This is a genomic window from Streptomyces sp. NPDC003300 (genome assembly GCF_040610915.1).
Taxonomy (GTDB): Bacteria; Actinomycetota; Actinomycetes; order Streptomycetales; family Streptomycetaceae; genus Actinacidiphila.
On sequence record NZ_JBEXNE010000015.1, the window covers coordinates 56,482 to 112,275 of the forward strand.

Here is a 55,794-nt window from a genome sequence, read left to right on the forward strand (position 1 = left end):
CGCGCCCCAGATCGGGTTGTCGCAGGCCACGGCGCGGGCCCTGGGCGTCACGACCGGGAGCCGACTGACGCTGGAATTCGCCAGGACGCCCGCGGTGGGGAACGCGCCGCCCCAGGTCGACCTGCTGGTCAGCGGGGTCTACCGCACCACGGCCGCGGCCGACGGCTTCTGGGCCGGGCGGGCGTCGTTGGACCAGCCGACGCGCTACCCGGCGGAGCGCTCCGCCGGCACGGTGCTCGCCGTCAGCGGCCTCGTCGGCCTCGACGCCGCCGACCTGCTCGCAGGGGCCGGGGTCGTCGGGCCCCGGGTGACCTGGCAGTTGCGGGCCGACCTGTCGGGAGCGGCGCTCGACCAGGCCCGCGCGCTGGCCGGGCCGCTGTCCCACTACGGCGCGGACCTGAGTGCCGCCCTGTGCCAGGGAACCGACTGGATCTCCGGCGACATCAGCTGCCACGTACGCGGTCAGGCCACCGGGTCCCTGCTGGTGACCGACTTCCTGACGCCGCTGCTCGCCGAGTTCACCGCTCAGGACCATCAGGCCAGGGCGCTGGCGATGTACGCCGTCGACGCGCTGGCCGCAGTCGCGCTGGCCACCGTGGCCGTCGCCGTACGGCTGTTGCTGCGCCGACGGCGGGCGCACCTGCGGTTGCAGCGCGCTCGGGGCGCGTCCACCGCGCGGCTGGTGCTGCTGCGCTGCGCCGTGGCCTGGCCGGTGGTGCTGATCGGCGCTGCGCTCGGCTGGGCGGCCGGTCGGGCCCTGGCTCCCGGCGGCACGTCAGGATCGCCGCAGCCGGTGCCCGCCGCACTCGCCGCCGCGGTCGTGATGGTGACGGTGCCGCTGATGACGTGGCTCGCGGTCCGCGAGCCGCGCAGGCCCGGCCGACCGCGGCGCTCGCGCCGCCGCGCTGTCACCGGCCGCCGCGTGGTCCTGGAGCTGACGGTGCTGCTCGCGACGGCGGCGGGCGTGGTCGCGCTGCGTTCGCAGGGGCCCGACGGGATTCTGGGCGCGGTGCCGGTGCTGGTGGCGCTGGCCGTCGTGCTGCTCCTGCTGCGGATCTCCCCGCTCGCGCTGCGCGTGGTGCTGCGGCGGACCCGGCGCGCCCGGGGAGCGGTCGGCTTCATCGGGGCGGCACGGGCCGCCCACGACGCCCCGGCGACCGGGCTGGCGCTGTTCGTCCTGGTCCTGACGTTGGGGACGGCCGTGTTCGGCGGCCTCGTGCAGCGCACGATCGGCGACGGCCTGGCCGCGGGCGCGGACTGGACCACCGGCGCGGACGCGAGCGCGATCGTGGCCGGGACCGCGAACGGGGCCACGACCGGGACCGCCGCGCCGGGGACCGGCGCAGGCAAGGGCATACGGACCGTCGTCCAGCATCTGCACACCCTCGACCTGGTGGGACAGGTCGACGGCGCGCTGATCACGCAGGTCGCCGTGATCACCGTGGACCCCCGGCAACTGGCCGCCGTCGCACCGAAGTCGCCGCTGGCCACCGCCCTGCTGTCCGGGCTGGCCACCCCGGCGGGAACCCGGATCGACGCGCGCGTCCCGCTGCCGTCCTTCCTCTCGCCCGACCTGCGGGCGCGCGAGCGCACCGGCGGCTTCACCTCCAGTGTCTCGATCCTCGGTCGGCGCCCGGTGGACCTGGTTCTCACGCCGGTCGGCACCCTCACCGGCGCGGACCTGCACGACCCTCTCCTCGGGCCGGTCACGGCGCGGATCCCCGCCGGGACGCCGCTGCTGATCACCACGGCGGGCGCCGAGCACCTGATGCCCGAGCAGTCCTCGGGGAGCACCGTCATGCTGCTCAAGGGCGGCGCTCCCGACGGGACCGCCCCCGCCACGCCCGCCGCGCTGCGGTCGGCGGCGGCTCAGACGCTCGGGCCGCTGGCCCGTATCCGCGTCCGCTCCGAAACGCTGAGCGCCCTGCGCGCGGACGGGCTGACGCGGGGACTCGACACGGCCTACGCCGTCACGTCGATCCTGGCCGCGCTGGCCGGCCTGCTCACGCTCGCCCTGGAACTGACCCTCACCGCGCACGAGCGCGGTCGCACCGCCTCGTTCCTGCGCACGCTCGGGCTCGGCGGCAGGGAGGCCGGGGCGCTGCACTTCCTGCAACTGCTGCCGCTGGCGGTCGCCTCCGCGGTGGGCGGCACGCTGCTCGGGCTGCTCGAACCGCGGCTCATGGCACCGGCGTTGGACCTGCGGCAGTTCACCGGCGGCCCGGCCCAACCGGTCCTGCGCACCGACTACTCGCTGACGCTCGCCCTCGTCGTCGCCGTGACCGCGCTGATCCTGGTCGCCGCCGCGGCCGAGACCGTCCTCGCGCGTCGGCGGCGGCTGGGGGCCGTGCTGCGGCTCACGTGAACGGCCGCGGCTCAGGGTGCGGCCGTCGAGCGCAGGGCTTACGGGGCGCTCTCGGTGGACTCCGTGTCGCCCTCCGTGTCTCCTGCGCCCGCGGCGCTCTCCGCCGCGGACTTCGCCCGCCGCGCGGCCTCGTCCGGCCATACGCCGATGTGGTCGGTCTCCAGGGCCAGCCGCACCCGTTTGCGCATGTGCAGGCGCTCGGTGAACTGGCCGGGCAGTTGCAGCCGCCCGCTGGCGTCCAGTACCGCGAACTCCTCGGCGGTGAGCACCTCGACGCCGTCCTCGCCGGTGGTCACCCGGCGCAGCACCTCGGTCGAGGTGCGGCCGTTGCGGATCCGCACCGTGCGCTGGACCTGCTCGGACACCAGGGCGTCGTGGGTCACCACGATCACGGTGACGCCCAGGTCCTCGTTGGCCCGGCGCAGTGCCGCGAACACCTCGTCGCTGGTGGCGGTGTCGAGTTCGCCGGTGGGTTCGTCGGCGAACAGCACCTGCGGCTCGTTGGCGTTGGCCACGGCGATTGCGACCCGCTGCTGCTCGCCGCCGGAGAGCGTGTCGGGCGTACGGTCCCGGCAGTGTCCGACGGACAGCAGGTCGAGCAATTCCTCGGCCCGCGCCCGGCGTTGGGAGCGTTTGATCCCGGTGTACGTCATCGGAAGCATCACGTTCTCGGCCGCCGAGAGGTAGGGCAGCAGATTGCGCGAGGTCTGCTGCCAGACGAAGCCCACGGTGCCCCGCCGGTAGGTGAGCCGCTCGCGGCGCTTCATCGTCAGCAGGTCGTGTCCGGCGACCGTGGCGGCGCCCGCGGTGGGCACGTCCTGGCCGGAGAGTATGCCCAGCAGGGTGGATTTCCCGGAGCCGGACGCCCCGACCACCGCGATCATCTCGCCCTGGGCCACGGCGAGATCGAGGCCCTGGAGCGCCTGCACCTCGACGCCCTCGGTCTGGTAGATCCGCACCAGGTTCTCGCAGACGACCAGCCCCTCCTCCCGCCGTGGCGCCGCGACGGCCCGCCGCCGCAGCTCGTCCAAGTCCGTTGCCCCGGTGGGCTGTTGGTGAACTGCCACGCGGTCCCCCGATAAGGTGAAGTCTGCGAATCCCACTGTCGGACAGCCGCCAGGGTAATGCGCGAACCCGCCCGGGAGCCGCCGTCCGCGGGACCGGACCTCGATCAGGGGTCAGCGGCGCCGAGGTCGTCGCGTCCGCTTCGGCCCGCGTCACATCCGCCACGATCCGCGTGCCGTCGATCGGACAGCGTGCCGTCAGACCGCGCGGGCGTCCCGCAAGAGTTCCCGGACGCCGCGAACAGGGCGGTAGCCGAAGGCGTTCGTTGCCGCGGTGGAGTCGTACACGCGGTCCAGACGATCCGGCACCGGCCACCCCCGGTCGCGGAACGCCTCGACCACGTCAGGAGCCCGACCGGCGAGGACCGCGCCCGCGTCGCGGTGGAGAGCGACGCAGTCCTCACGCTGGAACACGTGCGGGCCGGAGACATTGAACGTGCCGGTCACCTCAGGGCGCGTCACGGCCAGGACCCCCGCCGCCGCGACGTCGGCGACGTCGACCGCCCGGTGGAGCAGATGGCGCGCGAGTACGGGCAGCGGCTCCGGAAAGCACCGCGCGATGCGCAGCGTGACCGCGGAGACGCCGGAGGCGGCGACCAGCCGCTCCGCGGCCAGCTTGGTCTCGTCGTAGATGTCCCGGGGAAGCGGCGTGAGGTGCTCGTCCACCCAGACGGCGCGGTCGGCGGGCACCAGGGCGTGGCCGTAGACGCTGGTACTGCTGATGTAGAGAACGCGCCGGACACCGAGGCGCGCGGCGTCGTCGAGGAGTTCCGCGGTCATGCCGACGTTCACGGCGCGGAACTCCTCATCGGCCACGCGCCCGACGTGCGGGGCGTGCAGCGCGGCGGTGTGGACCAGGACGTCGGCCGACCGCAGCGCCGCCCGCCGCTCGCGCGGGTCCCGCAGGTCGGCGACGACGCTCGTCCAGCGGCCGGCCACCCTGTCCACGCCGCGGACCTCCCGGCCCGCCGCGTCGAAGGCCGCGGCCAGGGCCGATCCGACCCGGCCCGAGCTTCCCGTCACGACAACCGCCCCGCCAGGGTCCCGCGTCCTCCGCTCGGCGCTCACACCCCGATTCTGCCAGCCCCGCGCGGATTCGGTCCGAGGCGCCGTACCCGCCGTGCGATGCCCCGCCCGCCTGGGCAGGAGACGCCGTCACCCGGCGGCAACGGGGCTGGTCGGCTTGGGCGTTCGGACCGCGAAGGCGAGGAGCCTGGGGCCGGACAGGCCCTAGGCCGCGCCCGCGAAGCGGGCGGTCAGCCAGACGGGGTCGACGATGGCCGAGCCGACCACGACGGCGTGCGCGCCCGCGGCCAGGGCCGCGCGCACGTCGTCCGGCGTGGAGTAGCCGCGCTCGGCGACGACCGGCACCCCGGCGCCGGCGACGAGGGTGGCCACAAGTCCCAGGTCGGGCAGGGGCCCGGAGTTCGCCTTGGCGGGGTAGCCCATCGTGGACGAACTGACGATCGCGGCGCCCGCCTCCACGGCGGTGCGTGCGTCGTCGATCCCCGGCACGCCCGCCTTGACCGGCTGGCCCAGCGCGACGAAGGACGCGACGAGTTCGGCCAGGTCCTGGCCGTCGTGTCGGCGCGCCGCCGCGTCCGCTTCCAGTTCCACGACATCGGCCCCGGCGTCCACCAGGGCGGCGGCGTGGTCGAGCGTCGGCGTGATGCGGACGACCCCGCCGTGCGAGCCGTCGATGCTCACGGCGAGCACGGGGAAGCCGAGGAGCGCGCGCTTCACCGCGCGTACGGCGTCCGGGCCGTCCATTTTCACGGCGACGGCGCCACCGGCCTGAGCGGCGGCGGCGAGCCGGACGACGTCGTCGATGTTCTGCCAGGGCGACTGGGGCGACGGGGTGAGCGAGACGATCAGGCCGCGAGGAAGGATGTTCACGCCGCGAACTCCTCTCCGGCGACCAGGACGCGCTCGACGGCGACGTCCTCGTCGGTGACGATCAGGTCGGCCGGGCCGCCGAGGGTGAGTTCCCCCGCGCCGGTGAGCCCGTAGAAGCGGGCGGGCGCGCGGCTGGCCAGGTTCACCGCCCGGTCGACCGGCCAGTCGTGCTCGACCAGCTTGCGTACCTGCTGGAGCAGCGTCACCGTACTGCCGGCGAGGGTGCCGTCGGGCAGGCGCGGCACCCCGTCGGTGACCTCGACGGTGAAACCGCCCACGGTGAAGACACCGTCACCGGCCCCCGCGGGCGACGCGGCGTCGGTGACGAGCATGATGCGGTGCTCGGCGGCCTTGAGCGCGAACAGCGAGGTCTCCCGCGCCAGATGGATGTCGTCGGCGATGAGCTGGATGGCGACCTCCTCCCGGTTGAGCGTGGCGCCCGCGATGCCGGGCGCGCGGTGGCTGAACGCGATCATCCCGTTGAACAGGTGCGTGACCGCGCGGGCGCCCGCGTCGAAACCGGCGTACGCGGTCGCCGCGTCGGCGCCCGAGTGCCCGGCCTGCACGATGACCCCGTGGCCCGCGGCCCAGGCGATCAGCTCCGGCGCGCCCGGCAGTTCGGGGGCGACGGTGATCGTACGCAGCGGCCCGGCGTCGAGGAAGCGTCGCACGATGCCGATGTCGGGGTCGCGGAGGTACTCGGGCCGGTGCACGCCCCGGTGGTGCGGCGACAGGAACGGGCCCTCGGCGTGCACGCCGACGACCTTCGCGCCGGGAGGCGAGGACGCCTGGAGCTTGTCCAGCACGCCGAGCTGCCGGACCACGTTCTCCTCGGAGTCGGTGATGACGGTGGGCTGTACGTGGAAGACGCCGTCGCGGGTGAGGGCGGCGAGCGCCCGCTCGAACTCCTCGGCCGTGGCCGCGTTGAAGTCGACCCCGCCGTAACCGTTGACCTGGAGGTCGACCAGGCCGGGCAGGACGTACCCCGTGCCGGTCGAGGGCAGGCCGGTGCGTACCAGCCGTCCGCCGTCGACCTCGACGTCGCCCTTCACCCAGGCGCCGGCGACGACGGCGCCGCGTGCGGAAATTCTCATGGATACAACCTCGCTATATGGGGGGCTGGGCCGCGGCCGGTCGGCTCTGCGGCGGATTGATGGCGGTGCGCGCGGCCGGCCTGGCCCTGGAGGGCGGCGCGGAAGCGGTAACGGTCACCGCGGTAGACGCTGCGGCACCACTGCACGACCCGGCGGTTCTCGTCGAACGTGGTCTGGACGATCCCCAGGACGGGGTCGCCCGGAGCAAGGCCGAGGTTCTCTGCGATGTCGGCGGTGGCCCCGCGCGCCTCGATGACGCAGTCGGCTCTGACCGCGTGCAGGCCGTACTCGTCGGAGAGCGTGGAGTACAGGGAAGCGGTGGTGAAATCGTGGTCGCCGAGGCCCGGCGCCAACTGCTCAGGGATGAGCGAGAAGTCGATCAGGGTCGGGATGCCGTCGAGATACCGCAGCCGGACCAGGTCGACGATGGGTGCGCCCGGGGCGACGCCCAGCAGGTCCGCCTCGTCGAGCGAGCTGGCGCGGGTCAGGCACTTCAGCACTTTCGAGCTGGAGGTCAGGCCGTTCGCCTCCGCGAGGTCGGAGAAGCTCACCAGCCCGGTGGCGCCCTCCTCGATCGACTCCGCCTCGTCCTGGTCCGCGGGCCGGGCCGGGGCCGGGGCGGGCGTCTGCCCGCGCACCCACCGGGCGCCCATGACGACGGTGACCAGGCCGGCCGCCTCCAGATCCTTCAGTGCCTGACGGACGGTGACCCGGCTGACGTCGAACTGCTCAGCGAGAACCCGCTCGGAAGGCAGTCTCGAACCGGGCTCGATCACACCCGATTCGATGCGTTCCCTGAGGTGCTGCGCCACCTTGCGGTGCAGTGCTGGCGAAGTAGACATGACCCCGATTGTGTCTCGTGGAGTTGGTGGGAATGAACGTATTCAGCAGCCCGTGTCGCACGGTGCGAAGGCGGCCGTACCGCCCTCGTACGGCCGCCCGGCCGGGCTATTCGCCGTCGTCGAGTTTGGTTCCGGTGTCGAGGAAGAGGAACTCGTCCGGATCGATCCCCCGCGCCCGCGCCGAGCGCAGCGCCACCTGTTGCAGCAGCGCCGCCACGAACACCGGTATCTCCAGGGGGTTGTGCGCCTCGACCGGCACGACCAGGGTCCGCTCGCCGTGGACGACGGGGGCGCCCGTCCGCAGTTCGACGATCTGACGGCCGAGCGAGCCGAGGGCGCGCAGGATCTGCCCGTCGTCGGGACCGTCGAGAACGATGTGCAGCGTCGAGGGGTGGGTGGACTCCATCAGCCCGTGCAGGTACTGCCGCGTCTCGAACGACGCCGCGGGGACCCGCGTCACCTCGCGCAGCAGCAGCGCGCCGCTCTCGGCGACCCCGTACTGGTCCGCGGGCGCCACCAGGTCGATGATCGACGCGGCCGACAGCCGGTCCGCGATCTCCTCGGCCTGCGCGGAGGTCGCGTCGAGGAACCCCGCGAGCCGCTCCCCCAGGCTGAGCCACGTCGGCGACGGTTCGCCGTCGGTCCAGGTCTCGGCGAGCATGGAGACGGCCATCGCCGAGGCGGTGAACCCGATCGTCGAGGCGAGGCTGTCGGGCAGGTCGCCGAGGGTCAGCACCGAGTCGGCGGCGGCGGCCATCGGCGAGTCGGTGACGTTGACGACCGCGAGCTTGCGGCCGGTGGCCGCGCGCATCACGTCGACCGTCTCGCGGCTGCGGCCCGACTGGGACAGCGCGACGAGCGTGGTGGTCTCGTCGAACGGCCCCGCCTGCGCCGCGTTGAGCCGGACGCTGGGGATGCCGCGCGCCGACAGGTGGGCGACCGGTGCGGCGAGCGCCGCGAGGCTCGCGCCGATGCCGATGAACGTGGCCTGGTCGGGGCGGCCGACCGCACCCGCCGCGGCGAGCGCCCGCTCGCGCAGCACCGGTGCGACCTCGGTGAGCCGGCTGGTCTGGCTCAGCACGCCCTCGTCGAAGGGGATGAACCCCTGGCGCAGAAACGCGTTGACACTCATCGGCCGCTGGCCGCCCTTCCTCGTCGTGCCAGGGAATCGATCACCACGGCGGCCACGAGTACGGCGCCGGTGATCACGTACTTGACGGCGGAGGTCTGGTTCAGCAGATCCATGCCGTTGGACACCGCTCCGATGACGAGCATGCCGAGCAGTGCGGAGTACGCGGTGCCGCGTCCGCCGAACAGGCTGGTGCCGCCGATGACCGCGGCGGCGATCGCGTTGAGCAGGATGTCGCTGCCGCCGCTGGCCTGGTTGACCGCGAACAGGCGTGAGGCCGCGAGCACACCGCCGAAGGCGGCGAGCGACGAGGCGATCGTGAAAGCGATGACCTTGACGGTGCCGACCTGGATGCCCGCCCGGCGGGCCGCCTCGGCGTTGCCGCCGACGGCGAACAGCTTGCGGCCGAAGGTCGTGCCGCGCAGCAGCAGGTCTACCAGGACCACGAGTCCGACGAAGATGATCAGCGACAGGGGTATGCCGTGCCACCGCGCGAAGACGGTCGTCGCCGCGACGATCAGGACCGTGATCACTCCGGCGCGCACCAGGCCCCCGGTGAGCGGCCGTACGGTCAGGCCGCGTTCGCGTCGCCGTCTCGCGGTGAGGACCGTCCCGCCGAAGGCCGCGCCCGCGTAGACAGCGGCGATCACGTATCCGATCCACGCGGGGAGCGTGGTGTTGGCGAGCGAGGCGATGGTGCCGTCGTAGGGGATGTTGATCGTGCCCTGGTTGCCCAGGACGAGGAGTTGGCCGCCCTGCCAGGCGAGCAGGCCGCCCAGGGTCAGCACGAACGACGGAACGCCGAGCTTGGTGAAGATGAAGCCGTGGAACAGGCCGATCGCGGCGCCGAACACGACGGCCAGGACGATCGCGAGCACCGGCGGCCAGCCCTGGTTGATGCTCAGCACCACCATGGAGGCGGAGGTGATCCCGCTCACCGATCCGGCGGACAGGTCGATCTCGCCGATGATCAGGACGAACACGATGCCCAGCGCGATGACGCCGGTCGAGGCGATCTGCAGGCTCAGGTTGGAGAGGTTCTGCGGCGAGAGGAACCGCTGGTTGGCGATCTGGAAGACCAGCGAGATGACGACGAGGCCGAGGATGACGGGCAGCGCCCCGAAGTCGCCGGTACGCAGGCGCTGGACGCGCTCGCGCACCCAGTTCTCCTGCGCCGGCGGTCCTGGCGGCAGCACGCTCTGCCCGGCGGGGGCGGTTGCGGTGTTGGTGGTCACGGTCATCCTTCCTGAGCCCGGTCGCGGCGCAGCGTCCGGCGCTTTTGGGCACTGCTGTCGGCGACGCCGGTGATGGCGGCGACGACCTGTTCTTCTGTGGTCCCCTCGACGGGGAACTCGGTGACGCTGCGCCCGAGCCGCAGGCAGACGATGCGGTCCGCCACGTCGAAGACGTCGGCCAGGTTGTGGCTCACCATGAGGACGGCGTGCCCTTCGCTCCGCAGCCGCTCGATGAGTTCGAGCACTTCGGCGGTCTGCTCGACGCCGAGCGCCGCGGTGGGCTCGTCCAGGATGACCAGCCGCGGGTCGCCGAGCAGGGACCGCGCGATGGCCACCGACTGGCGCTGCCCGCCGGAGAGCGACGAGACGGGCGCGCGCAGGTCCTTGATCTTGACCGAGAGCCGCTTGAGCAGCCCGACGGCGACCTCTTCCATGTCGAGCGCGCTCAGGAAGCCGCCGTGGTGCTTCTCGCGGCCGAGGAAGAGGTTGGCGACGATGTCGAGGTTGTCGCACAGCGCGAGGTCCTGGTACACCGTCGCGATGCCGAGGCGGGTGGAGTCCGTGGGCTTGCGCGGGGAGACCGGCTCGCCGTTCACCGCCATGGTGCCGCCGTCGCGGGGGTGCGTACCGGCGATCGTCTTGATCAGGGTGGACTTGCCCGCGCCGTTGTCGCCGACGAGCGCGACGACCTCTCCCGCGGCGACGGTCATGCTGACGTCGCTGAGCGCCTGAACGGCGCCGAAGCTCTTGCTGATGTGTTCGAGTTCCAGCACGGGCGGCGGGCGTTCTCCCGCCCGGTCGGCCGCCCTGTCAACGGTCGTTGTCATCGGCGGTCTCCTTTCATGCCGAGTCGGTCCGCCGCGGTGGCGACCGCGATCGGTTGGGCGAGGTGCCACGCGCCGGCGCCGACGAGACCGGCGTCGTCGCCGCACACGGCGGCGCGTACGTCGACGTCCCAGGAGACGTGCGAGCGCGCGGTGTCGCCGATGCGGCGGTCGAGCTCGTCGAGGAGCTGCGCGCCGGCCGCGCGGGCGAGGCCGCCGCCGACGACCAGTACGTCGGGTGAGACGACGTGGCACAGGAGGATCGCGGCGGCGGCCGCCGCGTCGGCGATGTCGGTGAGGGCGGCGGCGGCCAGGGCGCGGGGGTGGGGCGCGGTCGGTACGGGGTCGGCACCGGGGGCGCCGTCGCTTGAGGCGAGGTCGGTCAGGGCGCGGTAGTCGACGTCCCTGCCCAGTTCACGCCCGGCCTCGCGTACGCGCTGTCCCGAGCCGAGGTCCTCGATCATGGGGCGCCCGGCGCCGAGCAGGTGCAGGAATCCGATCTGGAACCCCGACACGCGTCCGGACAGCACGCGGCCGTCGCTCACCACCGCCGCGCCGATCCCCGTCGAGAGGGTCAGATAGGCCGTCGTCCCCGCGGTGGACCCGGCGCCGAAGTACGCCTCGCCGATCGCGGCCAACTCGGCGTCACCGGCCAGCTCGACGGCGAGTCCGGTGGCCTCGGAGAGGTACGCGGCCGACAGGCGGCCGAGGTCGGTGGACGGCAGATTGCGCGCCACGTGCAGACGGCCCTCGACGTGGTCCACCCGGCCCGGCAGTCCGACGACCGCCGAGACGGCGTCCGTACCGGCCGCGATCCGCGTCATGAGATCGGCGACCTGCTCGTGCGCCGCGTCGTGCCGGACGGGCTCCTTGAGCCTGGCGGTCACGGTTCCGCCGCGGTCGACGAGCGCCGCGCGGGCGGTGGTGCCGCCCAGGTCGACTGCGACGACCTGGGCGGCATCGCCGGTGGAGAAGGAGGTCACTTGATGAGTCCCGCCTCGACGCACGCCTTCTTGTAGTTGGCCGTGCAGATCTGATCGACGGTCAGATAGCCGCTGTCGAGCAGGATTTCCTTCATGTTCTCCATCGTCACGGCGATGGATTCGAGCAGGTAGGCGGGCACCTTGCCCGCACCGTCGTCGATGGTGCCGTTGAGCAGTTCGCCGGAGGGCTTCTGCCCGGTGGCGAGGGCGGCGGCGGCCTTGGCGCCGATCCGCGCCTCGGTCTCGACCGGCAGGTACGTGCTCTCGTACAGGTCGCCCGCGACCATGTTCTGGATGGCGTCGAGCTGCGTGTCGAGGCCCGTGACGGGCGGCATCGGCTTGATGCCCGCGCTCTTCAGCGCGGCGACGACACCGGTGGCCATGCCGTCGTTGCCCGCGTAGACACCGGCGATCTTGGACGCGCCGAGCTTGGTGATGGCCTGCTGCATCTGGTTCTGCGCGTTGGCCGCCGACCAGCCCTTGGTGTCGTACTCGGCGGCGACGGTGAAGCCGGACTTGTCGATGACGCTGTGCGCGCCGTCCTTCTCCGGCTTGGCGCCCGAGTCGACGGGGTCGCCGTTCATCATGACGACGTTGCCGGAGGTCTTGCCGTCCTTCTTCAGCTTGTCGAGCAGGGACTGCATGCCGACGGCGCCCTGCTGGACGTTGTCGAACTTCACCCCGTAGTCCACGGCCGCGTTGTAGATGACGCGGTCGTAGCTCATGACCTTCGCGCCCTGCCTGCGGGCGCTGGCGACCACGGCCCCGGCGGCCTTGGAGTCGACGGGGTCGATCACCAGCACGCTGGCCCCTTCGGTCAGCGCGGACTCGGCCTGGCTGAGCTGCTTGCTCGCGTCCCCGGCCGCGTTGTAGTAGCGGAGCTGACACTTGGGGCAGCTCTCCGCGAGCTGCTTCTCGAAGGTCGGCTTGTCCCGCGCCTCGTACCGGGCGGTCGCGTTCTCCGGGAGCAGCAGCGCCACGATCGGCTTGTCCTTGGCCTTGCCGCCGCCGGAGCCGCCGGTCGAGCCGGAGGTCGCGTCGGATGTGTCCGACGAGCACGAGGCCAGCATGAGGGCTCCAACTACAGCCACCCCCGCAACGGCCATGCGTCGACGGTGTGAATGAGAAGTAACGTTCATGAGAGTTTCGTCCACCTCTGAGCCATGTGTAGCGGGGTGAGTTGCCTCAAGCTAGATCTGGTATCAACCAGTGGTCAACCCTCTGGTATTACAGCTCGATAACCTAAGCAAACCACTGGTATTACCCCGAGGTGACCAGCAAATTTCCCCTCGCCCCACCCGCACACCCCGCGCCGCCGCCCCCGTCGACCCCAACTCCCCCGCGATTCCCCCCGACCCCCGCCCTCCCCCTGGTACGAACCACCGGTCGTATGCAATCCCACCCCGCCGCACCCACCCCCTCCGAACCGAAAGCCCCCGCAGACACGAAGAGGCCGGCCCGGACGCGCCTCACCGGAGGCAAGCGAACTGGACGGCCTGTGGAACCTTGGGGACGCACGTGGGCCCAGCGGACGACAGCGCACGGGCGGCGGCGTGGACGAGGACCCGCAAGATGCCCGGCGAGCGGACGCGCGACCGGATCGGCGCAGCCTCCTCGGCTCACCTCAGGTGGGCGAAGATCCATTCCCGGGCGGCTCCAAGCCCAGCACCGGCCGATGGCGGTTCCGCCGACTTCGGCGGCCCGCCCACAGTGGCCAAGCTAGCCGGAAGGGTGAGTCAATCGGCTCACCGTTGCATAGTCGTCGGATGCGTGAACCGTAGCCAACAGGATAGCGCCGTCAGAACACTCGAGAACCGCTGGGTTGTTACCCGGGATCGGTGCATAGGCGGCTTCACCCGTGAAGGCATCGAGAATGTGCACAGGGCCCGCACCGGAAGACACGAACAGAAGCGCGGACTCATTCAAACAGCCCGCGGCGATGGCACCGACGTCCGAGCCCATCGACAAAGCAGGACCCAGTGGCTCACCAGTCACCCCGTTATACCGAGACAAGTTTCCATTCATGTCGAGTGACGCCAGGACAGCCCGGCCGTCGGGATGCGTCAGCGCGGTCATCCTCATGTTGTATTCGCCAAAACCATGAATATGTGATCCGAATGGCTCGCCGGTCGAGGCGACCCACCGATACACAACTCCAGCCTCGTCCTCCGCTGCGATGAGGACCGTGCCGTCCTTGAGCGACAGTGACGTGATGGTCTTCAGCGGATAATCCGGCCCCGTCAGTTGAGGGCTCAACGCTTCGCCGGTAGTCGCGTCCCAATAGTGGATGAACGGCTCACACTGCGCGGCAACAGCGATGAACGCTCGCCCACCGGGCAGCGGCCCACTGGTGACGTCCCAAGCGGTGTCATCAAACTCAGCCATCGCGCCAACGGGCACGGGCCTGCCACTTGCAGCATCAACCCGCACCACCCCGATATCCGTGGCCACCGCGACGACGGCATCACCATTCGTCGGGGTGGCCACCGCAAGCGTCGATATCAGATCCTCGCCCACAAACCTCCAGAGCATTTCACCGGTGCGAGGGTCCCAACGCCAAAAATCGTAGCCGGTACCGTTTGAGAGCAATATGGGTGTATCACTCTCACCTTGAGCCAAAACCGGCACGACGCCGTCCGGAGCTTCTTCCGCAAACACTGTTTCCAGGACCACATCTAGCAATTCGAGCACAACGCTTCCCAATCTCCGCATTACGCGGCGCCGACACATCTCCAGAGCTCCGACGAGCGGAGGCCGCATCCCAGAATTCCCCACCCGACCCCTGACGGATCGACGCACCTCGTTGAAGGCGACCATGCGCGACGGAGAGTGTCACCTTCAGCCGCGAGCCATGGTGGCGGGAGGGGGCGGCGGAGGGATGAGTCGGGCTTCGGCGCGGTCGAGGCGTCTGGTTGTGCGGCTGTGGGCGGCCCGGGCGGCGGCGAGGAGGACGCCGATCGTCAGGCAGAAGACACCGAAGCCGGTGGTACCCACGATCAGGAAGATGGCGCCGAGGACGAGATAGAACCCGGCGAGCCAGGGCAGCCACCGAAGGCCGCTGCGCGCCGCCTTGCGTTGGCGTCGCAGAAGGACGGTCATGGCGTGCCGTACGGCCGGGTCCGCGGGAACGCGTCCCTTGCGCAGGCGGCGGGCGATCACCGGGATCTGCCGGGGCCGGATTCCGGCCTCCTCGGCGAGGTGTCGCCGGAAGGTCCGTTGCCGCCACAAGCCCGCCGTGGCGGCGCCCAAGCCGCCCGCGAAACCGCCGAAGTTGAAGCCCAGCCAGAACCACAGCGCGGCGTACATCACCGCGAGGAAGGCCACTGCCGTCCCGACACGCACCCACAGGCGGTCGTACCAACGGCGTTCACCGTCCCAGTCCACATCCCCGTCCTGGCGGTACTCGCTGCTCATCCGCGCCCCCAACTGCCGTCGCCACGACGACAGTCGTCTACCCCCGAGGATCGCGCGAACGCGTCGTCACGATGTCAGGCCCGGTGCCGGTGCGGCCCCCTCCGAAAGATCTTGGCCCGTACAGGTCACTGCCCGTACGGACCCCATCCCGGTGTGCCGCTGGGCCCCCGGGGTCATCGGTCATCCCCGGAGGAAACAGCCCCGAGCTGGTCCCCGCGCACCTGTCGGGGACCGAGCCCGTCGTCGGGGGCAACTCGTCCTGGGGCGGCGTCAGCGGGGGCGTCGGCGGGTGTGCTTGTCGCCGAGGGTGGAGGGCAGGAAGAGGATGTCCTTCTGGTTGAGGTTGACCCCCGGCGGGACGATCTCGTCGATGCGGTCCAGTACGTCGTCGCTGAGTGCGACATCGGCGCCGGCCAGAAGATCGGTGAGCTGCGCGGGGGTGCGCGGACCGAGCAGGACCGAGGTGACCGCCGGGTGGGTCAGCACGAACGCGGTGGCCAGATGGGCGAGTTTCAGCCCCGCTTCGGCGGCCAGTTCGGTGAGCTCTCCGACGGCCTTCGCCTTGGCCCGGTTCCCCGGTTCCGCCTGGTCGAACAGGGGCGTGGCGGCTCCCGCGTTGCGGTGACCGGCGGTGGGATCGGCGCGGCCGGAGAGCCAGCCGGATCCGAGCGGGCCGAAGGTGAGGACGCCCATGCCGTATCGCTGGGCGGTCGGCAGCGTGGTGGCCTCGACGCCGCGCAGCAGGACGTTGTACGGCGGCTGCTCGGACCGGAAGCGGTGGTGGTGGCCGCGCTCGGCGGCCCACTGCGCCTCGACCGTCTGCTCCGGGTGGAACAGAGACGAGCCGATCGCCCGTACTTTCCCGGCCCGGATCAGGTCCGAGAGCGCGGAAAGCGTCTCGTCGAGGTCCGTGAACGGATCCCAGCGGTGCATCTGGTAGAGGTCGATGCGGTCGGTGCCGAGACGGCGCAGGCTCCCTTCCACCGCCTGGGTGATCCACCTGCGCGATCCGCCCCGCCGGTTGTCGTCCGATCCGATCGGCAGCCCGAACTTGGTGGCGAGGACGACCTCGTCACGCCGCCCCTTCAGCGCCTTGCCGACGATCTCCTCGCTCTCGCCCGCCGAATAGACGTCCGCGGTGTCGATGAAGTTGATGCCTGCGTCCAGCGCGGTGTGGATCATCGCCACGGACTCGCCGTGGTCGGTGTTGCCCATCGCGCCGAGCATCATCGTCCCGAGGGCGAATTCGCTCACCGACATACCCGTACCGCCGAGGACTCTGCGTTTCATGGTGCGCTCTCCACTGTCGTGCCGGTCTCATCCGGCAATACGTCCGGCACTTCGTACGGCATTTCGTCCGGCACTTCGTACAGCGACTGATCCGGCGACTCGTCCGACCACCGTCCGGCTGCGGCGGCCGGCCCGCCCGTCGTCAGCCCTCGACGCTCGCGGGGACCTCACCAGGGCGGTCGACCACGCCGCGCCGCATGACGGCATTCACGCCGTACAACGTCTCGACGGCGGTGCCGTCGCCCTGGTGACCGATCATGTAGGACCGCGAGCCCAGATACGTGAGCGTGGCCTTGTCGAAGATCCACGTGTCGCGGGTGGCGGCTCCGGGGTCGTGGCGAGTGATGCCGAAGCCGTGCCGGCCCGCCGCGTCGACGGCGTCGGGCACCACGCGGACGCCGGGGATCTTCTCCACGACCTGGTACAGCGCGGACGCGGTGGCCGGGGGCATGATCGCCGTGCTCAGCATCCCGCCGATGTTCGAGAAGACGGTCTCGTCCAGCGAGGAGGTGCCCCACGGCTCGGTCTCGGCGTAGAGCAGCGCGCGCAGCGCCTCGGGGTCCGTGGGCAGCGTGGCCAGCCACTTGTAGGTGGGGTGGTCAAGTCCCGCGTACACGGGCGAGGTGGCCACCATGGGCCCCAGCCCCGGCATCACCGCGTCCTTCCCCGATTCACGGATCCAGCCCTCCTCCGTCATGGGGCCGGGGCGCTGGACGGTCCAGTACTCCTGCTTGTGCAGCGCGCCGAGCCGGACCTGGCCGCCGAACGCGCCCTTGTTCCCCCGGGTCAGCGTCTCGACATACACGAGCTGGTCGTCCTTCACCGGCGTCACGTTGCCCGTCATGGCGACGGCGGCGATGCGGCTGAGCGTGGCGGACGCGCTGTTGTAGTGCGCCGGAGGGGCCGCGGGGAAGTGCCCAGGGGCGTGTCCGCCGCCGGACGCGGTGACGACGAGCACGGCGGTCAGTGCGGCCGCCACGGGAAGCACCATCATCGGACGCGGTTGCCGGCGGCGGCGCCGCGAGACCGCCGTCGCCACCATCGGTGTCGTCGTCGCCGTCGTACGGGTCCCGCGGGCGAGGTCCTGGTCGATCCGCCGCATCAGAACGTCCTTGAGGTGCCGATGGCGGCTCGGCGAAAGGTGGTCCCAGGCGGCCGAGGCGGCCAGCAGTTCTTCCGCCTCGGCCGGGACGGTGGCGGGCGCGTTGTCAGCCTTCATCGGGTTTCCTCCTGCAAGAAGAGCGCCGCGAACACGGCCTCGCCGTCTTTCTCTCCGGGAACGCGGTCCGGTTCCCCCGCCGTGTCGCGTGCCGGTACGGCGCTCAGCTCGGCCAGTCGCTTGCGGGCGCGCGAGAGCCGCGAGCGCACGGTGCCGACCGGGATGCCCAGTGCTTCGGCGGCTTGCCGGTAGTCCAGCCCGGCCGCCACGCACAGGGCGATCACCTCCCTGTCCTGGCGGCGCAGTCGGCGCAGCGTCTCGTGGACGGCGGCCAGCCGTCGCGCGTCGTCGATCCGGCCGATCGCCTCTTCCGCGAAGTCCTCGACCGCGCGGGGCTCCGGGCTGCGCGCGAGGAAGGCGAGCCTGCGCCACCGTCCGCGGTTGGCGTTGTGCGCCTTGTGCGTGGCGATGCCCAGGAGCCATGGCGTGAGGGACCCGCCCTCCGGCTCCACGGTCTCCCGCCCGCGCCAGGCGGCCAGGAAGGTCTCGGACATCACGTCCTCGGCCTCCGGCCAACTCCCGGTCAGCCGCAGCGCATGGTTGTAGACCGCCCGCGCGCTCTGTTCGTACAGCTCGGCGAACGCGGAACGGTCTCCGGCACGGATCCGCCCACGCAACGGCTCCGCTGGTTCTGTTTGCGTCACACTCATTACTCTCCGCAGCACCGGCCGAGTTCCTGTGTCCGCCGTCACAGCCGCCCGCCCGCCCGCTTCCCGCGCCCGAGAGTAACGGTGCGTCCGGTTTGCACAAAGGGCTGACGGTGCGCTCCTTATCTGGTGAAGTACGGGTCTGCCGGGCCCGCAAGGGGGGTGCCCGGCCTCGTTCTCGACGTCTGCTCCTACAACAACGCCCGCGTCGCCTTCACGACCTGCTGACCGGGGCCCGCGGCGCTCCGTCCCGCCGCCGACGGAGCGCCGGGGTTCGTATGACGGAATCCGCCCTCGCGGCTCAGGGCCGTAAGAGGTCCCTGCGGGATCAGGGCCTTGCGGGGGCGTCGGCGAAGTCGGGGAGGTCGGGGGTGAGGAGGTCCGCGACGGCGCCGTCGAGGAGTTCGGCGGTCTCGGTGGAGCGGGGGAGCATGGTGCTCTCGTAGGCGCGGACGGCGTCGGCGACGGTGGCCTCGGTGGCCAGGGCGACGGCGAGTTCACCGGCGTCGAGCATGGCGAGGTTGACGCCGACGCCCAGCGGGGGCATGAGGTGGGCGGCGTCGCCCAGGAGTGTCACGGTGGGGTGCGGCTCCCAGGTGTGCGGGACCGGCAGGGCGAAGATCGGCCGCTGGACGTAGGGGCCGTCGTTGTCGGTGATGAGCCGGCGCATGGGCGCCGACCAGTGGGCGAACCGCTCCTGGAGCAGGGCGCGGACGGCGTCGGTGTCGTCGGCGGCCAGGCCGGCGCCGCTGATCCAGTCGGCCGGGACCTGCTGGACGATGTAGACGCGGATGTGGTCGCCGCCGTTGCGCTGGGCCACCAGCGCGCGTTCGCCGTCGCCCGCGTGGGCCATGCCCTGGCCGACCAGTTCGGCGATCTCGGGGTGGCTGTTGTCGACGTCGTCGAACCAGGCCTCCAGGAAGCTCACCCCCGTGTACGCGGGGACGGCGGCCGAGACAGCCGGGCGTACGCGTGACGAGGCGCCGTCGGCGCCGATGACCAGGTCGGTCTCCACGGTGGTGCCGTCGGTGAAGCGCAGCAGCCGCGGTCCCTCGGCGGGACCGCCGACGGACTCAAGTCCCTTTCCCCAGCGGATCGTTCCCGGTTCGACCGACCGCAGGAGCAGGTCGCGCAGCACCCCGCGGTCGATCTCCGGCTTGAACAGCTCGTCGGCTTCCGGGACGTGCCGGACGGTGATCGTGCCGTCCGGGTCAAGCAGCCGCATCTCCTGGCCCTCGGGCCGGGACAGCGCGAAGAACTCCTCCAGCAGACCGGCCTCGCGCAGGGCGATCTGGCCGTTGTCGGCGTGCAGGTCCAGGGAGCCGCCCTGGTCGCGGACGTCGGGACCGGCCTCGCGGTCGTAGACGGTGACCGCGAGGCCGCGCCGCTGGAGGATGCGGGCGCAGGTCAGGCCGCCGGGTCCCGCGCCGATGACGCTGATCCTGGCCTGGGCCGGTGCTACGGGGTTCGTGGGGTTCATGGGTGGTTCCTCTCGCCGACGCCGGAGGGCCGCGGCCCGATGCCGCAGGCATGTCCGGCGCCGTCACATTATTCGAACGCCTCCAAACATACAACGACTCCAATAATGGTGCGATGGCAACTTTCGGGGTACGGTCGGCGCATGGACGACACCACCGACCGGGCCGCCCCCGCCGGAAGGCGCGAACGCAAGAAGGCCGCCACCCGGCAGTCGATCGCCGACGCCGCGCTGCGGCTGTTCCTGGAGCGCGGATACGACCAGGTGAGCGTCCGCGAGATCGCCGAGTCCGCCGATGTGTCGGTGTCGACGGTGTTCAACTACTTTCCCGGCGGCAAGGAGGCCCTGGTCTTCGACGAGGACGCCGGGAACGAGGCCCGCCTGGTCGCCGCGGTGACCGACCGCCCCGCGGACCGGACGATCCCCGAGGCCCTGCGCGCGCACTTCACGGGTTTCGCCACCTCGCCCCACACGCGTGACCCGCGCTTCGCCGACCTCCAGGAGCTCGTCCGGCAGACCCCGGCCCTGCGCGAGTACTCCCGCGCGATGACTCTGCGCCACGAGAACGCCCTGGCCGTCGCCCTCGCCGAGCAGACCGGCCGCCCCCACGACGACCTGCTCTGCGCCGCCTACGCCCGCTTCACCCTGGAAACCCTCGCCTTCGCCGGTTCCCGTCCCGATCCCGTCGCCGCGATCGACCAGGCGATGCTCCTGCTCGACCGGGGATGGACGGCCGCGGTCACCCCGCCCGGCCCCGCCGCCCCGACGGCGGGTCAGATATTGTAGTGGTTCTCGTAGTACCGAGCCACCAGCTCGCGGTAGTGGGTATCACCGGTGTGCTCGTCCACGACGAACTCCGGGGAGCTCTTGATCTGGTCCTTCGTGAGATCGACGAAGATCTTCTGGTCCGCCGTGTCGATCGACCGTACGGTGCCCGCGGGGAGCAGTACGTGCTTGCCGAAGATCCACACGCCGGTATCGACGACCAGATACGCCGAGTCGAAGTCGTCGGAGTGCTTGTCGACCTTGCCGATGTGACCGTCCGTCGCCTCGACCTGGTAACCGATCAGGTCGGTCCCCGCCGTATGGCCGGTGGTGTGCTGATAGCCCCAGATGTTGTCCCTCATGTCGCGGCTCCTCCATCGGAAACGTCGCGCCCCGAGTGACGAGAATGCCGTCGCGGCATCTGCTCGCCGGTGACGCGTACTCAGACGGTCGCGTGCCCGCCCGCCCCGCGCCCACACCTCCGGCCCCGACTCGCCCGCCCGGACGGCTTCAACTCCCGAACGACCTCAGCGATCGAACGGCCTCAGCGATCGGCGAGCAGCTCGCGAGCCGCGCGGGCGCCGGAGGCCATCGCCCCCTGGACCGAGCCGGTGGCCCGGTGATCGCCGCAGACGTAGCGGCCGGGCGAGACCCGCGTGGTACGGCTGAGCGGCCACGGCGGCGGCATGGCGGGCAGCGCTTCGGCGACGCGGTAGGCGGCCACCGGCTCCCACGTCGTGGTGTCGGTCTCGTAGAGCTCGGCCAGTACCCGGCGCACCTCCGCCTCGCCGCCCTCGGTCTCGTCGACTCCGAGCACGGAGGTGGAGACCAGGGCCCGGCCGGGCGGCGCGTAGGTGGGACTGACCTCGCTGAGCACGACGGTGTTGAGCACGCGCCGTGCGGTGTCCACGATGAGCGTCGGTTCGGCCCGCGGTCGTTCAGGAGCCGCGTGGTAGTACGTGGTGACCGATCGCGTAGCCGGTACGCGCAGGCCGGGTACGAGTGAGGCCGCGGCGGCCGGGCCGGCGGCGACGACCACCGCGGGCGCGGCCAGTTCGTCACCGCGGGCCGTCAGCACCCCGTCGTCGGTGAGCCGTTCCACGGGGACGTCGAAGGCGACGGTGCCGTCCGGCAGCGCGGCCGCCATCAGCTCGGGCACCGCGGCGACTCCCCGAGCGGGCAGGCACAGCGTGCCGCGCAGCATGGAGCGCCACACCAGGTGGAAGAACCGGCTGGAGGTCTCCAGCTCGTCCTCCAGGAAGACTCCCGACAGGAACGGGCGGAACAGGGTTTCGACCAGTTCGTCGCCGATGCCCGCCTGCGCGAGCGCGGTGCGGGTCGTGCGGTCCGTCTGGCGTTTGAGGACGCGGGGCGGTGCCAGCAGGTCTCGGCCGCTCATCATGGCGAGTCCGGCGAGATCACGCAGCGTGGCCAACCGCCCGGGCCGCAGGTCGGCCGCCATCCGCGGGTGACGCGTCGGGTCGCCCAGGCGGAGCTTCCCCTGAGGGGTGTGCACCAGAAGGCCGGGCGTGAACGGCCGCAGGCGCAGCTCGCTCAGCCGCAGGCGACGGCGCAACTGCGGGTAGGAGGTGTTGACCACCTGGAAGCCGCGGTCGAAGCGGAACCCGTCGCGTACGTCGGTACGCATCCTGCCGCCCGCCGCGTCCGACGCTTCCAGCACTCGCACGCGCAGCCCCGCGGCCACCAGGTCCTGCGCGCAGGCCAGCCCCGCCACACCCGCGCCGACGACCACCACGTCGACGGCGCCTTCACTCGCTCCGCGTGTCATTCGAGCCTCCCGCCGCGCGACGGCCAACGCGGATTCGGCGACGCGCTGCCTCTTCCTGCGGATCATGGCAGGCCGTCGGCGGCCCCGCACGTCTGCCACGGCCTGTGAGCCCGTGGGATCACCGGCTCCGCGCGGGCGCCCGCCGGTGGACGGGTCCTGCCACCGCCGTGACAGGACCCGTCTTCACCGTCGGCCGGAGGGGGAGGCGGCGGACGGGTGCGCGGTGGTCAGCCGCAGGGAAGCGCCCCCGGGGTCAGGGTCACCTGGTGGCTGAGGTCACCGTCGAAGCGGAAGGTGTTCACGGCGGTGCCCTGGCAGGTGTAGCGGACGATGCCGACGCCGTACGCCACCGCGGTGATCGTGCCCGTACTGCTGACCTTCTCGATCACGGCGTAGGCGGGCTGGCTGACGCCGTTGCAGACCTTGCTGTTGTAGATCGAGAGCTGGCCGTAGATGAAGTCGAAGTCGGTGTAGTACTGGCAGCCGCTGGGCCAGTCCGTGGTGCTCGCGGACGCGGTGGCGGCGCCCGGTACCAGCAGGGCGGCCAGGGCCGCGGTACACGCGGCGGCGGTCAGACGGAGCTTTCTCACAGGTCGTTGTCCCTTCGGTGGGCGGGGGGAGCGGAACGAGCCGGAAGCAGCATCCGTGGGACGGGGCGGGGTCTCCGCGCGCCACCGATCGTAGGTTCGGCGACACAGTCGCGCAATAAGCCGGGCAAGTGAAAGAAATTTCCGTAACTCAGCCTGAAAAGAAGTGAGTTCAGTGATGCGTCAGGGGCGTCGGAGGATGGCGGGAGGGGCTGCCGGGGACACCGGGACGCGAGACGCCGGGGCGAGGTGAGGCCGCGGTCGGTCGGCCGCGCGGCAGCGCGCCGACCGGGCAGGACGGGATGTCCTGCCCGGTCGGTGGGCTCGCCCAGAGGGAATGCGGCCCGCTCAGAGGAAGTAGCGGAGCCAGATGTAGAGCCAGGCGATCACGCAGCTCATGGTCGTCACGATGATGCCGTAACGGGTGAACTGCCAGAACGAGATGCGGTGGCCGCTGCGGGCGGCGATGCCGATCGCCACCACGTTGGCGCTGGCCGCCACCGCCGTGCCGTTGCCGCCGAAGTCCGCGCCGAGGGCGAAGGCCCACCAGATCGCCTGACCGGTGCGCTCGTCGGGCGCCTCGGCCACCAGCCCTTCGACCACCGGCGCCATGGAGGCGACGTACGGGATGTTGTCGAAGAAGGCCCCCAGGATCGCCGAACCGAACAGCAGGGCGGTCGCGGCGCCGAAGAAGTTGCCGTCCACCTGGCCGACCACCCAATCGCCGAACGTGCTGATCACCCCGGTGTGCCCCAGACCGGCGACCATCACGAACAGGCCCATGAAGAAGACCAGGGTGGGCCACTCGACCTCGTTGAGCACCTCGGTGACGTCCATCCGGGAGACCAGCAGCATCAGCCCGGCGCCGACCAGCGCCACCACCGACGGGTCGAGGTGCAGCACGGAGTGCAGCGAGAAGGCGACCACCACCAGCGCGAGTACGGCCAGGCAGCGCACCAGCAGCCGTACGTCCGTGATCGCCCGCCGCTCCTGCAACGCCAGGACCGCGTTGACGTGCTCCGGGTTGTACCGGAACGACTTGCGGAACAGCACCCGGGTGAAGAGCACGAAGACCGCGAAGATCACGACGACGATCGGGGCCATGTGCACCAGGAAGTCCGTGAAGGTCAGCCCGGCGCGGCTGCCGATGATGATGTTCGGCGGATCGCCGATCAGGGTCGCGGCGCCGCCGATGTTGGAGGCCAGGATCTCCGCGATCAGGTACGGCTGCGCGGGGATGTGCAGCCGGTTGCAGACCACCACCGTCACCGGGGCGACCAGCATGATCGTGGTGACGTTGTCCAGGAACGGCGACGCGACAGCGGTGATCAGCATCAGCATGACCATCAGCCGGTACGGCCGGCCGCCCGACCGCTTCGCGGACCAGATGGCGAGGTAGTCGAAGAGGCCGGTCTGCTTCAGCACCCCGACGATGATCATCATCCCGAGCAGCAGGAGGATGACCTCCCAGTCGACCCCGGCGTGCTGGGAGAACCACACCTCGGCTCCGGGCGCGAGCCCGAACACCAGCATCACGGCGGCCGCGACCAGTACGACTTTGACCTTGTCGACCTTCTCGGTGGCGATGAAGAAGAACGCCACCGAGAAGATGGCCAGCGCGACGACGGCGCTCACCGGTCACCCCCCGACCGGCTCGCGCCGCCGCACGACGGGATCAGCCGTCCCGGCCCCATGAGACGTCCAGCCGGACTCAGCCGTCCCGGCGGGAGCAGACGTCCGGGCGCGATCAGCCGTCCCGGCCCCATGAGACGTCCGGGCGCGATCAGACGTCCGGGTGGGCCACCGCGAATTCGGCGATCACCCGCTCCAGCGTGATCGCCCCGACCAGCACACCGGCGTGGTCGACCACCGCCACCAGCGGGCTGCGCTGCCCGGCCATCAGGGCGGCCACTTCCAGCAGCGTCCCGTCCAGGCCGACCGTGACCACCCGGGCCAGCCCCTGGTGCAGGCAGTCGCCCACGGTCAGGTCGCCGAGTTCGTCCCAGTAGTGATCCGCGTGCGCCTCGTCGATGGCCCGGGCCAACGCCCGGTCCGCCCGGTAGCTGTCGGGCACCGCCATCCGCAGCACCTGCGTGCCCGGCAGCACCGTACGCGGTCGGCCCCGGTCGTCCACCACGATCATGCCGGGCAACCGGCGTAGCGCCATCAACCGGACCGCGTGGGCCACAGAGTCCCGAACGGTCACCGTCGGTACGGTCACGGCGATCTGCTGTGCCTGCATTCCACCAACTCCCCTGGCCTGGACCAACCTTCGGATACGTCCTGATCACGCGAACCCGCCCTGGAGCTCGGCGAGCCGCCGTTCCAGGCTCGCCAGCCGGTCGGCGACCGAGACGCTGTGCAGCACCTCGGCGACCTGGTCGGCCTCGTCGAGGTCCAGTTCGATCTGGTTGACCGGTACGTCCGGATCGCCCGCGCCGTAGCAGAGCAGCGATCGGCGTCCGGACTGATGCACAAGTACGCCGAAGCGCTGCCCTTCACGGGTCGAGAAGTGGTTGACGACGCCGACGCCGAAAACACTGGTGCGGGTGATCTCCACTGAGGGCTCCTTCGGGTCATTCGAGTAAGGGAGGCTGGTCCCCCTCTACGTTTCGGGAATTCGGCCGACCCGGCCATGGGGTCCGACACCCATCTCTGCCCGCGCGGAACATGCAGGTGAAAGGGGTTGTGGATGGGTGAGCGACCCGATGGACAAACGGGCCGCTCCCGAGCGAGGCTGGCACGGTGACCAATTCCGCTGACCGGGCAGCCATCCCCGAGCCCGGCCGCCGAGAGGAGCCCGGGCACCGAGAAGAAGCCGACCGCCGAGGCAAGGACGGACGCCGGGACGAGCCCGACCGCCGGGGCAAGGACGGGCGCCGGGACGAGCCCGGCCGCAGGGCACCTGCCCAGGCGTTGTTCCGCCGCCTGGTCGTGCTGAACGGCCTGGTCTTCACGATCGGTACGCTCGTGCTCGCGCTCTCACCGGCCACCGTCTCCTCACGGGTACGGCTGGCCGAGATCCCGGTGCTGATCGTCGGACTGGCGCTCATCCTGACGGTGAACGCCCTGCTGTTGCGGACCAGCCTGGCCCCGCTCGAAGCGCTGACCGCGCTGATGCGCCGGGTGGACCTGCTGCGCGGCGGGGACCGGCTGGCGGACTCCGGCAACGGTGACCTGGCGGACCTGATCGCGACCTTCAACGCGATGCTGGACCGGCTGGGGGCCGAACGCAGCGCCAGCAGCGCGGACGCGCTCGCCGCCCAGGAGGCGGAGCGGCAGCGGATCGCGCGGGAACTGCACGACGAGATCGGGCAGAGTCTCACGGTCGTGCTGCTCGGCCTCAAGCGGGCCGTGGACCGGGCCCCGGACGACCTGCGCGACGACCTGCACGCCGTGCAGGAGACGGTGCGGTCCAGCCTCGACGAGGTGGGACGGGTGGCCCGCAGGCTCCGCCCGGACGTGCTGGAGGATCTCGGGCTGCTCAGCGCGATGAACGCGCTGGCGACGGAATTCTCGCAGGTCAGCGGGGTGCCGGTGGTCCGGCGGGCGAAGCCGGACCTGCCCGCGCTGAGCACGGAGAAGGAACTGGTGATCTACCGGATCGCCCAGGAGAGCCTGACCAACGTGGCCCGGCACGCCGGGGCCGGCCGGGTCGAGCTGTCGCTGCGGCCCGAGGCGGACACGGTCGTGCTGCGGGTCGCCGACGACGGCCTCGGCGAGGTGAGCCGGGAGGGCGCCGGCATCCGGGGAATGCGGGAACGGGCGCTGCTGATCGACGCGCGGCTGTCCATCACCGCCGTGCCCGGCACCGGCACCGAGGTCCGGCTGACCGTTCCCGCCGACGGCCCGATTCCGTCGGCGGCGCAGAGGAATCGGGGGTAAGCGTGTCCACGACCAAGACCCGGATCATGCTGGCGGACGACCACGCACTGGTCCGGCGGGGCCTGCGACTGATTCTCGACGCCGAGCCCGACATGACGGTGGTCGCCGAGGCCGCCGACGGGGCGGAAGCGGTGGAGATGATCCGCGGGTCCGAGATCGACCTGGCGATTCTGGACATCGCGATGCCGCGGATGACCGGCCTGCAAGCGGCCCGTGAGATCTCCCGGCGAGCCCCCGGCGTACGCATCCTGATGCTTTCGATGCACGACAACGAGCAGTACTTCTTCGAGGCGCTCCGGGCCGGCGCGTCCGGATACGTGCTCAAGTCGGTCGCCGACCGGGACCTGCTGGAGGCGGTCAGGTCGGCGATGCGCGGCGAGCCGTTCCTCTATCCCGGCGCGATCACCGCGCTGATCCGGGACTACCTGCATCGGGCCAGGCAGGGCGAGAAGCTGCCGGAGAGCATCCTCACGCCGCGGGAGGAGGAGGTCACCAAGCTGATCGCCGAGGGGAATTCGGCGAAGGAGATCGCCGAGACGCTGGTGATCAGCGTGAAGACCGTCGACCGGCACCGGGCGAACATCCTCCAGAAGCTCGGCATGCGCGACCGGATCGACCTCACCCGGTACGCGATCCGGGCCGGCCTCGTCGAACCCTGAGGCCCGGGGCCGCGGCTGGGCGGCACCGGCCAGGGGTCCGACATCGGCCAGGGGTCCGGCGCCGGGTCCGGGTCCGGCGCGACGCACGCGGCGACATCAGCGGCGCTTCCCGATGGCTCCCACGACCTCGCGCCAGGACGAGTCAAGGACGTCCGAAGGACCCGTTTCCCTGGCTTGTGAGCCCGCCGCGCCGGTGGGCGGGGAGTCCCGTCACCCGGCTGATAGGAGCCCACATGAGAAAACCCCTGCCTCGTATCGCCGCCGCGGTGGCGATGGCCGCGGGACTGATCCTGGCCACCACGGGATCCGCCGACGCCGCGCCCGCCTGGTCGTGGCAGACCGGCCACATCTACCGGCTCGAATCGTTGTCTCCGGACGCGGGCAACACCTGCATGCAGGACTCCCGCGAGTTGACCACCTATCACGGGCATCCGGTCGACTGGGTCCGCAACGCTCCGTGCGATCTCTACGACACGTCGTACCGGTGGCAGGTCGTCATCAACGCCAACGGCTGGGCGAACCTGGAGAACGTGGGCAGCGGCAACTGCCTCGACTACTCCCAGGAATACGGATTGCGCGGTTTCCCCTGCTACAACACCAGCTACACCGGGGGATGGCAGGAGTGGCGGCTCGTCACCCGCCAGGCTCACGGCATCACCCAGGTCGTGCTCCAGAACGGGCGGTACCAGGAAGACCACGCCAACATGTGCGCCGATCTCTCCCTCCAGTACGGCCTGCGCGGCTATCCGTGCAATGGAACGTCCCAGGACTCGGGATACCAGGCGTGGCTCGTCTTCGACGTGGCCACCTGAGTCCGCCTGTCGACGGAAGCCGCCGTCGAAGGAAGTCCCCTGTCCAAGGCCGTCGTCCGGCTGGTGACGGACACCGTCCGTACCATCAGCACCTTTTCCCACGAAACGGGGTAACAGATGAGAAAGCCGCTCTCCGGCCGCCGCCTCGCCGCCGCCGCGCTGTCCGCGGTCGCTCTCGCGGGCTGTGGTCTGGCGATGGCGCCTGCCGCCTCCGCCGCCACGGCCCCTGCCGGCGCGCCCGCGGCGCAGGTGAAGCCCGACGCCAACCCGAACTCCTGCATCAGCACGCTCACGCAGTGGGGTTACGCGGCCACCACGACGCGGATCATCATCTGCAACACGACCGCTGTCGCCGCCTTCGTCAACGCGGAGAACGCCTTTGTCGCCTGTGTGCCCGCATTGGCCGCCACGATAAAGGACGTCAATGACAGGAACTATGACGTTCTGACGTCCGCGTGCTTCCTCGCGGCGTATGGCTGAACCTGCACCCCTGCGGGCCACGGGGCGGCGCTAAGATCGGTTCTGATGCCGGGTCAGACGGGGGTCCGGCACTGATCGTGGAGTGCCGGGGGCATGAGATTCGGCGTGCTGGGGCCGTTGCACGCCCAGGTCGCGGGGTGCGAAGTCCGACTCGACGGAGCGCGGCAGGCGAAGATGCTTGCCGCGCTTCTGGTCGACGCGAACAACCTCGTCACCATGGAACAGCTCGTTGCCGTGATGTGGGACGGGAAGGTCCCCGCCACCGCGGTCCGCCAGGTCCAGGACGCCATGTCCGGGCTGCGCCGCAACCTCGCCGCGTGCGGGGCGTCGCGCTCCCTGATCAGCACCCGGCGCGGCGGCTACCAGATCCACCTGGAACGGGAGCAGTTGGACCTGCTGGAATTCGACCACCAGCGGCAGCTCGCCGAGCGGCACACCTCACCGTTGGAGACCGCCGTCGCGCTGCGGCGCGCGCTGGCCTGCTGGCGCGGTGACGCCCTGGTCGGCATGGCGAGCCGGGTCCTGGAGCTGGACGCGGCACGGCTGAACGAGAAGCGCGCGGCCACGCACAAGCTCTGCCTGAGCATCGAGGTCGGCCTGGGGCGCCATCGTGAGGTCATCGAGGAACTGACCGCCCTGCTAGGGGAGTTCCCCTTCGACGAGCAGGTCGCCGAGCACTTGATGGTCGCCCTGTACCGGTGCAGACGGCAGGGCGAGGCGTTACAGGTGTACGAGCGGCTGCGCCGGACGCTCGCGGACGAACTCGGCGTCGATCCCACCCCGCCGCTCCAAGCCCTGCACCAGCGCATTCTGGCCGCCGATCCTTCCCTGGCGGCACCCGCCCCGGCCCCCGCCCCGGCGAGCGGCCCCGCGACCACCGGACCGGACGGGCCCGGCGCCGCCGCCGAACCGGCCATGGCGCTACCGGTACGCCAACTGCCCTTAGGCGTACATGACTTCGTGGGCCGAGCCGACGCGCTGGCGCAGGTCGCACGGCAGTTGGACGCGTCGGCGCCCGACCGGGCCCCGGTGGCCGTCGTCGTGGGCGGTCCCGGTGTCGGCAAATCCTCCCTGGTGACGCACGCCGCGCGGCTGGCCAGCGCCTCCTTCCCCGACGGCCAGCTCTACCTCGACCTCGCCGGAACGTCGGACGCGCCACGGGACCCGGCGCTGATGCTGGCCGAGGCGCTGCGCGCCTTCGGGGTCGGCGGCAGCGCGATCCCGAACGGCCTGCCCGAACGGGCCGCGCTCTACCGGTCGTTACTGGCGGACCGCCGGATGCTGGTGGTACTGGACGACGCCGGTCACGCCAGTCAGGTGCTGCCCCTGCTGCCGGGCGCCGACGGCTGCGCGGTGCTCATCACCAGTCGCATGCTGCTGACGCAGCTTCCCGGCGCCCGGCACATCGACCTGGACGTGCTGAGCCTGGCGGAGGCGCGGGAGTTGTTCACCGGCATCGTCGGGCGGCGGCGGGTCGAGCGGGAACCGGCGGAGGCCGACGCGATCCTCGCCTGCTGCGACAACCTGCCGCTGGCGATCCGGATCGCCGGCGCCAAGCTCACCGGCCGCCCGGCCTGGTCGCTGCGGGTGCTGCGGGAACGGATCGAGGACGAGTCCCGTCGGCTGGCCGAGCTGAGGATCGGGGACCTCAGCGTGCGAGCCAACGTCGAACTGAGCGTGCGGCTGCTCCCGCCCGACGCGGTACGCGCGCTGAGCCTGCTGGGGCTGCTCGGCGCGTCCACCCTGCCCGGCTGGGTGGTCGGCCCGCTGCTGGACCGCCGCGACGCCGACGACGTGCTGGACACCCTCGTCGACGCCAGCCTGGTCCGTCTCACCGCCACCGACGCCATCGGCCAGCCGCGCTACCGGCTCCACGACCTGATCAGGACCTGTGCCGTGGAGCTCGCCGCACAGCTGCCGGAGGCGGACAGGCGGGACGCGATGGTCCGCGTACTGGCCACCTGGCTCGACCTGGCCGGGCGCGCCACCGATCGGCTGCCCGCAGGGCTGCTGGTCGCCGAACCCGGTTCCGCGCCGCGCCGTTCGCTGCCGGACGCGGTCGTGGACCGGCTGATGGCCGACCCGGTCGCCTGGTTCGACGCCGAACGCGACACCCTGCTCGGCGCGGTGCGACTGGCCGTGGACTGGGGACTGGACGAATTGGCCTGGGAGTTGGCGGCAGGTCCCGCGACCTACTACGACCACCGGTGCCTGTACCAGGACTGGGAGCACGGGCACCTGCTCGCGTGGGGAGCGGCCGAAGTCGCGGGCAATACGCGCGGCGCGTCGGTGCTGCTGCGCGGCCTTGGCCAACTGAACATCTACCGCGACGAGTTCGACGAGGCGACCCGCGCCCTGGAGTCCTCCGCCGCCCTGTGCCAGAACGGCGAGGACAAGCGCGGCCAGGCGTTGGCGATGGCCATGCTGAGCACGATCAGCCGGGTGCAGGGCCGTTACGACGAAGCCGCCGCCCGTATCGAGCGGGCCCTGTCCATCGCGGTCGGTGAGGGCGACCGCCACCTCGAAGCCCAACTGTCCTGTTCGATGGGCGTGATGCGGCTCATGCAGGACGAACTCGACGAGGCGGAGTCCTGGTTCGGCGAGGCGTTGCGCCAGGCCAGGGCGCTCGACGACGGGCATCGGGTGGCGGTCGTGCTGCGGCGGTTCAGCCGGCTGCACGACCGGCGCGGCGATCCGGACGAGGCGCTGCGCTGCCTGGGGCAGGCGCTGGCCGCCTTCGAGGAACTGGCCGACGAGCGGTGCGCCGCGTACACACTGCTGGAAGTCGGCCGCGTGCACGCCGGCCGGCACGACCGGGACCGGGCAGGCCCGGCGCTGGAACGCGCGGCCGGAATCTTCCAACGACACGGCGACCGCCACGACGAAGCCGCGTGCTGGCAACTGCTCGGCGACCTGGACGCCGCCGCCGGAGCCCACGACCTGGCACACCGCCACCACGAACGCGCACTGCGGCTGTGGCAGACCATCGGTGACGCGCACCGGACGAAGGCCCCGGCGCCCCCGTCATCACCATGACGACGCCGCGCGGTCCGTCCGTACCGCCACCCAGGGGAATTCCAGGTCACGGGGCGTGGGCCACCGGGGGCGGCGGGGTCGGGGTGGGTAGTCTCGCGCTGCCCCGGGTGCAGTTCCGCCTGCGCGCCGACCGATGGAGATGACCTATCGCCGAGTCGAAGGCCGCCACCGCGGGGGCCTCCCCCGGAACCCAGCCGCCCGAGGCCGAGCGGCTGCGGACGATGTTGCGCGACCCCGCCTACCGGCGAGCGCTGCTCTTCTGCGCCCTGATCGGCATTCCGGTGTCCGCGCTGGCCTTCTGGTTCCTCGCGGCGCTGCACGAGTTGGAGCAGTTGGTCTGGACGGACTGGCCCAAGGATCTGGGGTGGCCGCACGCACCCTGGTGGTGGCCCTTTCCGGCGTTCGCGCTGGCGGGACTGGTCGTCCCGCTGGTGGCGGGCCGGTTGCCCGGCCGCGGCGGACACGTACCGGCGGCCGGGTTGCACTCAGGTGGGCCAACGAGGGCAGCGATTCCCGGTGTGATCATCGCGGCGCTGTTCAGCCTGCCGCTGGGCGCGGTGCTGGGACCCGAGGCGCCGCTGATCGCGCTGGGCGGTGGGCTGGCCCTGGTCTTCCGTGACCTGGCGCGCGCGCCGGCCTCACCGCGGAGCACCGCCCTGCTCGGTGCCGCCGGTTCCGCGGCGGCGATCTCCGCGATCTTCGGCAACCCCCTGGTGGCGGGCATTTTGCTGATGGAGGTGGCGGGCGTGGGCGGGCCGCAGCTCTTCGCCGTGATGCTGCCGGCCCTGCTGGCCAGCGGCATCGGATCGGTGATCTTCAGCGGGTTCGGCCAGTGGACCGGCTTCAAGACCGGGAGCCTGGCGGTCGGTCTGCCCGCCCCTCCCGTGCTGGACACCGGTGACGTCGTCTGGTCGCTGCTGATGGGGCTGGTCATCGGAGCGGCCGTCCACGTACTCGTGGTGGGCGGACGGTACGTGGCGGTCTTCGTGTCCGGCCGACTGCTGCCGCACACGACGCTCTGCGCGCTGGCGGCCGGCGGGTGCGTCGCGCTCTTCGCGGTCAGCACCGGCCGCTCGCCGTCCGAGGCGGCGCTGTCGGGTCAGGCGACGCTGTCGCAGTTGGCCAAGGACCCGCATGCCTGGTCGGTGGGGGCGCTGGTGGCGGTGCTCGTCTTCAAGGGGGCCGCCTACGTCCTGTGCCTAGGGAGCCTGCGCGGCGGCCCGGTCTTCCCGGCCCTCTTCCTGGGCGGAGCCGCGGGCGCGCTGCTCGCCCCGCTGCCGGGGCTCGGCCTGGTACCCGCGATGGCGGCCGGGATGGCGGCGGCGGCCACATCGGCGCTGCGGCTGCCGGTCAGCAGCGTCGTACTGGTCGCGATCATGCTCGGCCACTCCGGCTCCGTGCCGGTCATCGTCCTCGCCTCCGTGATCTCCTTCATGGCCGCCGAACTGTTGCCACAGGGGCCCGTTCTTTCCGGACGACCCGCGTGACCCCGGCCCCGGTCCTGCTCCCCCTCCGGCTCCGCCTCCGGCCTTAATCCTGCTCCTGCTCCTGCTCAGCGGACGCGGTGGTCAGGACGCCGCACAGGGGGCCGGTCGGGGACGGGGAATTCGTCTCCGGCGAGTACGAGCGTGCAGGTCGGAGGCTGGGATCGGTGGTGCGGTCGCCCCTCCACGCGGACGGCGAAGGGCCGGGGCGGGTCCTCCGGAAGTTCCCCGGAGAGCGTGAGCCGGTCGGCGTTTCCGTCCTCCCGGTGGCCCACCTCCCGCCCGTCGACGAGGAGTTCGACCTCTCGATGGTGTCCGCCGCTGACGTCCACGCTGATCGAGTGTCCGGCGTGTTCGATGTGGAAGTGATGGAGCTGGTTCATAGCGGCCTCGTTCAGGCGCTGGAAAGTGATCGGGGGGGGTGAGACGCCCGATCCGTCGGCGGACCTCTTCGCCCGCGGGTCGCGCTCGGCGGCGAGAGCGCCTTTCCATCAGATCACGGTCGGGACGTCGCCGCGCGGCGGCCCGTGGCCAACGGACGCATCACCGCACGCGCGGACCCGGCCCCGCGTGACGCGGGACCGTGCGGAGAACCATGGCCCTGCTCAGCGGAATCCGCCGGCTCCACCGCCGCTACGCGGGCGAGGCGACCCGCTCCCCCACCGGCTCGGCCTTCCCGTTCCTGACTCGCCCCAGCAGCCCCGCCGCCTCCGGCACCCGCTGGAGCGCCCCCAGCAGCAGCACCCACAGGTCGTGCAGCCGCTCCTCGATCTGGTCGCGGCCGTCCAGCGCGTCGGAGACGGTGTGGAGGCCGAAGAAGGCGTAGACGACACCGGGGGCCGCGACCGCCGGGGCGACACCGTCGGCCAGTTCCCCACGGCGGCCGGCCTCCTCCAGCAACGCGGTCACCGTCTCGATCCAGGGACTGAACGGGGTCGGCAGCCTCGCGTCGATCGCCTTGCGCTCCATCCACAGCCGGGACCCGGCGCGCACGACGACATCGTCGCGGAAGGCGCGCGCCACGGTGAAGCTGAGCGCGACGAGTTTCTCCAGCGCGGGCGCGTCGGCCGTCCGGGCGCGGTCGACCAGTTCCGGCCAGGTCGCGAAGTGCGCCTCGACGACGGCCAGCGCGAGTTTCTCCTTGTTGGCGAAATGAAAGTAGATCGCTCCGCTGGTGCGGCCGGACAGCGCGCTGATGTCGCTGATACTCGTCCCCGCATAACCACGTTCGTCGAACAGACGCGCCGCGGCCTCCAGCAGAAACCGCCGTGTCGTCTCCGCCCGCTCCTGCACGTTCACTCCGCCTGCCGCGCCGTCACCAACAGCAGGCAATCTACTACCTCCGCGTAACATCCACGAAGCAATGCGCGTGCAAATCCCCAGGGCGTGAGTTCTCCTTATGGTATGAATTCTCCGACAGGGGTCGGCGGTCGTGCCCGTCCGCTGACCTGGTCCCGGACGGTCCCCCGCGAGACAGTGCACCGCGCGTCCGTCGCCGAGGTTCTCCTGACCGACGTACGGCCGACGGCGGACGACGCGTTCGAGGCCGCCGCCGCCTGGCCCCGATCGCATACGACCTTCCCCCTCGACGGGACCGACCGGCACAGCCCGCTGGTCCTGGTGGAGACCCTGCGGCAACTCGGCATCTACATACCCCTGCGCTGGTACGGGGTCCCGCCCACCAGCCACCTGCTCATCACCGACCTGTCATTCGACCTGCGGCCCGCACGCGCGCCGCGGGCGGGCCACGGCTGCACCGAGGTGACGTGCCGGATCGCGGTCGGCGGTCGCCGCCAGGGGGCGGACGGCGTCACCACCGGCCTGCGGCTCGACGTCACCTACCTCGCCGACGGCCGAGCGTTCGCGCAGGCCAACGGGGGTGCCCGCTTCCTGAGCGCTCACGGATACGCGGCGCTGCGCGCCGAACGCCTCACGGCGCGCCAGCCGACGCCGACGGCCGACGGGCGCCCCGCGCCCGCCGCGCTGGCCGTCGCCCACCTCAGAGATGTGCTGATCACCCACCGCGGCGGCACGGTCGAGATCGACCCGGCCGACCCCTGCCACCCGTTCTTCTTCGACCACCCGACCGACCATGTCCCCGGCATGGTGCTCCTGGAGGCGGCGCGGCAGGCCGCCGCCGAGGTCAGCGGCGGCGTACTACTCCATCCGACGTGCGGCCGTCTGGTGGCGGCGCGGTTCGCCGAGTTCACGCCGCGGGCCAGCGTGGAGTGCGTCCCGCACCACCGGACCTGCGTCTTCCGCATCCACAACGGCGCCGAGCGCGCCGCTTTCGGCGTACTCGGATACGGCGACTCGGGTGATTACGCAGAGGACTCACTTGACTACGTTGGGTTGACGTCCATAACGTAACGATCGATATGTTCTTGGCGGTCTCCCAGACGGCCCTTTTACGGGGCCGCGTCCGCCGAGGGCCCGCGCCCGTCTGCTTTCACCGGTATGCCGACCCCGCCGCGAGGAATGCGACGTCGCATCGCCGGCACATTCAGGCATTCCTGAAAAGGAAATCCCCGATGAACTCTCATCCCATTCTTTCGTGGACACCCGCGGCCATCGTCTTCGACTGCGACGGCACACTCATGGACACCGAACGCCATTGGCAGCAGGCCCGCGAACTGGCCATGAACGATGTCGGGGTCGCCCCCGCCGAGGGCTTCGCCGAACGGGCGAAGGGCCTGCACTTCACCGAGTGCGGTCAGCTCATGGCCGACGAAGCAGGCCGCCCCGAGCTCGGCGTCCAGCTCACCTCCGGCCTGCTGCACCACTTCCGCGCGCTGGTGGCCCGCGAACCGCAGACCATGCGCGGCGCGCGGGAGCTGGTGGAGACGGCCGCCAAGTTCGCCCCGCTCGCCGTCGCCAGCAACTGCCCTCTGGACGTCGTGGAGACCTGCCTCGACCACGCCGGGCTCCGGGACCACTTCGACCACATCGTGGTCGCCGACGAGGACAACCGGCCCAAGCCCCACCCGGACGTCTACCTGACCGCGGCCCGGCTCTGCGGCGCCGCGCCGGGCGACACACTGGCGGTCGAGGACTCCGCCTGCGGGGTGGAGGCGGCCGTACGCGGCGGCCTGCGCGTCGTCGGCGTCGGCCCCTGGCCGGGCGAGGACATCGCGGCGCGGGTCGACCTGTGGGTCGCGACGCTCGACGAGCCGGGCATCTTCGAGTGGGCGACGCGCCGGATGGCCCAGCGGCTGCCGGTCTGATCCGACCCGCCGCGGACCGGCGGGTCTCCCGCCCCGTGTCCTCCGGACGGACCGGCCCACTCCCCCGCTGCCCCGTCCGCCCGCGGGTCACCCGCCGGGTCCGCCGGTCGTCCGTCAGCCGCGTGGCCGGTCAGGCACTCTGTTCCTCCGGTACGTCCCCCGCCGCCGCGAGCAGCGGGCCCAGCCGGGAGACGGTTCCGCGCGCGGAGGAGAACAGCAGCGCGATCCCCACCGCGCCCGGGTCCGGGACGCCGGCCGCCCGGTCGCCGAGGTAGCTCGCGCGGCCGCGCCGGGCCGTCAGCCGGGCGGTGTTGCCGACGCCTTCCCACGCGGCCCGCGCCGCGTGGGCCACGGCGGTGGCCGGGTCGGTCCCCGGCGGCTGCGCCGTCAGCGCGTCGGAGGCCGGGGCGAGCGCGTCGACCAGGGTCTTGTCGCCAACGGTCGCCTCTCCGACCCGCTGAATGGCCGCGAGGCCGTTGCCGACACCGGCGGCCAGCGCTCCGGCGTCGGGTCCCCCCTCGCTCACCGCGAGCGCCGCCGCCATCTCATGGAACAGCAGGCCGAACAGGGGCCCGCTGGTGCCGCCGACCTCATCGAGGAAAGCGGCCGCGGCGGCGTCCAGCGGGCCGGCGCAGCTCGCCTCGGGGGGCCTGACCCGCTCCGGTGCGCCGTTCGAGGCGGCCTTCCACGCCTCCGGGCCGATCGGGTCGTCGAGACGTCGCAGCGTCGCCCGGAGGCCCGCGACGAGGTTCGCGCCGAAGTCACCGTCGCCGACCTGCTGGTCCAGTGCGGTCAGTTCGGGCTCGGTGGCCTCCGCGGAGGCGGCGAAGCGGCGTATCCAGGCATCGGTGAACGCGGTGCGGGACGGTGCGGCCATGACTGCCTCCGGGGAACTCGTGAGTCGCGGGGTTCCTATACGACCGGTGCGGTCGCGGGCCAGGCGGGGGTGTGGGCGGGCGCGTCGTAGTAGGCGAGGGTGTCCGCGTCGGCCACCAGCAACGTCAGCGAGAAGCCGCGCATGTCCAGGGCCGTGACGAAGTCGCCGACCAGGGTCCGCTCGACGGCCGCGCCGCGCCCGTCGAGCACCTTGGTGACCTCGTGCAGGACGGCGTACAGCTCCATCCTGGTGATGCCGCCGAGGCCGTTGACCAGCACGATCACCGACGTGCCGGGGACCAGGCCCAGGGGGTCGGCCAGCGTGCCGACCATGTCCGCGGCCAGGTCGCGCAACGGGCGTTCGCGCAGCGTGCGACGGGCCCGTTCACCATGGATGCCGACGCCGTACTCGAGACCGCCGGCCGGCAGGTCGAAGGCGGGCAGGCCGGTGGCGGGAGCGGTGTGGGCGGCGGAGGCCACGGCCATGCTGCGGCAGCGGCCCACCACGTCCACGCCCAGGGCGGCCAGGTCCTTCAGGCCCATCCCGGTGTCCGCCGCCGCGCCGAGGATCTTCTCGACCAGCACCGTCGCACCGGTTCCTCGGCGGCCGTTCACGACCTCCGCGGAGTCCGAGGCGGCGTCGTCGTCGATCAGGACCCGCGCGCAGTCGACGCCCTCGCGAGCGAGCCGTTCGGCGGCGATACCGAAGTTGATCTTGTCGCCGGTGTAGTTCTTCACCAGGTGCAGCACACCGTTCTCCCGCGCCACGGCGAGCGAGGCGGCGAAGATCTGGCGGTTGTGCGGCGAGGCGAAGACGCGGCCGGGACAGGCGGCGTCCAGCATGCCCGCGCCCACATAGCCGATGTGCAGCGGCTCGTGCCCCGAGCCGCCACCGGACACCAGGCCCACGCGTCGCGCGGGCGACGGGGTCAGCGCCCGTACGAAGCCGTTCGCTTCGTCCCAGGCGACGCTGTCGGCGTGCGCCCGTTCGAAACCGGCCAGGGAGTCCACGACGAGGTCGTCGATCTCGTTCGCGAAGTAAAGGCCCATGGTGCACCAGACCTTTCCGGAGAACGCGGTCGGTCTCCTGCGTAATCATGCTGTTCGGTATCACCCGAAACGGCAACTTTCCGCCCACGTACGAGTGGCTGTCCCAGAAGTACCGGACGTACGAGCGGGCGGTCGGGTATAAGGCGTGCCGCGTGGCCGTCGGAGGTTATCTCCCTCTCGGGACACGCAGAATCTATGTCGGCCGGAGTAGACATTCGGCGGTGACGTGGTTATGGTTTCTCTCGTAGCCGAGATCAGCAAGGCCCGGCAGACACGAACTGCCGGGCAGCAGTACGCGAAGTGCAGGACGCAGGACGGTGCGGTGGTGGAGTTCCAGAGCCGGGGTTGTTGCCAGACGGGCGATGGGACTGACCGCCGGACCGGGTGGCCCGAGGTGATCAGGGGCCGCCACGAGCAGTACCGCAGTGCCAAGAGATGATTCAGAGGGTTGATCCCGAGGGAAGAACGGAGGAGCCGAGCGCCATCAGGATCGCCCGGGCGGATTTTCGGGCCCGGGTACCGCAGGACATCGATAGTGAGGTGGTCTCCGGTCAAGCAACCGCGATCCCCGCATCAGCCGCCAAACCCCTCCCGGTGGCGATGCGGACACAGAGAGCCGGCGCAGTACGTAAGCCGGTAGATGGTGTAGCAGTTCCTTCGGGGCCTTGGTGCCGTTCGGCACCAAGGCCCCTCAAGCGCGTTCCACAGAGAGGCGAGATGACAGCAGACGACTCGTTCGGCCGACTCGACGACGACGACTACCCCGCGTACACCATGGGCCGAGCAGCCGAGATACTCGGTACCACCCAAGGCTTCCTCCGCGCGATCGGCGAAGCCCGCCTGATCACCCCGCTGCGTTCCGCGGGCGGACACCGCCGCTACTCCCGCTACCAACTGCGCATCGCCGCGCGCGCCCGCGAGCTCGTCGACCAGGGCACCCCCGTCGAGGCGGCGTGCCGCATCGTCATCCTCGAGGACCAGCTCGCGGAGGCCCAGCGCATCAACGAGGAGCTGAGTTCCTCCGAGCCCCGCGACCGGGCCACCGGCTGAACGACTCCCGACCTCAGCGACTCCCTACCTGAACGACTCGCTGCCTGAACGACTCCGACGCGCCGTGGCCCGGCATTCCGCGTGCTCCCGGCGGAGGCCCGAGCCGTGTCCTCGCCGCTCCCGGCGGGAGCCGCTTGTTGGGGACGGGCCTGGGTGGCAGGGTTGTGGGGACCGTCGTCCCGGCCGCCGCGGAGTGGCCGGGTGGGGTGGTCGCGCTGGTGTCGTTCCCTCGGGCGTGTGCCCTGTGGTCCCCGGTGGCATGTGCTGGTCGATGTGCGCGACCTCGTGGTCCCGCGCTGTGAGGGGATTGAGTCATGGCGGAAGAGACTGATGCCGGCAGGGTGCGTTCCGGTCCGAAGCGGTGGGCATGACCGCGCACGGTCTGGCGCGCGCACTGGCCGGGTTGCTGGAGGCCAGCCATACGGCGCCGTTCGAGCGGTTGCCGCGTCTGCTGGACACCGCGGCCAAGCAGGCCGGCGCGGGCGGGGCCCGGCTCTTCGTGGCGGATCTCCAGGAGGAGGTACTGCGCGAGGTGACCGGGACCGGCCTGAACGCCGGCGAGGGCGGCGAGGAGCACCGGATCGAGGGCACCTTGCCCGGTCGCGCCTACCAGATCACACAGGTCACCGCCCCGGCGTCCGGCGGGGCGTGCTGGATGCCGGTGCGGGACGGCACGGAACGTCTGGGCGTCCTGCACGTCGAGCCCGGCCCCGACGACACGGGCACGCCCGACGGTGAGGTGGCGCTGGCGCTGGCGTCGATGGCCGGACTGCTGCTGGTCTCCAAGCGGGCCAACAGCGACTCCCACGCCCGGCTGACCCGCACCCGGCCGATGGGCGTGCCCGCCGAACTCCAATGGGCGCTGATGCCGCCACGGACCTTCTCCGACCAGCGGGCCACGGTCAGCGCCTTCATGGAACCGGCCTACGAGGTGGCCGGGGACGCCTTCGAGTACGCGCTGGCGGACGACATCCTGCACCTGGCGATCTTCGACGCCATGGGCCACGACACGTCCGCCGGACTGACCGCCGCTCTGGCGATGTCCACCTGCCGCAGCCACCGCCGCGCCGGCGCCACCATTCCCGACGCCAGCAGAGCCATCGAAGACACGCTGGTCGGGCAGTTCGGACACACCCGGTACGCCACCGGCGTCCTGGCGGACCTGGAACTGGACACCGGCAAGTTCAGCTGGGTCAACCGGGGCCACCTGCTGCCGGTACTGATCCGCGGGGGCCGGTGGTCCAGCACCCTGTACTGCCCTCCGGCCGGGCCGATGGGCAGCGGATTCAACCTGCCGGTCGAGCAGCGCACCGAGCAGTTGGAGCCCGGAGACCGGCTGCTGCTGTTCACCGACGGCATCACCGAGGCCCGCGACAGCGACGGCCGGGAATTCGGTGTGGAGCGTTTCACCGACTTCATCACCCGCCACCACGCGGACAACCTTCCCGTGGACGAGACGCTGCGCCGCCTGATGCGCACCGTCATGGAGTACCACCACGGACGCCTCGAGGACGACGCCACCGTCCTGTTCTGCGAATGGCACGGCCCGGACGGCGCGACGGGGGGTCAGGCGGCTCGGACGAGTTCGGCGCGGCCGAACAGCAGGGCGTAGCCGGCGGGGAGTTCGTTGATGGTGCGGGTGAGCAGGTCGCCGGGCAGGAGGGCGGCGACGGTGCTCAGGACGGCGCCGGTGTCCCAGCGGGCGACGGCGGGGGTGACGCCGGTGCGGGCCGCGATGTCCTGGACGAAGCTCCAGCCGGTGCGGGGCTGCGCGGTGGGCGCCTGGGCGGTGAGGATGTCAGCGGCCTGACGGGGCAGATGGGCGGCGAGTGCCGTGCGCGGGTCGTCGCCGAGCTGGCTTCCCAGGGCCGCGAGCACGGCGTGGACGGCCTGCTCTGCGCGTTCGCGGGTGGGGTAGGCGCCGTCGTAACGGACGGTTTCCAGCATCTGGTCGTAGGTGAGCGCCGACGCGGTCCGGCGCTGTTCGGACTGGGCGTGCATGGCTGCGGCGGTGGCCTTCCGTTTCGGGCGGCGGCCGGGCCCGGTGAGCGGTGCCGGCCGCCGGGTGGGGTGGAGGAGATGTCGGTCAGCGGCGAAGGAGGGTGCCGAAGGGTTCGCGTCCTTCGCCGCGCGGTACCGCGGGCGGCGGGGGGTCAGCCGGCGATCTGCCGGCGGTTGTCGCCCGCGCCGACGGAGATCTTGCGGGGCTTGGCCCGCTCGGCGATCGGGATGCGCAGCGTCAGCACCCCGGCCTCGTAGTCGGCCTGGATCTGCTCGGTGTCCAGGGAGTCGGCCAGCACGATCTGGCGGGAGAAGACCCCCAGCGGCCGCTCGGACAGATCCATCTGCACGCCCTCGTCGTGCGGGGCGGGCCTGCGCTCGGCCTTCACCGTCAGCATGTTGCGCTCGACGTCGATGTCGATCGCGTCCGGCGAGACCCCGGGGATGTCGAAGGACACCACGTACTGCTCGCCGTCGCGGTAGGCGTCCATCGGCATCGCGGCGGGCCTCGACCAGGTGCCGGGGCGCAGGAGCTGCTCGGTGAGTCGGTCCAGTTCACGGAAGGGGTCGGTACGCATCAGCATCGCGGAACACCTCCAGGAAGTCGGGCGCTTGGCGCCGGTGTCGTTCACCTGCCCTCTGTTGTAGCATGTCATCCATCCGATGACAAACATTGATGTCACCCTGAGGGTGACACCCCTGGGTGACAGCCCGGAGGAGGCGCCATGACAGCCGACCAGCCCGCCCCGACACCGTCGCCACCGCCCGCCGCGGCCACCTTCCCCGCCGCCGCGGCGGCACTGGAAACCATCGACGCGGCCGTCCGCGACGCCCGCGGCCCGGCACCCGACCAGCCGTCGGCCCCTGCGGCCGACCCCCGGCACGTACTCGCCTCGCTCCTGCTCCTGCGCGAGATCCGCGAACAACTCGCCGGCTGGGAAACCGGCCTGATCGAGACCGCGCGGGCGGCCGGTGCCAGCTGGGCCGACCTCGCCGCGCCCCTCGGCGTCTCCAGCCGCCAGGCCGCCGAGCGCCGCTACCTGCGCCTGCGCCCCGGCCCGGCCGGCTCCACCGGCGAGGAAAGGGTCAACGCCACCCGCATCCGCCGCGCCGCCGACAGAACCGTCGACGCCTGGGCCCGCACCAACGCCGCCGACCTGCGCAGACTCGCCGGCCAGATCACCCAGCTCACCGACCTGCCGACCGCCGCCGACACCGCCCTCGGCCACCTCGACACCGCCCTGGCCGCCGACGACGCCGCCGCGCTCATCACCCCGCTCACCGCCACTCACGCCCACCTCCAAGCGGGCCACCCCGACCTCGCCGACCGCGTCCACACCGTCACCGAACACACCCACCAGCTCCGCAACCCCCCGGGGCGACCGCCGCACACCCCGTAGTCACACCTCCGGCCAGGTGGTCTCGCCCGCCGCGTTCCGGCCCGGCCGGCCGCCGGACGTGCTCCGACCGGGCAGCGCGCGGACCCGGCGGCGTTCGAGGTTTTGAATTCGCTGGCTGGGCAGCCGCATAACGGGGGCCGGTCTCTTCTGAGGTGCCCAGTCATGCCGTAGGCCGAGGAATCCGTCGGGCTCCAGCCGTCCGTTCCCCGGCACGGCACTCGCTGATCCGCTGGGCGCTCCGTACGCCCGGCGCACGGCGCTCTGCCTGCCCCTCGTACATGTACGAACCCCGCGTCCCCGGGCGTCGGGCCGGTACGCGCACCGCGTACACCGCGCGTCGTTCGGCGCAGCGCCCCTATGGAGGTCCCGCAATGTCTGTTCCCGTCGCATCCGATCCGCTCGCCGAACTCTCCGCGGCCGGAGTCTCGGTCTGGCTGGACGACCTGTCCCGCGAGCTGCTCGCCGGTGGTGAGCTGAAGCGGCTGATCGCGGACCGGCACGTGGTGGGGGTCACGACGAACCCCACGATCTTCGCCTCCGCGCTGTCCAAGGGGGACCGCTACAGCGAGCAACTGCGGCGCCTGGGCGCCGAGGGCGCGAGCGTGGACGAGGCCGTCTTCGCCCTGACCACCGATGACGTCCGGACCGGCTGCGACCTCTTCGCCCCGGTGCACGAGCGCACCGGTGGTACCGACGGGCGGGTCTCGATCGAGGTGGACCCCCGGCTGGCGCGGGACACCGACGCCACGATCGAGCAGGCACGCAAGCTGTGGGAGGCCGTGGACCGGCCGAATCTCCTGGTGAAGATCCCGGCCACCCGCGAGGGTCTCGCCGCGATCACCGCCGCCGTCGCCCGGGGCATCAGCGTCAACGTCACGCTGATCTTCTCCCTCGACCGCTACCGCGCGGTGATGGACGCCTACCAGAGCGGCCTCGAACAGGCCCGTGAGGCGGGTCTCGATCTGGCGGCCATCGACTCGGTCGCCTCGTTCTTCGTCTCGCGCGTGGACACCGAGGTGGACGCCCGGCTCGACGCGCTCGGCACCCCCGAGGCCCGCGACCTCAGGGGCGCCGCCGCCGTCGCCAACGCCCGGCTGGCGTACCGGGCCTACGAGGAGATGACCGCCGCGCCGCGCTGGCAGGCGCTCGCCGCCGCCGGAGCCCGCCCGCAGCGCCCCCTGTGGGCGTCCACCGGGGTCAAGAACCCGGACTACCCCGACACGATGTACGTCGGCGAACTCGTCATCGCGGGCACCGTCAACACCATGCCCGGCACGACCCTTGAAGCGTTCGCCGACCACGGCGCCCTTCCGGCCCACCCGCCGACCGGCGAGGAGTACACCGCGGCGACCGCCCACTTCGAGGCGCTGGCGCGGGTCGGCGTCGACTTCGCGGATGTCACCGACACCCTGGAGCGCGAAGGGCTGACCAAGTTCGAGGACAGCTGGACCGAACTGGGCGCCTCCGTGGACAACGAGATGCGCGGCGCCACCGCCACCGCCGCCGCCGCGTCCGCCTCCGGCGGAGCCGGTCTGCTGGCGATCTATCTCAACGACCACCTGTCCGGCGCGACCGGCGGGCTGGAGCTCTTCCGCCGGGCGGCGCAGGCCCAGAAGGACCGCGACGGCGGCCCGGAACTGGCGGAGCTGGCCCGCCAGATCGAACAGGACCGTGACTCGCTGATCCAGATCATGACCGATCTGGACGTGTCCCCCGACCGCTCGAAGGTCGCCATCGGATGGGTGGCGGAGAAGGTCGGCCGCCTCAAGCCCAACGGACACCTCTTCACGCGATCCCCGCTCAGCGACCTGCTGGAGCTGGAATCCATGTGCCTGGGTGTTGCGGGCAAGGCGGCCTGCTGGCGCACCCTGCGCACTCTGGCCGAGACCGAGACCCGGCTGTACCCCGAGCACCTGGACACCTTGCTGGAGCGCGCCGAGCACCAGAGCGCCGTACTGGAGGAGTTGCGTCTGGCCGCGGCCGCCCGCGCCCTCCCGTAGTCCCCGGCCGTCATCGCCGAGAACGCCGAACCCCGCACCTGCCGTGAGGCGGATGCGGGGTTCGGCGTTCTACGTCCCGACGTCCGCGACGGCGGGCGCGGGTACGGGCCGGGAAGGCCGCCCGTCACCGCGTCTGACGGTGAGGGGCGCCTTGCTCGGGGTCGTCATCGATGGTCTGCCACGTCCGGCCGCGCTGTGCGTCGGCCGAGGCGGCGGGATCCGGCTGCCCGTTCGGCGCGGCGGGATCGGGACGTACGGCCGGGGCGGCGGTCCGGCGGGAGCGCATACGGCGGCTGCCGTACCAGAAGCCGCCCAGGAGGACCGCGGCCACCACGATCGCGGCCAGGAGGATGAGCAGGCTGCCGGAAACCCCGGAGCTTGCCAGGTAGTGGGTGGATGTCATGAGGGTTGTCTCCTGCTCTGGGGCTGTCCGGCGGTGACGAGCGGTCAGCCCTTGGCCTTGCCGGCCGCGCCCTTCTCGGTGGCGGCGCCGTCGGTGACGAGGGTGCCGCCGGTGGTCTCCAGGTGCGCCCGGACGAACCACTGGAACTGCTCCAGGTCGCGGAGCTGTCCGATCAGCAGGTCCTCGGTGGCCGGGTCGATCTCGCCGGCCACCTCGATCGCCTTGCGGACGTCCTCGACGACACCGTTGTAGACCAGGTTGAGGGCGCCGAGGTGGGCGATGGCGTCCTGGCGGCCGATGCTGTAGTCGTTCCAGGTCCGCTCACTGACCAGGGCGCCCGGGGTGCCCAGGGCGACACCACCGAGCGCCGCGATGCGCTCGGCGACGTCATCGGCCATCGCGCGGACCTGCTCCACCTGCGGGTCGAGCATCTCGTGGACGGCGATGAAGTGCGGCCCGACGACGTTCCAGTGCACGTGCTTCAGCGTCAGATGGAGGTCGTTGAGGGCGTGCAGCCGCATCTGGAGAATCCCGATGAGCTCGCCGCCCTGCTTGGTGGTCAGGCCGGGGACGGTGTACTTCGGAAGCTTGCGCGTGGGCATGGCTGTCTCGCTTTCGTCGGTAGAGAAGGTCGTGAATTTCGGCTCGGGCACGTGTCAGGCACAAGCCGGGCATGGTGAGCGCTCCCCGCGCGGTCGGCGGGGCGGGTCGCGCCAGGGCTTGACGGGCTCAGGGCGCCGGGACGAGGGCGGCCTCGACCTCGCGGAGGAAGTCGTCCAAGTCGTCGGGCGTGCGTGAGGTGATCAGCGTCCAGCCGTCGGCGGTGTCGCTCACCACGGGCTTGTCCACCCACGCGCCGCCGGCGTTGCGGATGTCGGTGCGCAGGGACGCGTAGGAGGTGAGCGTCTTTCCGCGGACGAGATCGGCCTCGACCGCGAGCCACGGGCCGTGGCAGATCGCCGCGACGGGGCGCTTGGCCGACGCGAAGGCCCGTACGGCCCGCACGGCCGTTTCGTCCTGCCGGAGGCTGTCGGCGTTCAGCGTGCCGCCGGGTACGAGCAGCAGGTCGTACGCCGTGACGTCCGCCTTTTCCAGGGTCAGCGTCGGCTGCACGGTTTTGCCGGGGTCCTTGTCGCCGACGAGCGTCCGGATCGGCTCGTCGGACACGGCCGCGACGTCGACTCTTGCGCCCGCCGCCCGCAGGTGTTCCACGGGGACGACGAGTTCGTCCTGCTCGACGCCGTAGTTCGTCACGATCGCCAGAACGCTCCGGTCCTTCAGATTGCTGACCGCCATGGCGGTTCCTTCCTTACGCGCTTCTTGTGCTGGTGGCCCCCCGGGCTCGATGTGCGGCTACCCCTTCACCAGCTTTAATGCCTCGAAATGCTCACCGATTTGCCCGAATGGCGCGATATTGCGGCGATCCGGGTGGTCGGACGTCGTCCGGGACTCCCCTCGCGGGCACGCGGCCGAGGGCCGAGGGAGGCTCACGGCGCGAGGCCGGCGTCGCGGGCCAGGAGTGCGGCCTGCACCCGGTTGGTCACGCGCAAGGTGGTCAGGATGCGGCTGACGTGGGACTTGACGGTGCTCTCCCGCATGCCGAGCGCGTTCGCGATGTCGGCGTTGGTGTCCCCCTCGGCGAGCAGGGCCAGCACGTCCTTCTCCCGCGGGGTCAGAGGGTCGATCCGCGTCCGGGCTTGGGTGGCCCGAGGCCGGTTGGTGCGGTGGTAGCAGTCGATGAGACGGCGGGCGGCGGCGGGATGGAGCAAGGCGGAGCCGGCGGCGACGAGGTGGACGGCGCGCAGGATCTCGGCGGGGTCGGTGTCCTTGAGCAGGAAGCCGTCGGCACCCGCGGCCAGCGCGTTGTAGACGTACTCGTCGAGGTCGAAGGTGGTCAGCGAGATGACCTTGGGCGGGTGGGGCAAGGCGCGCAACCGCTTGGTGGCGACGATGCCGTCCATGCGGGGCATCCGGATGTCGACCAGGGCGATGTCGATGCGGTGGGCGGTGGCCTGCTCGATGGCGTGGAGCCCGTCAGCGGCCTGGGCGACGACCTCGATGGCCTCGTCGCCGTCGAGGAGGTCGGTCAGTCCGAGGCGGACGAGTGCGTCGTCGTCGACGACCATGACGCGGATCATGCGCGGGGACCGTTCGGCGCGGCGGCGCGGTGCGGTATCCGGGCGGCCAGCCGCCAGGACCCGCTGCCGCCGGGCCCGGCATTCAGGTGTCCGCCGAGTGCTTCGACCCTCTCGCGCAGCCCGACAAGGCCGAACCCCGAGGGCGCCGTCGCCTCGCCGCGCCCGCCGGGAGTGTTGGTGACCTCGACGACGGTGGCGGGCGGCCCGTAGTCGATACGGACGCGGACGGGGGCGTCGGCAGCGTGTTTGCGGGCGTTGGTCAGGGCTTCCTGGACCAGGCGGAAGACCGCCAGCCTGTGGGCCGACGGGGCCTGTTCCGGCCTGCCCTCGATGACGGTGTCGATGTGCTGCCCGGCCGTCCGCGCCTGCCCGATCATCTCCTCGACATCACGCAGGACCGGCGCCGGCCGTTCGGCACCGTGGGGGACGTCGGTGGTGCGCAAGGCGCCCAGCACGTCACGCAGGTCGGTCAGGGCATGGGTGGAGGCGGTGCGCAACAGGGTGAGGCGGTGGACGAGTGCCGCGGGCAGGACGTCCTTCCTGGCAGCGAGCACGCCGGTGTGCAGGGCGATCAGGCTGAGCTGGTGGGCGAGTACGTCGTGCATCTCGGCGGCGATGGCGGAACGCTCGGCCATGCGTACGGCCTGCTCGCGCAGTTCCCGCTCGGTCCGCAGATGCTCCACCTGTGTGTTCAGCGCCTTCACCAGGCGTCGCCGACTGCCCATCCACAGCCCTCCCACCACCGCCAGCACCGTGGAGCCGTACTGCTGCGGGCGCCACAGGGAGACCGCCGGGTGGAGCACGGCGCTCACCGAGAGCGCCACAGCCGAACAGGTCACAGCCGCCACGACGTGCCGGTGCGCGGCGAGGTCGAACAGGGCGAGCAGGAGCAGCGGCAGCAGCGGCCACCCCCATACTCCCGCCGCCGCCGTGGTCACCACCGGAGCGAGCCACCAGGGCGCCCGGCGCAGCAGCGCCAGCCCGCACACCACGGCCGCCGCACCGCCGGCAGGCGCGTACCGGCCTTCAGCGCTCAACGCCTCGTTCCGGAAAGCCGCCAGAGCCAGCACCGCCACCAAGCCGTAGCGGCCGTAGACCGCCCATCCCTGCCCCTGTTCCCCGTTCACCCGCAGAGCGTGGCACGCGCCCGGATGCCTGTCGTCCGACGTTCGGCTACGCCGACCTCCACCTTTGGTAGGGGAGGACGGCCGCACAAGGGAGGATATGCGCGGCTGAAGGCGTCTCTAGCGTCTCGGACATGGACGACTGGACCACCTCACACCACCGTGCCCCCGCGCGGCGCAAAGCGGAGAGCTGGATGTTCCTGCTCGAAGCGGCCCGCGATCTGCGCACCACCGGCGCCATCGCTCCCAGCAGCAAGGCTCTGGCCCGTCTGCTCACTGATCCCGCGGGCGAATACGGAGCGCGGCCCCTGAACGTCCTGGAGGCGGGCGCGGGCACCGGCTCCGTCACCCGCACGCTCCTCCCCCGCCTCTCCCCGGGCAGCAGCCTGGACATCGTCGAGGCCAACTCCCGCTTCGCCTCCCAACTGCGACGCCTCGTCAGCTCCCATCCGCTTCCGGCGGACGGGAGCGAACGGATTCGCGTCCATCACGCCTTCGTCGAACAGCTCGACACCGACCGGCGCTACGACGTGATCGTCTCAGGGCTGCCGTTCACCAACTTCACCCCGGCGCACGTCACGACGATCATGGACCGGTACATCGAACTGCTCCGGCCCGGCGGCACGCTCACGTACTTCGCCTACCGCGGCACCCGCTACGCCCGCGCCCTGACCGCCACCCGCCGCGAAGCCCGCCGCCACCGCGCCGTCGAAGAGGTCCTCGCGGGATACCAGGACCAGTACGCCACCGGCTGCCGGACCGTGTGGGGCAACCTGCCCCCGGCGAGGGTCTGGCGGCTGCGCCGACCGGCCGACGTGTCCGCCCCGGCGGCGGCATCGCCCGTCGCCGCCGTGACGTCTCGGCCAACTCCCTGACCGGAGAGCCCAGTTGGCGCGTCGCCGGATCGTCGCGTCATACCCCGCGACCGCCAACGCCCGTTCTGCCCGCGGAAGCGACCGGAGCAGGCCCCGCAAAGGGCCCTCGAACGTACGGGGGTCTCCCGCCGGTTGATCGAGGCCCCCGAGGATGAGCGGGAGGCCCGCCTCGAACGCCTCCTCGTGAGTGACGACGGGGACAACGTCCGGCGCCCCCGTGTCCGCCTGCTCCTCCAGCACGACCTGCCGACCGCGCTGGCGAACTACGATCGCGTCCTGCGGCCCTTCGTGGACTCGAGGGCTCCACGGCCCGCTCCGCCCCGCCCTCGCCCTCCACCGTGACCGTAGGAATCGCCAACTCGCCTCGCTCCCGCGCTAGTTCGGAAATCCAGAACTCTGGCCGAGCCCCGTCTTCGCAGGGGCGCGAGGAACTGCGCGGACCCAATCGTGGGTAGGGAACGAAAGTTCGACAGCCCCTCTCGTCCCCACCGTCACGGAGGAAACATGCGCAGGAGAACGCTGATACGCGCCCTCGCCGTAGGCACGCTCGCCCCGGCAGGTCTGGGTCTGGGCGCACGAAGCGCGTCCGCCGCGGCCGATTCGTACGGAATCGACGTCGCGACCACCCAAGGCGGCATCGACCTCGCGCTCGCCCGCAACCAGGGCCAACAGTTCGCCATCGCCAAGACCGGCGGCAGCCAGCTCAGCGAGGGACCGTACGTCAGCCCGTACTACACGGCCCAAGTGGACAGCGCGCGAGCGGCCGGACTGCGGGTCGGCCACTACTGGCTGTCCGGCGACTTCCAGGCGCCGACGGACGCGGCGAACTACTTCGTCGACCACCTGCACGACTACCGGCAGGGCGACGTACTGGCCCTGGACGACGAAGTGCTGGACGACTCCACCGGGTTGTGGAACGACGGCCAGGTCGCCGCCTGGTTCCGGCAGGTACAGGCCAGGGTCGGTACGTGCGTGCCCTGGTTCTACATCGGCGCCGCGAATCTGCGCGGCGGCAGTTGGGGCCAGACGATCGCCACCGGGGCCAAGCTGTGGGTGGCCGCGTACGGCTCCAACAACGGTACGCGGCAAGGCGAACCGGAGCTGGGCGGCGCGTACCCGGACTGGGCGGTCCACCAGTACACCTCCGTGGGCTCCATCGGCGGCATCCGGAACGTGGACCACAATCTCGCTCGCGGCTCGGCGTTCGATCTGGTCGCTCCGGGCAGCGGGGGCGGAGGAGGGGGCGGCGGAGGCGGAGGTCTGCCGAAGACCACGACGGAGCAGGACGGCGTACCGGGACCGGTGTTCTGGAGCCGGGCGCAGAAGTGGCTGTCCCTCACCTCGGGTTACACCGGCCCGGTCGACGGCGTGCCCGGCGTCAACACCTACGCGGCCCTCCAGCGGTACCTGAAGGCGCACTTCGGCTACGCCGGTCCCGTCGACGGCGTGCCCGGCGTCAACACGTACGCCGCCTGGCAGCGGCTCGCCGCGCAGTGGGGCTACACCGGCCCGATCGACGGCGTGATGGGCCCCAACTCCTGGCGCGGCGTCGCCCGTTTCCTCAACCAGAACGCCTGGGACTGACCCCTCGCGCGGGAGCTCCCCCGGGACCCCTCAAAACCGACGTACCGGCCAGCGCCACTGGGGCGGCCGGTACGTCAGCCGGGGAACGGTGATGTCCGACCACGCGTCAGCGAAGAACGCCAGAGCCGGTCGCGGAACCCGCCCTCCGAGTCCCGCCCGTGCACGGTCTGCGCATGACCCGGATCAGTGACGCATCAGGCGGGGACGAAGAGAGCCTCGTGGGCCCCGTCGAGGATGAACCCGTTGTCGAAGCGGACCCGCACGCTCACGCGAGGCGGCTGTTCCTGGAAGGCGGTCCACGCGGGTTCCAGAGAGCCGACCTTCTCTTCGAGCTGCCTCCTGCTCTCCGTGGGCATCTCGCCTCCGAAGGCGTCGAGCAGCGACTTGAGCCGCTCGTACTCGCGCACCTCGTCGCTCTCGTCCCGGTGGGCGACCACCTGCTCGACGGCCCCGCCTGTGCCCGCGGCCAAAGACAGGAACCCGATCACGACCCCCGACACCTCCGCCGAATCGGTCAGTCTGGTGTCCGCTGCCAGCACCACCCGCTGGCCCGCCTTCAGAGTCATCCGCTCCCCATCTCCGCTACGCCGGCTACGTCGCTTCCATCCGCCCGCCGCAAGAACGTCTCACCTCGGCGATCGCTCACGACACGGGCCCCTTCGTGGAACCTACGGGCACCGTAATACGGCATCCGCACAACGCCGTCCCCGGCGAGGCAACGCCGCTGCCAGTGGGCCGAGTCCTCCAGGCGCTGATGTCGCTGGAGTGGCGAAATCCGGCTCACCGCGGAGACGAAGGAGGCTCCGCGAGCGGGCTGCTGCGTCGCGGCGGGCTCATGGGCGTGGCGGGGTGGGGGGTGAGGCTGCCGTGGGTGTGGCGGCCTTCCAGGACGGTCAGGGTGACTCTGTGTGCGAAGTCCCGGCCGTGGAAAGGGGAGTTGGCCGACCGGCTCAGCCAGGTGGCGGGCTCGGCCCGCCATGCCTGCGGCCGGACGACACAGAAGGTCGCCGGTTCGCCGACCGCGACCGGGCGGCCTGCGAGGTCGGCGATCCGGCCGATCGCGGCCGGGGCCGTGGACATCACGCGCGCCACCGCGGTCCAGTCCACCGCCCCGGTGGCCGGGTCCGCGAACACCTCGGCCACCACCGGCAGCGCCGTCTCCAACGAGGTCAGGCCGAAGGCGGCGCTCAGCCAGGAGCAGGTCTTCGTTCGAGCCGGGTGCGGAGCGTGGTCGGTGGCGACGACGTCGATCGTGCCGTCGCGCAGCGCCGCGCGCACCGCGGCCACGTCGGTGGCCGACCGCAGCGGCGGGTTGACCTTCAACGCCGGTCCCCGCTCGGCGGCTTGGGTGTCGGTGAGCATCAGGTGATGGGGCGTCACCTCGGCGGTCACGGACAGGCCCTCGCGTTTGGCGGCCCGTACCAGCGCGACGGAACCCGCCGTGGAGACATGACAGATGTGCAGCCGTCCACCGGTGGCGGCGGCGAGCGCCAGGTCCCGGCCGATCACCGCCTCCTCCCCCGCGCCCGGCCAGCCGGGCACGCCGAGACCGGCGGCGACCGGCGCGTTGACGACTCCGTCGCGGACGATGGCGGCGCTCTGCGCGTGCTGGGCGAACGCGGTGCCGTACCGGGCCATCGCCGTCAGCAGTTCCAGGACCAGATTGTCGTCGTTCACGCACTTGCCGTCGTCGGAGAAGACCGTCACCCCGGCCGCCGCCAACGCCGCCACGTCCACGATCGCCTCTCCGGCCAGACCGGCCGTCGCCGCCGCCACCGGGTGGACGCGTACGCCGAGCCCCCCGGCCCGCCGCCGTACCTCCCGTACCCGCGCGACGGTGTCCGTCACCGGTGAGGTGTTCGCCATCGCGAAGACGTCGGTGAACCCTCCGGCCGCCGCCGCGGCGGCCCCGGACGCCAGCGTCTCCGCCTCCTCTCCGCCCGGCTCCCGCAGGTGCGTGTGCAGATCGACCAGCCCGGGCAGCAGCGTCCCGCCTGTCGGCTCCCCGGCCACCGCGTCCACGGACCGGATCACCCCGTCCTCGACAGTCAGGTCGAAGACCCCCGTCCGCCCGGCGACGCCGACCCGCTCCACCCGCCATGTCCCGTGCTCCGGCGTCGTGTTCACGAGGTGCCGTCGAGCCGGTGGAGGGCGGCGAGGAGGGCACGGACGCCCGAGGCGATCTGGGACGTAGGGGTGAACTCGGCGGGGACGTGGCTGAGTCCGTCGTCGCTGGGGACGAAGAGCAGGCCGGTCGGGATGACATGGGCGATCTGCTGCGCGTCGTGGCTGGCGCCGCTGGGCAGGACGCGGTACGGGAGGCCCAGGGAGGCGCAGGCATGGCGGATGTGGTCGGCGACCCAGCCCGGCAGGATGACCGGTGAGGTATCGGCGATGACCTCCGTGGTGAGCGCGACCCCGTGGTCTCGGGCCAGCGCGGCGAACTCGGCGGCCAGGGTACGGGCGGTGTCGCGCTGGCGGACGGAGTCCACGTCGCGTACGTCGACGAAGAACTCGACCGACCCCGGGACCGTGGTGATCGAGCCGGGCTCGACGCGGAGCCGGCCGACGGTGACCCGTACGCCGTGGTGCCGGGGGTCGCGGGCGAGCCGGTCGCCCAGCACCACGCACTCGGCGGCGGCCACCAGGGCGTCGCGCCGCAGGTGCATGGGGGTGCCGCCGGAGTGGGTGGCGCGTCCCTCGGCCCGCACCCGCAGCCGGGTGCTGCCGGAGATCACGTCGACCACGCCGAGGTCGACCCCCTGCGACCGCAGCACCTCGCCCTGCTCGATGTGGAGTTCGACGAAGGCGAACCACTCCTCGGGCCGCCAGCGCGACGCGTCCACCAGGTCCGGCCGCAGCCCGACTGCGGCCATCGCGTCGGCCATCGTCACGCCGTCGCGGTCGGTGAGCCCCGCGAGATCCGCCGCGCCGGTCAGCCCGGCCGCCATCCGGCTGCCGTTGCACGCCTGCCCGAACCGCGCGCCCTCCTCGGCCGCGAACGCCACGAACCGCCACGGTCGACGGTGCGCGGCCTCCTGCCGGACCACGATCTCGGCGACTTCCATGGCCGCGACGACGCCAACGATGCCGTCGAAGCCGCCGCCCTGCGGCACGGTGTCCAGATGTGAGCCGGTGCCCAGCGCGCGTGCGTCGCCGGAGCCCGTGTTCGGCCCGGTGGGCGGCAGTTCCGCCACGGTGTTGCCCGCGTGGTCGGTGGTGACCGTCAGCCCGAGGGCCGTCATGTGGGCGGCGAACACCGCGTGCGCCTGGCGTTCCAGCGGGCTGTACGCCAGGCGCGTGCAGCCGGGCCCCGGTTCGGTGAGCGCGGCGAAGCCCGCCAGATGAGCGTCGATCCGCCCGAGGTCGACCCCGTCGAGCAGGTCGGCGGTCGCCGGCTGGGCCGTCCCGGTGCTCACGCTTCGTCCCTGTCGTGGCCGGTGCGGCCGTTGTCACGGTCGGCTCCGCCGTTCCCGGGGCTGACCACGTCCACGCCGTCGGGGGCCGCCCCGAGGAGCGGGGCGAGCGAGCAGACGGCGACGACCCGGCCGCCGTGACCGGTCACCGCCCTTACCAGCGGCGCGAGTTCGGCTCCGGGGCCGCCGCTGTCGACGCCGCCCCGGGCGACCACGACCGTGCGTTCGCCGGGCAGCACGTCCTCCACGATCAGCCGTCCGAGGTCCTCGACCACGACCCGGCGCGGCAGCCCGAGGGTGTGGGCGACCACATGGGCGAGCAGTACGTCGGCGGTCGCGTTCCAGCTCACGACGGCCTCGGGGCGGTAGCGGGCGGCCAGTTCGGCCAGCGCCGCGCCCGCCCGTTCCACGGTGGCGGGGTCGTCGGCGAGCAGAGCGGCACCGGCGCCCGTCGTCGAATCCGCGGGCTCCGCGGGGGACTTGGCGGCCGGGGCCGGCGGGGCGGGGGGATGCGGAAGGGGGCTGGTGGGCATGGCGCTCTCCTGTCGGGTCGTACGGTTCTCCTGCCGGGCGGTGGGTCTCGGTGCGGGGCCGGCGGGGCCGGCGGGTCCGGCGGGTCCGGCGAGGGCTGCGGGGCCTGCGGGGCCTGCGGGGCCTGCGGGGATGACCACTTCGAGCGGGCCGAGAGGCCCGACGGGTGCGTAACCGGTCGCCGTCCGCCGTACGAGGGCGGTGTGGAGGCCGAGGCCGGCGGGCGGTTCCCCGGACGGCGCGACCACCACGGCCGCGCTGTGCGGCAGGGCCCCGGCCTCGCGCAGCAGCGGCAGCGCTCCGGCGGCCGAGGCGGCGTCGACGGCGATCACGACGACCGTCTCGCCCGGGTGGATCACGCCGAACGGCGGGGCGCCCGCGACGAGGGCCGCGAACGGCAGTCCCGTCTCCAGCGACACAGCCGCGCCCAGAGCCTGGGCGCCGGGCCCCGCCGCCACCAACCGGTCGGCGGTGGCGGGGACTTCGGCGGCCAGGGCGGCGGCGAGCCGGCGCAGCAGCGCGGGCCGGTCCAGCCAGCCCGAGCCACTCCCCCGGTCGCCGACAGTGTCACCGGCGGCGGCGTCACCTGCGGCGTACCCGGCCGCGGCCAGGTCCCCGGCCAGCTCGTCCGCCAGCACTCCCGGGGCCCGGTCGAGACCGGGAAGCACCCGGGCTCCGACCCGCGACCGGCTTTCCGCCACGCCGCGCGATGCGACCGCCTCCGCCCCGGCCGCCGCGACCGCCGGCGCCGTGGAGACCGCCCCGACCCCCGCCCCGGCTCCCGCTTCCGCCGTCATGGCCGGTCCCCTCCCGCGAAGGAGGGCCGCGGGACGAAGACGTCCGGCGACGTGCTGTCGGCCTGCATCAGTGCGACGAGCTGCTCCTGGGTCGGGTTCGGCGCGAAGGGCCGCTCGTACCCCTGCTCGCGCGACAGCGCCTGCGCCGCGTCCAGCACGATCCGTGCCTTGACCGCACGGTCGGCCGGATCGGCGACCCGCGACCAGGCCGCGCAGACGGTGACGGCCGAGCTGACCCGTCCGGACGGACCGCTGCGGACCGGCGCGGAGACCGCCCAGACGCCCTCGTCGAGTTCGTTGTCGCACACGTCGAAGCCCCGCTGGCGGACCACGGCGAGGTGGTCGATGA

At 71.9% G+C, this 55,794-nt stretch carries 54 protein-coding genes (2 of these 54 cut by a window edge); 16 read left to right on the forward strand and 38 right to left on the reverse strand.

Features of this window, described 5'->3' with window-relative positions; genetic code table 11:
- On the forward strand, positions 1 to 2,365 hold the 3' portion of the coding sequence (locus ABZX65_RS22055) for a hypothetical protein (protein WP_355342513.1). Its footprint begins 470 nt before the window's first position; only the last 2,365 of its 2,835 coding nucleotides appear in the window; its start codon lies beyond the left edge, outside the window; it ends in the stop codon at positions 2,363 to 2,365.
- A gap of 38 nt (positions 2,366 to 2,403) precedes the next feature.
- Here the strand turns inward: ABZX65_RS22055 and ABZX65_RS22060 are convergent, their stop codons facing one another.
- The 16 genes from ABZX65_RS22060 to ABZX65_RS22135 form a co-directional block, all read right to left on the reverse strand.
- A complete protein-coding gene (locus ABZX65_RS22060) occupies positions 2,404 to 3,396 on the reverse strand; it encodes an ABC transporter ATP-binding protein (RefSeq protein ID WP_355342861.1) in 993 nt (330 codons plus the stop codon).
- Positions 3,397 to 3,627: 231 nt separating this feature from the next.
- Complete coding sequence (locus tag ABZX65_RS22065; RefSeq protein ID WP_355342516.1) at positions 3,628 to 4,452, reverse strand: NAD(P)-dependent oxidoreductase; 825 nt, start codon at positions 4,450 to 4,452, stop codon at positions 3,628 to 3,630.
- Positions 4,453 to 4,659: 207 nt separating this feature from the next.
- Positions 4,660 to 5,325, reverse strand: coding sequence for an N-acetylmannosamine-6-phosphate 2-epimerase (locus tag ABZX65_RS22070; protein WP_355342519.1), 666 nt, complete (start codon positions 5,323 to 5,325; stop codon positions 4,660 to 4,662).
- Positions 5,322 to 6,419, reverse strand: a complete 1,098-nt coding sequence (gene nagA / locus ABZX65_RS22075) for an N-acetylglucosamine-6-phosphate deacetylase (protein WP_355342522.1) — start codon at positions 6,417 to 6,419, stop codon at positions 5,322 to 5,324. Before nagA ends, ABZX65_RS22070 begins: the two co-directional genes overlap by 4 nt.
- Entirely contained in the window at positions 6,416 to 7,261 is an 846-nt protein-coding gene (locus ABZX65_RS22080) for a GntR family transcriptional regulator (protein WP_355342525.1), read from the reverse strand. Before ABZX65_RS22080 ends, nagA begins: the two co-directional genes overlap by 4 nt.
- A 106-nt stretch (positions 7,262 to 7,367) precedes the next feature.
- Entirely contained in the window at positions 7,368 to 8,393 is a 1,026-nt protein-coding gene (locus ABZX65_RS22085) for an SIS domain-containing protein (protein WP_355342528.1), read from the reverse strand.
- Positions 8,390 to 9,625, reverse strand: coding sequence for a sugar ABC transporter permease (locus ABZX65_RS22090; RefSeq protein WP_355342531.1), 1,236 nt, complete (start codon positions 9,623 to 9,625; stop codon positions 8,390 to 8,392). The genes ABZX65_RS22085 and ABZX65_RS22090 overlap by 4 nt, the downstream gene beginning before the upstream one ends.
- A 2-nt stretch (positions 9,626 to 9,627) precedes the next feature.
- Entirely contained in the window at positions 9,628 to 10,452 is an 825-nt protein-coding gene (locus ABZX65_RS22095; RefSeq protein ID WP_188280229.1) for an ATP-binding cassette domain-containing protein, read from the reverse strand.
- Positions 10,449 to 11,432, reverse strand: coding sequence for an ROK family protein (locus ABZX65_RS22100; RefSeq protein WP_355342535.1), 984 nt, complete (start codon positions 11,430 to 11,432; stop codon positions 10,449 to 10,451). The genes ABZX65_RS22095 and ABZX65_RS22100 overlap by 4 nt, the downstream gene beginning before the upstream one ends.
- Positions 11,429 to 12,538, reverse strand: coding sequence for a substrate-binding domain-containing protein (locus tag ABZX65_RS22105; protein WP_355342538.1), 1,110 nt, complete (start codon positions 12,536 to 12,538; stop codon positions 11,429 to 11,431). The genes ABZX65_RS22100 and ABZX65_RS22105 overlap by 4 nt, the downstream gene beginning before the upstream one ends.
- 613 nt (positions 12,539 to 13,151) lie before the next feature.
- The gene (locus ABZX65_RS22110) at positions 13,152 to 14,123 is read right to left on the reverse strand and encodes a PQQ-binding-like beta-propeller repeat protein (RefSeq protein WP_355342541.1); all 972 of its coding nucleotides are present in this window, start codon (positions 14,121 to 14,123) and stop codon (positions 13,152 to 13,154) included.
- Between the two features lie 147 nt (positions 14,124 to 14,270).
- The gene (locus tag ABZX65_RS22115) at positions 14,271 to 14,846 is read right to left on the reverse strand and encodes a hypothetical protein (RefSeq protein ID WP_355342543.1); all 576 of its coding nucleotides are present in this window, start codon (positions 14,844 to 14,846) and stop codon (positions 14,271 to 14,273) included.
- A 270-nt stretch (positions 14,847 to 15,116) separates the two neighbouring features.
- The gene (locus ABZX65_RS22120) at positions 15,117 to 16,136 is read right to left on the reverse strand and encodes an aldo/keto reductase (RefSeq protein WP_355342545.1); all 1,020 of its coding nucleotides are present in this window, start codon (positions 16,134 to 16,136) and stop codon (positions 15,117 to 15,119) included.
- Between the two features lie 142 nt (positions 16,137 to 16,278).
- Positions 16,279 to 17,355, reverse strand: coding sequence for a CU044_5270 family protein (locus ABZX65_RS22125; RefSeq protein WP_355342548.1), 1,077 nt, complete (start codon positions 17,353 to 17,355; stop codon positions 16,279 to 16,281).
- A complete protein-coding gene (locus ABZX65_RS22130; RefSeq protein WP_355342550.1) occupies positions 17,352 to 18,005 on the reverse strand; it encodes an RNA polymerase sigma factor in 654 nt (217 codons plus the stop codon). The genes ABZX65_RS22125 and ABZX65_RS22130 overlap by 4 nt, the downstream gene beginning before the upstream one ends.
- Before the next feature lie 325 nt (positions 18,006 to 18,330).
- Positions 18,331 to 19,482: an NAD(P)/FAD-dependent oxidoreductase gene (locus ABZX65_RS22135; RefSeq protein ID WP_355342552.1), complete on the reverse strand. Its 1,152-nt coding sequence runs from the start codon at positions 19,480 to 19,482 to the stop codon at positions 18,331 to 18,333.
- Positions 19,483 to 19,623: 141 nt separating this feature from the next.
- Between ABZX65_RS22135 and ABZX65_RS22140 the strand changes: the two genes are divergently transcribed.
- The gene (locus ABZX65_RS22140) at positions 19,624 to 20,265 is read left to right on the forward strand and encodes a helix-turn-helix domain-containing protein (RefSeq protein ID WP_355342554.1); all 642 of its coding nucleotides are present in this window, start codon (positions 19,624 to 19,626) and stop codon (positions 20,263 to 20,265) included.
- Here the strand turns inward: ABZX65_RS22140 and ABZX65_RS22145 are convergent.
- The 6 genes from ABZX65_RS22145 to ABZX65_RS22170 form a co-directional block, all read right to left on the reverse strand.
- The gene (locus tag ABZX65_RS22145; protein WP_355342557.1) at positions 20,253 to 20,606 is read right to left on the reverse strand and encodes a PRC-barrel domain-containing protein; all 354 of its coding nucleotides are present in this window, start codon (positions 20,604 to 20,606) and stop codon (positions 20,253 to 20,255) included. The two genes, ABZX65_RS22140 and ABZX65_RS22145, sit on opposite strands and share 13 nt — an antisense overlap.
- A 182-nt stretch (positions 20,607 to 20,788) precedes the next feature.
- Complete coding sequence (locus ABZX65_RS22150) at positions 20,789 to 22,033, reverse strand: NAD(P)/FAD-dependent oxidoreductase (RefSeq protein ID WP_355342560.1); 1,245 nt, start codon at positions 22,031 to 22,033, stop codon at positions 20,789 to 20,791.
- A 227-nt stretch (positions 22,034 to 22,260) separates the two neighbouring features.
- Positions 22,261 to 22,623, reverse strand: coding sequence for a hypothetical protein (locus ABZX65_RS22155; protein ID WP_355342563.1), 363 nt, complete (start codon positions 22,621 to 22,623; stop codon positions 22,261 to 22,263).
- Between the two features lie 345 nt (positions 22,624 to 22,968).
- On the reverse strand, positions 22,969 to 24,255 hold the full coding sequence (locus ABZX65_RS22160) for an ArsB/NhaD family transporter (RefSeq protein ID WP_355342566.1): 1,287 nt from the start codon (positions 24,253 to 24,255) through the stop codon (positions 22,969 to 22,971).
- 148 nt (positions 24,256 to 24,403) lie between these two features.
- Entirely contained in the window at positions 24,404 to 24,862 is a 459-nt protein-coding gene (locus ABZX65_RS22165; RefSeq protein ID WP_355342569.1) for a CBS domain-containing protein, read from the reverse strand.
- Between the two features lie 45 nt (positions 24,863 to 24,907).
- The gene (locus ABZX65_RS22170) at positions 24,908 to 25,180 is read right to left on the reverse strand and encodes a hypothetical protein (RefSeq protein ID WP_188280217.1); all 273 of its coding nucleotides are present in this window, start codon (positions 25,178 to 25,180) and stop codon (positions 24,908 to 24,910) included.
- A 356-nt stretch (positions 25,181 to 25,536) separates the two neighbouring features.
- On the opposite strand from ABZX65_RS22170, the gene ABZX65_RS22175 reads away from it, so the two are divergent.
- The 6 genes from ABZX65_RS22175 to ABZX65_RS22200 all read left to right on the forward strand — a co-directional run bounded on the left by ABZX65_RS22175 (position 25,537) and on the right by ABZX65_RS22200 (position 32,979).
- Positions 25,537 to 26,505: a sensor histidine kinase gene (locus ABZX65_RS22175; RefSeq protein ID WP_355342864.1), complete on the forward strand. Its 969-nt coding sequence runs from the start codon at positions 25,537 to 25,539 to the stop codon at positions 26,503 to 26,505.
- A 26-nt stretch (positions 26,506 to 26,531) separates the two neighbouring features.
- The gene (locus ABZX65_RS22180) at positions 26,532 to 27,164 is read left to right on the forward strand and encodes a response regulator transcription factor (protein ID WP_188280250.1); all 633 of its coding nucleotides are present in this window, start codon (positions 26,532 to 26,534) and stop codon (positions 27,162 to 27,164) included.
- 233 nt (positions 27,165 to 27,397) lie between these two features.
- Positions 27,398 to 27,976 (forward strand): hypothetical protein, encoded by a 579-nt coding sequence (locus ABZX65_RS22185; RefSeq protein WP_355342572.1) that lies wholly within the window; start codon positions 27,398 to 27,400, stop codon positions 27,974 to 27,976.
- A gap of 117 nt (positions 27,977 to 28,093) precedes the next feature.
- Positions 28,094 to 28,456: a hypothetical protein gene (locus tag ABZX65_RS22190; RefSeq protein ID WP_355342575.1), complete on the forward strand. Its 363-nt coding sequence runs from the start codon at positions 28,094 to 28,096 to the stop codon at positions 28,454 to 28,456.
- 93 nt (positions 28,457 to 28,549) lie between these two features.
- On the forward strand, positions 28,550 to 31,492 hold the full coding sequence (locus ABZX65_RS22195; RefSeq protein WP_355342578.1) for a BTAD domain-containing putative transcriptional regulator: 2,943 nt from the start codon (positions 28,550 to 28,552) through the stop codon (positions 31,490 to 31,492).
- Positions 31,493 to 31,713: 221 nt separating this feature from the next.
- The gene (locus ABZX65_RS22200; RefSeq protein ID WP_355342581.1) at positions 31,714 to 32,979 is read left to right on the forward strand and encodes a chloride channel protein; all 1,266 of its coding nucleotides are present in this window, start codon (positions 31,714 to 31,716) and stop codon (positions 32,977 to 32,979) included.
- Between the two features lie 65 nt (positions 32,980 to 33,044).
- On the opposite strand, the gene ABZX65_RS22205 is transcribed toward ABZX65_RS22200, so the two are convergent.
- Both ABZX65_RS22205 and ABZX65_RS22210 read right to left on the reverse strand, forming a co-directional pair.
- Complete coding sequence (locus tag ABZX65_RS22205; RefSeq protein ID WP_355342584.1) at positions 33,045 to 33,359, reverse strand: hypothetical protein; 315 nt, start codon at positions 33,357 to 33,359, stop codon at positions 33,045 to 33,047.
- A 250-nt stretch (positions 33,360 to 33,609) separates the two neighbouring features.
- Entirely contained in the window at positions 33,610 to 34,269 is a 660-nt protein-coding gene (locus ABZX65_RS22210) for a ScbR family autoregulator-binding transcription factor (RefSeq protein ID WP_355342587.1), read from the reverse strand.
- A 111-nt stretch (positions 34,270 to 34,380) separates the two neighbouring features.
- Between ABZX65_RS22210 and ABZX65_RS22215 the strand changes: the two genes are divergently transcribed.
- Positions 34,381 to 35,346, forward strand: coding sequence for a ScbA/BarX family gamma-butyrolactone biosynthesis protein (locus tag ABZX65_RS22215; protein WP_355342590.1), 966 nt, complete (start codon positions 34,381 to 34,383; stop codon positions 35,344 to 35,346).
- A gap of 161 nt (positions 35,347 to 35,507) precedes the next feature.
- The gene (locus ABZX65_RS22220) at positions 35,508 to 36,200 is read left to right on the forward strand and encodes an HAD family phosphatase (RefSeq protein ID WP_355342593.1); all 693 of its coding nucleotides are present in this window, start codon (positions 35,508 to 35,510) and stop codon (positions 36,198 to 36,200) included.
- A gap of 130 nt (positions 36,201 to 36,330) precedes the next feature.
- On the opposite strand, the gene ABZX65_RS22225 is transcribed toward ABZX65_RS22220, so the two are convergent.
- Complete coding sequence (locus ABZX65_RS22225; protein WP_355342596.1) at positions 36,331 to 37,077, reverse strand: DAK2 domain-containing protein; 747 nt, start codon at positions 37,075 to 37,077, stop codon at positions 36,331 to 36,333.
- Positions 37,078 to 37,112: 35 nt separating this feature from the next.
- Positions 37,113 to 38,126, reverse strand: a complete 1,014-nt coding sequence (locus ABZX65_RS22230; protein WP_355342599.1) for a dihydroxyacetone kinase subunit DhaK — start codon at positions 38,124 to 38,126, stop codon at positions 37,113 to 37,115.
- A gap of 717 nt (positions 38,127 to 38,843) precedes the next feature.
- Here ABZX65_RS22230 and ABZX65_RS22235 point away from each other — a divergent pair.
- Together ABZX65_RS22235 and ABZX65_RS22240 are read left to right on the forward strand one after the other, a co-directional pair.
- Entirely contained in the window at positions 38,844 to 39,176 is a 333-nt protein-coding gene (locus ABZX65_RS22235; RefSeq protein WP_355342602.1) for a MerR family transcriptional regulator, read from the forward strand.
- 367 nt (positions 39,177 to 39,543) lie between these two features.
- A complete protein-coding gene (locus ABZX65_RS22240; RefSeq protein ID WP_355342605.1) occupies positions 39,544 to 40,788 on the forward strand; it encodes a PP2C family protein-serine/threonine phosphatase in 1,245 nt (414 codons plus the stop codon).
- On the opposite strand, the gene ABZX65_RS22245 is transcribed toward ABZX65_RS22240, so the two are convergent.
- Together ABZX65_RS22245 and ABZX65_RS22250 are read right to left on the reverse strand one after the other, a co-directional pair.
- On the reverse strand, positions 40,743 to 41,177 hold the full coding sequence (locus tag ABZX65_RS22245; RefSeq protein WP_355342608.1) for a DUF2267 domain-containing protein: 435 nt from the start codon (positions 41,175 to 41,177) through the stop codon (positions 40,743 to 40,745). The genes ABZX65_RS22240 and ABZX65_RS22245 overlap by 46 nt on opposite strands.
- A 152-nt stretch (positions 41,178 to 41,329) precedes the next feature.
- Positions 41,330 to 41,761, reverse strand: a complete 432-nt coding sequence (locus ABZX65_RS22250; protein WP_355342611.1) for an Hsp20/alpha crystallin family protein — start codon at positions 41,759 to 41,761, stop codon at positions 41,330 to 41,332.
- Between the two features lie 141 nt (positions 41,762 to 41,902).
- Here ABZX65_RS22250 and ABZX65_RS22255 point away from each other — a divergent pair, with 141 nt between their 5' ends.
- Both ABZX65_RS22255 and tal read left to right on the forward strand, forming a co-directional pair.
- The gene (locus ABZX65_RS22255) at positions 41,903 to 42,577 is read left to right on the forward strand and encodes an HSP18 transcriptional regulator (protein WP_355342614.1); all 675 of its coding nucleotides are present in this window, start codon (positions 41,903 to 41,905) and stop codon (positions 42,575 to 42,577) included.
- Between the two features lie 371 nt (positions 42,578 to 42,948).
- Positions 42,949 to 44,577 carry a transaldolase gene (gene tal / locus ABZX65_RS22260; RefSeq protein ID WP_355342617.1) on the forward strand — a complete coding sequence of 543 codons (1,629 nt, stop codon included), beginning with the start codon at positions 42,949 to 42,951 and terminating at the stop codon, positions 44,575 to 44,577.
- Between the two features lie 124 nt (positions 44,578 to 44,701).
- On the opposite strand, the gene ABZX65_RS22265 is transcribed toward tal, so the two are convergent.
- From ABZX65_RS22265 to ABZX65_RS22285, 5 genes are all read right to left on the reverse strand, one after another.
- Positions 44,702 to 44,980 (reverse strand): DUF6479 family protein, encoded by a 279-nt coding sequence (locus tag ABZX65_RS22265; RefSeq protein ID WP_355342620.1) that lies wholly within the window; start codon positions 44,978 to 44,980, stop codon positions 44,702 to 44,704.
- A gap of 44 nt (positions 44,981 to 45,024) precedes the next feature.
- Positions 45,025 to 45,582, reverse strand: a complete 558-nt coding sequence (gene dps, locus ABZX65_RS22270; RefSeq protein ID WP_355342623.1) for a DNA starvation/stationary phase protection protein Dps — start codon at positions 45,580 to 45,582, stop codon at positions 45,025 to 45,027.
- A gap of 127 nt (positions 45,583 to 45,709) precedes the next feature.
- Positions 45,710 to 46,276: a type 1 glutamine amidotransferase domain-containing protein gene (locus ABZX65_RS22275; RefSeq protein ID WP_355342626.1), complete on the reverse strand. Its 567-nt coding sequence runs from the start codon at positions 46,274 to 46,276 to the stop codon at positions 45,710 to 45,712.
- 191 nt (positions 46,277 to 46,467) lie between these two features.
- A complete protein-coding gene (locus ABZX65_RS22280; protein ID WP_355342629.1) occupies positions 46,468 to 47,118 on the reverse strand; it encodes a response regulator transcription factor in 651 nt (216 codons plus the stop codon).
- Positions 47,115 to 48,245 carry a histidine kinase gene (locus tag ABZX65_RS22285; RefSeq protein WP_355342632.1) on the reverse strand — a complete coding sequence of 377 codons (1,131 nt, stop codon included), beginning with the start codon at positions 48,243 to 48,245 and terminating at the stop codon, positions 47,115 to 47,117. Before ABZX65_RS22285 ends, ABZX65_RS22280 begins: the two co-directional genes overlap by 4 nt.
- Positions 48,246 to 48,376: 131 nt before the next feature.
- Between ABZX65_RS22285 and ABZX65_RS22290 the strand changes: the two genes are divergently transcribed.
- Together ABZX65_RS22290 and ABZX65_RS22295 are read left to right on the forward strand one after the other, a co-directional pair.
- A complete protein-coding gene (locus ABZX65_RS22290; RefSeq protein WP_355342635.1) occupies positions 48,377 to 49,117 on the forward strand; it encodes a methyltransferase domain-containing protein in 741 nt (246 codons plus the stop codon).
- 504 nt (positions 49,118 to 49,621) lie between these two features.
- Entirely contained in the window at positions 49,622 to 50,701 is a 1,080-nt protein-coding gene (locus tag ABZX65_RS22295; RefSeq protein WP_355342638.1) for a glycoside hydrolase family 25 protein, read from the forward strand.
- 194 nt (positions 50,702 to 50,895) lie between these two features.
- Here ABZX65_RS22295 and ABZX65_RS22300 read toward each other — a convergent pair whose 3' ends face one another.
- The 5 genes from ABZX65_RS22300 to ABZX65_RS22320 all read right to left on the reverse strand — a co-directional run.
- Positions 50,896 to 51,267, reverse strand: coding sequence for a hypothetical protein (locus ABZX65_RS22300; protein WP_355342641.1), 372 nt, complete (start codon positions 51,265 to 51,267; stop codon positions 50,896 to 50,898).
- A gap of 214 nt (positions 51,268 to 51,481) precedes the next feature.
- On the reverse strand, positions 51,482 to 52,828 hold the full coding sequence (locus ABZX65_RS22305; RefSeq protein WP_355342644.1) for a dihydroorotase: 1,347 nt from the start codon (positions 52,826 to 52,828) through the stop codon (positions 51,482 to 51,484).
- Complete coding sequence (locus tag ABZX65_RS22310) at positions 52,825 to 54,120, reverse strand: Zn-dependent hydrolase (protein ID WP_355342647.1); 1,296 nt, start codon at positions 54,118 to 54,120, stop codon at positions 52,825 to 52,827. Before ABZX65_RS22310 ends, ABZX65_RS22305 begins: the two co-directional genes overlap by 4 nt.
- Complete coding sequence (locus tag ABZX65_RS22315; RefSeq protein ID WP_355342650.1) at positions 54,117 to 55,445, reverse strand: hypothetical protein; 1,329 nt, start codon at positions 55,443 to 55,445, stop codon at positions 54,117 to 54,119. The genes ABZX65_RS22310 and ABZX65_RS22315 overlap by 4 nt, the downstream gene beginning before the upstream one ends.
- Positions 55,442 to 55,794, reverse strand: the 3' end of a protein-coding gene (locus tag ABZX65_RS22320) for an IclR family transcriptional regulator (protein ID WP_355342653.1). The gene runs 613 nt beyond the window's last position; 353 of the gene's 966 nt are visible here — the last part of the coding sequence; the start codon falls outside the window, past its right edge; it ends in the stop codon at positions 55,442 to 55,444. The genes ABZX65_RS22315 and ABZX65_RS22320 overlap by 4 nt, the downstream gene beginning before the upstream one ends.

Bases quoted from the DNA above. Each gene is read 5' to 3' on its own strand.
- nagA (WP_355342522.1), bottom strand. From the start codon at position 6,419: ATGAGAATTTCCGCACGCGGCGCCGTCGTCGCCGGCGCCTGGGTGAAG.
- ABZX65_RS22080 (WP_355342525.1), bottom strand. From the start codon at position 7,261: ATGTCTACTTCGCCAGCACTGCACCGCAAGGTGGCGCAGCACCTCAGG.
- ABZX65_RS22085 (WP_355342528.1), bottom strand. From the start codon at position 8,393: ATGAGTGTCAACGCGTTTCTGCGCCAGGGGTTCATCCCCTTCGACGAG.
- ABZX65_RS22095 (WP_188280229.1), bottom strand. From the start codon at position 10,452: ATGACAACGACCGTTGACAGGGCGGCCGACCGGGCGGGAGAACGCCCG.
- ABZX65_RS22105 (WP_355342538.1), bottom strand. From the start codon at position 12,538: ATGGCCGTTGCGGGGGTGGCTGTAGTTGGAGCCCTCATGCTGGCCTCG.
- ABZX65_RS22115 (WP_355342543.1), bottom strand. From the start codon at position 14,846: ATGAGCAGCGAGTACCGCCAGGACGGGGATGTGGACTGGGACGGTGAA.
- ABZX65_RS22120 (WP_355342545.1), bottom strand. From the start codon at position 16,136: ATGAAACGCAGAGTCCTCGGCGGTACGGGTATGTCGGTGAGCGAATTC.
- ABZX65_RS22125 (WP_355342548.1), bottom strand. From the start codon at position 17,355: ATGAAGGCTGACAACGCGCCCGCCACCGTCCCGGCCGAGGCGGAAGAA.
- ABZX65_RS22130 (WP_355342550.1), bottom strand. From the start codon at position 18,005: ATGAGTGTGACGCAAACAGAACCAGCGGAGCCGTTGCGTGGGCGGATC.
- ABZX65_RS22135 (WP_355342552.1), bottom strand. From the start codon at position 19,482: ATGAACCCCACGAACCCCGTAGCACCGGCCCAGGCCAGGATCAGCGTC.
- ABZX65_RS22140 (WP_355342554.1), top strand. From the start codon at position 19,624: ATGGACGACACCACCGACCGGGCCGCCCCCGCCGGAAGGCGCGAACGC.
- ABZX65_RS22145 (WP_355342557.1), bottom strand. From the start codon at position 20,606: ATGAGGGACAACATCTGGGGCTATCAGCACACCACCGGCCATACGGCG.
- ABZX65_RS22150 (WP_355342560.1), bottom strand. From the start codon at position 22,033: ATGACACGCGGAGCGAGTGAAGGCGCCGTCGACGTGGTGGTCGTCGGC.
- ABZX65_RS22165 (WP_355342569.1), bottom strand. From the start codon at position 24,862: ATGCAGGCACAGCAGATCGCCGTGACCGTACCGACGGTGACCGTTCGG.
- ABZX65_RS22180 (WP_188280250.1), top strand. From the start codon at position 26,532: ATGCTGGCGGACGACCACGCACTGGTCCGGCGGGGCCTGCGACTGATT.
- ABZX65_RS22185 (WP_355342572.1), top strand. From the start codon at position 27,398: ATGAGAAAACCCCTGCCTCGTATCGCCGCCGCGGTGGCGATGGCCGCG.
- ABZX65_RS22190 (WP_355342575.1), top strand. From the start codon at position 28,094: ATGAGAAAGCCGCTCTCCGGCCGCCGCCTCGCCGCCGCCGCGCTGTCC.
- ABZX65_RS22195 (WP_355342578.1), top strand. From the start codon at position 28,550: ATGAGATTCGGCGTGCTGGGGCCGTTGCACGCCCAGGTCGCGGGGTGC.
- ABZX65_RS22200 (WP_355342581.1), top strand. From the start codon at position 31,714: ATGTTGCGCGACCCCGCCTACCGGCGAGCGCTGCTCTTCTGCGCCCTG.
- ABZX65_RS22205 (WP_355342584.1), bottom strand. From the start codon at position 33,359: ATGAACCAGCTCCATCACTTCCACATCGAACACGCCGGACACTCGATC.
- ABZX65_RS22215 (WP_355342590.1), top strand. From the start codon at position 34,381: ATGAATTCTCCGACAGGGGTCGGCGGTCGTGCCCGTCCGCTGACCTGG.
- ABZX65_RS22220 (WP_355342593.1), top strand. From the start codon at position 35,508: ATGAACTCTCATCCCATTCTTTCGTGGACACCCGCGGCCATCGTCTTC.
- ABZX65_RS22225 (WP_355342596.1), bottom strand. From the start codon at position 37,077: ATGGCCGCACCGTCCCGCACCGCGTTCACCGATGCCTGGATACGCCGC.
- ABZX65_RS22230 (WP_355342599.1), bottom strand. From the start codon at position 38,126: ATGGGCCTTTACTTCGCGAACGAGATCGACGACCTCGTCGTGGACTCC.
- ABZX65_RS22235 (WP_355342602.1), top strand. From the start codon at position 38,844: ATGACAGCAGACGACTCGTTCGGCCGACTCGACGACGACGACTACCCC.
- ABZX65_RS22240 (WP_355342605.1), top strand. From the start codon at position 39,544: ATGACCGCGCACGGTCTGGCGCGCGCACTGGCCGGGTTGCTGGAGGCC.
- ABZX65_RS22245 (WP_355342608.1), bottom strand. From the start codon at position 41,177: ATGCACGCCCAGTCCGAACAGCGCCGGACCGCGTCGGCGCTCACCTAC.
- ABZX65_RS22250 (WP_355342611.1), bottom strand. From the start codon at position 41,761: ATGCTGATGCGTACCGACCCCTTCCGTGAACTGGACCGACTCACCGAG.
- ABZX65_RS22255 (WP_355342614.1), top strand. From the start codon at position 41,903: ATGACAGCCGACCAGCCCGCCCCGACACCGTCGCCACCGCCCGCCGCG.
- tal (WP_355342617.1), top strand. From the start codon at position 42,949: ATGTCTGTTCCCGTCGCATCCGATCCGCTCGCCGAACTCTCCGCGGCC.
- ABZX65_RS22265 (WP_355342620.1), bottom strand. From the start codon at position 44,980: ATGACATCCACCCACTACCTGGCAAGCTCCGGGGTTTCCGGCAGCCTG.
- dps (WP_355342623.1), bottom strand. From the start codon at position 45,582: ATGCCCACGCGCAAGCTTCCGAAGTACACCGTCCCCGGCCTGACCACC.
- ABZX65_RS22275 (WP_355342626.1), bottom strand. From the start codon at position 46,276: ATGGCGGTCAGCAATCTGAAGGACCGGAGCGTTCTGGCGATCGTGACG.
- ABZX65_RS22280 (WP_355342629.1), bottom strand. From the start codon at position 47,118: ATGATCCGCGTCATGGTCGTCGACGACGACGCACTCGTCCGCCTCGGA.
- ABZX65_RS22290 (WP_355342635.1), top strand. From the start codon at position 48,377: ATGGACGACTGGACCACCTCACACCACCGTGCCCCCGCGCGGCGCAAA.
- ABZX65_RS22295 (WP_355342638.1), top strand. From the start codon at position 49,622: ATGCGCAGGAGAACGCTGATACGCGCCCTCGCCGTAGGCACGCTCGCC.
- ABZX65_RS22300 (WP_355342641.1), bottom strand. From the start codon at position 51,267: ATGACTCTGAAGGCGGGCCAGCGGGTGGTGCTGGCAGCGGACACCAGA.
- ABZX65_RS22315 (WP_355342650.1), bottom strand. From the start codon at position 55,445: ATGACGGCGGAAGCGGGAGCCGGGGCGGGGGTCGGGGCGGTCTCCACG.